The 55,936-nt window shown below is 72.6% G+C and carries 57 protein-coding genes (1 of these 57 cut by a window edge); 35 read left to right on the top strand and 22 right to left on the bottom strand.

Annotated elements, in window-relative coordinates:
- The 4 genes from VFJ21_01320 to VFJ21_01305 form a co-directional block, all read right to left on the bottom strand.
- Window positions 1-228 carry the start of an acyl-CoA dehydrogenase family protein gene (locus VFJ21_01320; protein ID HET7405762.1) on the bottom strand. Its footprint begins 1,017 nt before the window's first position, so the window shows 228 of its 1,245 coding nt (coding positions 1-228); the start codon lies at window positions 226-228; its stop codon lies beyond the left edge, outside the window.
- A gap of 71 nt (window positions 229-299) precedes the next feature.
- Window positions 300-1,415 carry an acyl-CoA dehydrogenase family protein gene (locus tag VFJ21_01315; GenBank protein HET7405761.1) on the bottom strand — a complete coding sequence of 372 codons (1,116 nt, stop codon included), beginning with the start codon at window positions 1,413-1,415 and terminating at the stop codon, window positions 300-302.
- Between the two features lie 73 nt (window positions 1,416-1,488).
- Window positions 1,489-2,007, bottom strand: a complete 519-nt coding sequence (locus VFJ21_01310; protein ID HET7405760.1) for an amino-acid N-acetyltransferase — start codon at window positions 2,005-2,007, stop codon at window positions 1,489-1,491.
- An 11-nt stretch (window positions 2,008-2,018) separates the two neighbouring features.
- Window positions 2,019-3,338, bottom strand: a complete 1,320-nt coding sequence (locus VFJ21_01305) for an ATP-binding protein (protein HET7405759.1) — start codon at window positions 3,336-3,338, stop codon at window positions 2,019-2,021.
- 114 nt (window positions 3,339-3,452) lie between these two features.
- Between VFJ21_01305 and VFJ21_01300 the strand changes: the two genes are divergently transcribed.
- From VFJ21_01300 to VFJ21_01270, 7 genes are all read left to right on the top strand, one after another.
- Complete coding sequence (locus VFJ21_01300; GenBank protein ID HET7405758.1) at window positions 3,453-4,442, top strand: NAD(P)/FAD-dependent oxidoreductase; 990 nt, start codon at window positions 3,453-3,455, stop codon at window positions 4,440-4,442.
- A gap of 13 nt (window positions 4,443-4,455) precedes the next feature.
- Entirely contained in the window at window positions 4,456-5,622 is a 1,167-nt protein-coding gene (locus VFJ21_01295) for an acyl-CoA dehydrogenase family protein (GenBank protein ID HET7405757.1), read from the top strand.
- A gap of 2 nt (window positions 5,623-5,624) precedes the next feature.
- Window positions 5,625-6,707 (top strand): acyl-CoA dehydrogenase family protein, encoded by a 1,083-nt coding sequence (locus VFJ21_01290; protein ID HET7405756.1) that lies wholly within the window; start codon window positions 5,625-5,627, stop codon window positions 6,705-6,707.
- Window positions 6,700-7,482: an enoyl-CoA hydratase-related protein gene (locus VFJ21_01285; GenBank protein ID HET7405755.1), complete on the top strand. Its 783-nt coding sequence runs from the start codon at window positions 6,700-6,702 to the stop codon at window positions 7,480-7,482. Before VFJ21_01290 ends, VFJ21_01285 begins: the two co-directional genes overlap by 8 nt.
- Before the next feature lie 99 nt (window positions 7,483-7,581).
- Window positions 7,582-8,367, top strand: a complete 786-nt coding sequence (locus VFJ21_01280; protein ID HET7405754.1) for an SDR family NAD(P)-dependent oxidoreductase — start codon at window positions 7,582-7,584, stop codon at window positions 8,365-8,367.
- A gap of 5 nt (window positions 8,368-8,372) precedes the next feature.
- A complete protein-coding gene (locus VFJ21_01275) occupies window positions 8,373-9,131 on the top strand; it encodes an alpha/beta fold hydrolase (protein HET7405753.1) in 759 nt (252 codons plus the stop codon).
- Between the two features lie 109 nt (window positions 9,132-9,240).
- Window positions 9,241-9,747 (top strand): flavin reductase family protein, encoded by a 507-nt coding sequence (locus VFJ21_01270; protein ID HET7405752.1) that lies wholly within the window; start codon window positions 9,241-9,243, stop codon window positions 9,745-9,747.
- Between the two features lie 10 nt (window positions 9,748-9,757).
- On the opposite strand, the gene sppA is transcribed toward VFJ21_01270, so the two are convergent.
- Both sppA and VFJ21_01260 read right to left on the bottom strand, forming a co-directional pair.
- A complete protein-coding gene (sppA, locus tag VFJ21_01265; protein HET7405751.1) occupies window positions 9,758-11,458 on the bottom strand; it encodes a signal peptide peptidase SppA in 1,701 nt (566 codons plus the stop codon).
- A 230-nt stretch (window positions 11,459-11,688) separates the two neighbouring features.
- Entirely contained in the window at window positions 11,689-12,027 is a 339-nt protein-coding gene (locus VFJ21_01260; protein ID HET7405750.1) for a hypothetical protein, read from the bottom strand.
- A gap of 87 nt (window positions 12,028-12,114) precedes the next feature.
- On the opposite strand from VFJ21_01260, the gene dacB reads away from it, so the two are divergent.
- Window positions 12,115-13,371 (top strand): D-alanyl-D-alanine carboxypeptidase/D-alanyl-D-alanine-endopeptidase, encoded by a 1,257-nt coding sequence (gene dacB / locus VFJ21_01255; GenBank protein ID HET7405749.1) that lies wholly within the window; start codon window positions 12,115-12,117, stop codon window positions 13,369-13,371.
- Here the strand turns inward: dacB and VFJ21_01250 are convergent.
- Together VFJ21_01250 and VFJ21_01245 are read right to left on the bottom strand one after the other, a co-directional pair.
- Window positions 13,361-13,852: a hypothetical protein gene (locus VFJ21_01250; protein HET7405748.1), complete on the bottom strand. Its 492-nt coding sequence runs from the start codon at window positions 13,850-13,852 to the stop codon at window positions 13,361-13,363. The genes dacB and VFJ21_01250 overlap by 11 nt on opposite strands.
- 159 nt (window positions 13,853-14,011) lie before the next feature.
- A complete protein-coding gene (locus VFJ21_01245) occupies window positions 14,012-15,169 on the bottom strand; it encodes an acyl-CoA dehydrogenase family protein (GenBank protein HET7405747.1) in 1,158 nt (385 codons plus the stop codon).
- A 42-nt stretch (window positions 15,170-15,211) separates the two neighbouring features.
- On the opposite strand from VFJ21_01245, the gene VFJ21_01240 reads away from it, so the two are divergent.
- The 3 genes from VFJ21_01240 to VFJ21_01230 are packed head-to-tail and all read left to right on the top strand — an operon-like array spanning window position 15,212 to window position 17,081.
- A complete protein-coding gene (locus tag VFJ21_01240) occupies window positions 15,212-15,946 on the top strand; it encodes a hypothetical protein (GenBank protein ID HET7405746.1) in 735 nt (244 codons plus the stop codon).
- Window positions 15,943-16,509, top strand: a complete 567-nt coding sequence (locus VFJ21_01235; protein ID HET7405745.1) for a hypothetical protein — start codon at window positions 15,943-15,945, stop codon at window positions 16,507-16,509. The genes VFJ21_01240 and VFJ21_01235 overlap by 4 nt, the downstream gene beginning before the upstream one ends.
- A gap of 11 nt (window positions 16,510-16,520) precedes the next feature.
- A complete protein-coding gene (locus VFJ21_01230; GenBank protein ID HET7405744.1) occupies window positions 16,521-17,081 on the top strand; it encodes a carboxymuconolactone decarboxylase family protein in 561 nt (186 codons plus the stop codon).
- 1 nt (window position 17,082) lies between these two features.
- On the opposite strand, the gene VFJ21_01225 is transcribed toward VFJ21_01230, so the two are convergent.
- Window positions 17,083-17,364 (bottom strand): hypothetical protein, encoded by a 282-nt coding sequence (locus VFJ21_01225; protein ID HET7405743.1) that lies wholly within the window; start codon window positions 17,362-17,364, stop codon window positions 17,083-17,085.
- 25 nt (window positions 17,365-17,389) lie between these two features.
- Between VFJ21_01225 and VFJ21_01220 the strand changes: the two genes are divergently transcribed.
- Both VFJ21_01220 and VFJ21_01215 read left to right on the top strand, forming a co-directional pair.
- Window positions 17,390-18,562, top strand: coding sequence for an acyl-CoA dehydrogenase family protein (locus VFJ21_01220; GenBank protein HET7405742.1), 1,173 nt, complete (start codon window positions 17,390-17,392; stop codon window positions 18,560-18,562).
- Between the two features lie 3 nt (window positions 18,563-18,565).
- Window positions 18,566-19,672: an acyl-CoA dehydrogenase family protein gene (locus VFJ21_01215; protein ID HET7405741.1), complete on the top strand. Its 1,107-nt coding sequence runs from the start codon at window positions 18,566-18,568 to the stop codon at window positions 19,670-19,672.
- 74 nt (window positions 19,673-19,746) lie between these two features.
- Here the strand turns inward: VFJ21_01215 and VFJ21_01210 are convergent, their stop codons facing one another.
- The 5 genes from VFJ21_01210 to VFJ21_01190 all read right to left on the bottom strand — a co-directional run bounded on the left by VFJ21_01210 (window position 19,747) and on the right by VFJ21_01190 (window position 24,018).
- Complete coding sequence (locus tag VFJ21_01210; GenBank protein HET7405740.1) at window positions 19,747-21,000, bottom strand: cytochrome P450; 1,254 nt, start codon at window positions 20,998-21,000, stop codon at window positions 19,747-19,749.
- Window positions 20,997-22,040 carry an alpha/beta hydrolase gene (locus tag VFJ21_01205; GenBank protein HET7405739.1) on the bottom strand — a complete coding sequence of 348 codons (1,044 nt, stop codon included), beginning with the start codon at window positions 22,038-22,040 and terminating at the stop codon, window positions 20,997-20,999. The genes VFJ21_01210 and VFJ21_01205 overlap by 4 nt, the downstream gene beginning before the upstream one ends.
- 76 nt (window positions 22,041-22,116) lie before the next feature.
- Window positions 22,117-22,473 carry a co-chaperone GroES gene (locus tag VFJ21_01200; protein ID HET7405738.1) on the bottom strand — a complete coding sequence of 119 codons (357 nt, stop codon included), beginning with the start codon at window positions 22,471-22,473 and terminating at the stop codon, window positions 22,117-22,119.
- A gap of 24 nt (window positions 22,474-22,497) precedes the next feature.
- Window positions 22,498-22,959, bottom strand: coding sequence for an NUDIX hydrolase (locus VFJ21_01195; protein HET7405737.1), 462 nt, complete (start codon window positions 22,957-22,959; stop codon window positions 22,498-22,500).
- A gap of 33 nt (window positions 22,960-22,992) precedes the next feature.
- A complete protein-coding gene (locus VFJ21_01190; protein ID HET7405736.1) occupies window positions 22,993-24,018 on the bottom strand; it encodes a sigma-70 family RNA polymerase sigma factor in 1,026 nt (341 codons plus the stop codon).
- Window positions 24,019-24,196: 178 nt separating this feature from the next.
- Here VFJ21_01190 and VFJ21_01185 point away from each other — a divergent pair, with 178 nt between their 5' ends.
- Entirely contained in the window at window positions 24,197-24,535 is a 339-nt protein-coding gene (locus tag VFJ21_01185; protein ID HET7405735.1) for a metallopeptidase family protein, read from the top strand.
- A gap of 16 nt (window positions 24,536-24,551) precedes the next feature.
- Here VFJ21_01185 and VFJ21_01180 read toward each other — a convergent pair whose 3' ends face one another.
- Window positions 24,552-24,833: an isoamylase early set domain-containing protein gene (locus VFJ21_01180; protein ID HET7405734.1), complete on the bottom strand. Its 282-nt coding sequence runs from the start codon at window positions 24,831-24,833 to the stop codon at window positions 24,552-24,554.
- Window positions 24,834-25,002: 169 nt separating this feature from the next.
- Between VFJ21_01180 and VFJ21_01175 the strand changes: the two genes are divergently transcribed.
- Window positions 25,003-25,977 (top strand): ATP-binding cassette domain-containing protein, encoded by a 975-nt coding sequence (locus tag VFJ21_01175; GenBank protein HET7405733.1) that lies wholly within the window; start codon window positions 25,003-25,005, stop codon window positions 25,975-25,977.
- Window positions 25,974-26,774 (top strand): ABC transporter permease, encoded by an 801-nt coding sequence (locus VFJ21_01170; protein ID HET7405732.1) that lies wholly within the window; start codon window positions 25,974-25,976, stop codon window positions 26,772-26,774. Before VFJ21_01175 ends, VFJ21_01170 begins: the two co-directional genes overlap by 4 nt.
- Here VFJ21_01170 and VFJ21_01165 read toward each other — a convergent pair.
- The 3 genes from VFJ21_01165 to VFJ21_01155 all read right to left on the bottom strand — a co-directional run bounded on the left by VFJ21_01165 (window position 26,767) and on the right by VFJ21_01155 (window position 31,424).
- On the bottom strand, window positions 26,767-27,699 hold the full coding sequence (locus VFJ21_01165; GenBank protein ID HET7405731.1) for an LLM class F420-dependent oxidoreductase: 933 nt from the start codon (window positions 27,697-27,699) through the stop codon (window positions 26,767-26,769). The genes VFJ21_01170 and VFJ21_01165 overlap by 8 nt on opposite strands.
- Before the next feature lie 7 nt (window positions 27,700-27,706).
- Window positions 27,707-28,969, bottom strand: coding sequence for an RNA polymerase sigma factor (locus tag VFJ21_01160; GenBank protein HET7405730.1), 1,263 nt, complete (start codon window positions 28,967-28,969; stop codon window positions 27,707-27,709).
- Between the two features lie 280 nt (window positions 28,970-29,249).
- The gene (locus tag VFJ21_01155) at window positions 29,250-31,424 is read right to left on the bottom strand and encodes a cation:proton antiporter (protein ID HET7405729.1); all 2,175 of its coding nucleotides are present in this window, start codon (window positions 31,422-31,424) and stop codon (window positions 29,250-29,252) included.
- Window positions 31,425-31,485: 61 nt separating this feature from the next.
- Here VFJ21_01155 and VFJ21_01150 point away from each other — a divergent pair, with 61 nt between their 5' ends.
- Entirely contained in the window at window positions 31,486-33,150 is a 1,665-nt protein-coding gene (locus VFJ21_01150; protein HET7405728.1) for an alkaline phosphatase D family protein, read from the top strand.
- Here the strand turns inward: VFJ21_01150 and VFJ21_01145 are convergent.
- From VFJ21_01145 to VFJ21_01130, 4 genes are all read right to left on the bottom strand, one after another.
- On the bottom strand, window positions 33,147-34,613 hold the full coding sequence (locus VFJ21_01145; protein ID HET7405727.1) for an NAD-dependent succinate-semialdehyde dehydrogenase: 1,467 nt from the start codon (window positions 34,611-34,613) through the stop codon (window positions 33,147-33,149). The two genes, VFJ21_01150 and VFJ21_01145, sit on opposite strands and share 4 nt — an antisense overlap.
- A 139-nt stretch (window positions 34,614-34,752) precedes the next feature.
- A complete protein-coding gene (locus VFJ21_01140) occupies window positions 34,753-35,568 on the bottom strand; it encodes a thioesterase family protein (protein ID HET7405726.1) in 816 nt (271 codons plus the stop codon).
- Between the two features lie 61 nt (window positions 35,569-35,629).
- Complete coding sequence (locus VFJ21_01135; protein HET7405725.1) at window positions 35,630-35,878, bottom strand: hypothetical protein; 249 nt, start codon at window positions 35,876-35,878, stop codon at window positions 35,630-35,632.
- 44 nt (window positions 35,879-35,922) lie between these two features.
- Window positions 35,923-36,432 (bottom strand): NUDIX domain-containing protein, encoded by a 510-nt coding sequence (locus VFJ21_01130; protein HET7405724.1) that lies wholly within the window; start codon window positions 36,430-36,432, stop codon window positions 35,923-35,925.
- 129 nt (window positions 36,433-36,561) lie between these two features.
- On the opposite strand from VFJ21_01130, the gene VFJ21_01125 reads away from it, so the two are divergent.
- From VFJ21_01125 to VFJ21_01040, 18 genes are all read left to right on the top strand, one after another.
- Window positions 36,562-37,032: a (2Fe-2S)-binding protein gene (locus VFJ21_01125; protein HET7405723.1), complete on the top strand. Its 471-nt coding sequence runs from the start codon at window positions 36,562-36,564 to the stop codon at window positions 37,030-37,032.
- A 50-nt stretch (window positions 37,033-37,082) separates the two neighbouring features.
- Window positions 37,083-39,452: a xanthine dehydrogenase family protein molybdopterin-binding subunit gene (locus tag VFJ21_01120; protein ID HET7405722.1), complete on the top strand. Its 2,370-nt coding sequence runs from the start codon at window positions 37,083-37,085 to the stop codon at window positions 39,450-39,452.
- Window positions 39,449-40,300, top strand: coding sequence for a xanthine dehydrogenase family protein subunit M (locus VFJ21_01115; GenBank protein ID HET7405721.1), 852 nt, complete (start codon window positions 39,449-39,451; stop codon window positions 40,298-40,300). Before VFJ21_01120 ends, VFJ21_01115 begins: the two co-directional genes overlap by 4 nt.
- Before the next feature lie 120 nt (window positions 40,301-40,420).
- Window positions 40,421-41,344 carry a MoxR family ATPase gene (locus tag VFJ21_01110; GenBank protein ID HET7405720.1) on the top strand — a complete coding sequence of 308 codons (924 nt, stop codon included), beginning with the start codon at window positions 40,421-40,423 and terminating at the stop codon, window positions 41,342-41,344.
- Window positions 41,337-42,485 carry a VWA domain-containing protein gene (locus VFJ21_01105; protein ID HET7405719.1) on the top strand — a complete coding sequence of 383 codons (1,149 nt, stop codon included), beginning with the start codon at window positions 41,337-41,339 and terminating at the stop codon, window positions 42,483-42,485. The genes VFJ21_01110 and VFJ21_01105 overlap by 8 nt, the downstream gene beginning before the upstream one ends.
- A complete protein-coding gene (locus tag VFJ21_01100; GenBank protein ID HET7405718.1) occupies window positions 42,478-43,584 on the top strand; it encodes an XdhC family protein in 1,107 nt (368 codons plus the stop codon). The genes VFJ21_01105 and VFJ21_01100 overlap by 8 nt, the downstream gene beginning before the upstream one ends.
- A 10-nt stretch (window positions 43,585-43,594) precedes the next feature.
- Window positions 43,595-44,194, top strand: a complete 600-nt coding sequence (locus tag VFJ21_01095; GenBank protein ID HET7405717.1) for a nucleotidyltransferase family protein — start codon at window positions 43,595-43,597, stop codon at window positions 44,192-44,194.
- Window positions 44,195-44,221: 27 nt separating this feature from the next.
- The gene (locus VFJ21_01090; protein ID HET7405716.1) at window positions 44,222-44,992 is read left to right on the top strand and encodes an SRPBCC family protein; all 771 of its coding nucleotides are present in this window, start codon (window positions 44,222-44,224) and stop codon (window positions 44,990-44,992) included.
- A gap of 75 nt (window positions 44,993-45,067) precedes the next feature.
- Window positions 45,068-46,666: a malate synthase A gene (aceB, locus tag VFJ21_01085; protein HET7405715.1), complete on the top strand. Its 1,599-nt coding sequence runs from the start codon at window positions 45,068-45,070 to the stop codon at window positions 46,664-46,666.
- Window positions 46,659-48,131: an FAD-linked oxidase C-terminal domain-containing protein gene (locus VFJ21_01080; GenBank protein HET7405714.1), complete on the top strand. Its 1,473-nt coding sequence runs from the start codon at window positions 46,659-46,661 to the stop codon at window positions 48,129-48,131. The genes aceB and VFJ21_01080 overlap by 8 nt, the downstream gene beginning before the upstream one ends.
- The gene (locus VFJ21_01075; protein HET7405713.1) at window positions 48,131-49,201 is read left to right on the top strand and encodes an FAD-binding oxidoreductase; all 1,071 of its coding nucleotides are present in this window, start codon (window positions 48,131-48,133) and stop codon (window positions 49,199-49,201) included. Before VFJ21_01080 ends, VFJ21_01075 begins: the two co-directional genes overlap by 1 nt.
- Window positions 49,201-50,520, top strand: a complete 1,320-nt coding sequence (locus VFJ21_01070; protein HET7405712.1) for a heterodisulfide reductase-related iron-sulfur binding cluster — start codon at window positions 49,201-49,203, stop codon at window positions 50,518-50,520. Before VFJ21_01075 ends, VFJ21_01070 begins: the two co-directional genes overlap by 1 nt.
- 9 nt (window positions 50,521-50,529) lie before the next feature.
- On the top strand, window positions 50,530-51,174 hold the full coding sequence (locus VFJ21_01065; GenBank protein HET7405711.1) for a phosphoribosyltransferase: 645 nt from the start codon (window positions 50,530-50,532) through the stop codon (window positions 51,172-51,174).
- A gap of 12 nt (window positions 51,175-51,186) precedes the next feature.
- On the top strand, window positions 51,187-52,875 hold the full coding sequence (locus tag VFJ21_01060) for a DEAD/DEAH box helicase (protein HET7405710.1): 1,689 nt from the start codon (window positions 51,187-51,189) through the stop codon (window positions 52,873-52,875).
- Window positions 52,876-53,016: 141 nt separating this feature from the next.
- The gene (locus tag VFJ21_01055) at window positions 53,017-53,889 is read left to right on the top strand and encodes a DUF72 domain-containing protein (GenBank protein HET7405709.1); all 873 of its coding nucleotides are present in this window, start codon (window positions 53,017-53,019) and stop codon (window positions 53,887-53,889) included.
- Between the two features lie 102 nt (window positions 53,890-53,991).
- On the top strand, window positions 53,992-54,924 hold the full coding sequence (locus tag VFJ21_01050) for a tyrosine-type recombinase/integrase (protein ID HET7405708.1): 933 nt from the start codon (window positions 53,992-53,994) through the stop codon (window positions 54,922-54,924).
- A gap of 38 nt (window positions 54,925-54,962) precedes the next feature.
- Window positions 54,963-55,235, top strand: a complete 273-nt coding sequence (locus VFJ21_01045) for a hypothetical protein (GenBank protein HET7405707.1) — start codon at window positions 54,963-54,965, stop codon at window positions 55,233-55,235.
- Window positions 55,236-55,646, top strand: a complete 411-nt coding sequence (locus VFJ21_01040) for a putative toxin-antitoxin system toxin component, PIN family (GenBank protein HET7405706.1) — start codon at window positions 55,236-55,238, stop codon at window positions 55,644-55,646. It abuts the gene before it with no gap.
- Window positions 55,647-55,936: the final 290 nt, after the last annotated feature.

The following is a 55,936-nucleotide window of genomic DNA, read 5'->3' as shown; positions in this document are numbered from 1 at the left end:
CGACAGGCCGCCGAACTCCTTCGGCCACAGCGGGGCGCCGTAGCCGGAGCCGCCGATCGTCTTCTGCCAGCTGCCGAGGTCCCACTGCGTGCGCACCTGGGCCAACGCTGCGTCGTCATCCCCGTCGACGGCCTCCAGCCAGCCGGCCGGGAGCACCTCGCGCAGCCAGCCGCGGAACTGCTCGCGGAACGCCGCTCGCTCGGGGGTGTCCTCGATGTGCCAACGCATCGCGCGTCCTCCTCGGATGCCGCTGTGTGTTGTGGTCGGGTGCAGTGTGTCTCGGGTCGCCGGACGCGCCGTCAGATGCCGACGTGCTCGGCGACCAGCGCGCGGTGGTAGCTCGGGTGGCCCAGCAGCAGCTGGCTGGTCTTGGCGCGCTTGAAGTAGAGGTGCGCCGGGTGCTCCCAGGTGAAGCCGATGCCGCCGTGGATCTGGATGTTGTCGGCCGCGACGTGCATGTAGGCGTCGGAGCAGTAGGACTTGGCCAGGGCGGCCGCAAGAGCCAGGTCCTCGCCGTCCTCGGCGGCCTCACGCGCTGCGTAGTAGGCGGCCGAGCGGGCCTGCTCGACCTCCATCAGCAGGTTGGCCAGCTTGTGCTTGACCGCCTGGAACGACCCGATCGGGCGGCCGAACTGCACCCGCTCCTTGGCATAGTCGCCGGCCATCTCCAGGCAGCGACCCGCGCCGCCGACCTGCTCCGACGCCAGCGCCGCGGCGGCGAGGTCCAGCGTGCGGCGCAGTCCCGCCCAGCCCCGGCCGTCGGCGCCCACGAGTGTCGCGGGTGTGCCGTCGAAGGAGAGCCTGGCCATCTTGCGGGTGGCGTCCATCGTCACCATCGGCGTGCGGGTCAGCCCCGCGGCGTCACCGGGCACCGCGAGCAGCGTGACGCCGGCGTCGGTGCGTGCGGCGACGAGGATCAGGTCGGCGACGTGCCCGTCGATCACGTACAGCTTCTCGCCGTCGATGCGGTAGCCGGCGCCGGACTTCACCGCGCGCAGCTGCACGCCGGCCTCGGTCCAGTCGGAGCCTTCCTCGGTCAGCGCGACGGCCGCGATCGTCTGACCGGCCGCGATCGCCGGCAGGTGCTCCTTCTGCGCCGCGTCGTCACCGCTGGCCAGCAGCGCGGTCGCGGCGAGCGCCACGGTCGAGAAGAACGGTGCGCACAGCAGCGCGCGGCCCATCTCCTCGAGCACGACGGCAAGCTCCAGGAACGAGTAGCCGTGGCCGCCGAGCTCCTCCGGGATCGCGAGCCCCTGCAGCCCGAGCTGCTCGGCCATCTGCCGCCAGACTGCCGGGTCGTAGCCCTCGTCGGTCGCCATGAGCCGGCGCACCTCCGACTCCGGCGACTTATCGTCGAGGAACGCGCGCACCGTGCGGCGCAGCTCCTCCCGCTCCTCGCTCACCGCGTCGACCACTGCGACCTCGCCCTCCGACTAGTTCCGAGCCGCGTTCGGTTTCGCGCATCCTCCCCCGCCGGCCCGGCCGGCGTCACTGGGGGTCGGGCGCGAGGTGCAGCAGCATGCGGGTGTTGCCGAGGGTGTTGGGCTTCACCTGGTCGAGGTCGAGGAACTCCGCGACGCCCTCGTCGTAGGAGCGCAGCAGCTCGGCGTAGACGTCGGCCGCTACCGGCGTGCCGTCGATCGGCACGAAGCCGTGCCGGGCGAAGAAGTCGACCTCGAAGGTCAGGCAGAAGACGCGGCGCACCCCGAGGTCGCGGGCCACCTCGACCAGCCGGTCGAGCACCGCGTGGCCGACGCCACGGCCGCGCCACGCCTCGTCGACCGCCAAGGTGCGCACCTCCGCGAGGTCCTCCCACATCACGTGCAGCGCCCCGCAGCCGGCGATCGTGCCGGCCGCATCGGCGACCCAGAACTCCTGCACGTCCTCGTAGAGCGTGACCGTGGGCTTGTCGAGCAGGATCCGCTGGCGGGCATAGGTGTCGACGAGCCGGCGAACGGCCGGCACGTCGGCCGTGCGGGCACGGCGTACGTCGAATCCGACGGGCACGTTCCAGGAACCTAAGCCACCGGGTGCCGGGTGCCGCCGTCCGGCTGCGCCGGCACGGCCGCCGCCGGGTCGCGCGGGAGCACGACGGTCACCGTCGTACCGACGCCGGGATCGGTGTCGATGGTCAGCGCGCCGTGCTGGGCGCGGATCAGCCGGCTGGCGACCGCCAGTCCGAGGCCGACCCCCCGCGCCTTGGTCGTGGCGAAGGGCTGGAACAGCGACGCGCCGGCTTCCGCCGACATGCCCGGGCCGTCGTCGGTGACCGTGACACGGACCGTGTGCTCGTCCGCGCGGGCCGTGAGGAGGACGTGCCCACCCTCGGGGCGGTCGATGGTGGCGTCGTAGGCGTTGGAAAGCAGGTTGCGTACCGCGTGGCCCACGTGCCCTGGGTCTGCGACGAGCGTGAGCGGCTCGTCGCCGAGGTCGGTGAGCAGCGTGACGGTCGGTGGTGGTGGGCCGGAGGCGATCGCCTCGGAAAGCACCGTGTCAAGGTCGGTCTCCCGCGGCAGCGGCGTGCGCGGCCGGGTGAACTCCAGCAGGTCAGCCACGACCCGCGACGCGGTGCCGATCTCGCGCAGCGCGGTGTCGAGGTGGTGGCGCAGGTACTGGTTGTCGTTGACCTGCTCGCCGACCAGGTAGATCACGTTGTTGACGACGGCGAGGGGGTTGCGAAGCTCGTGCGCGACGGTCGCGGCCGTCTCGCCGACTGCCGCCATCCGCTCCTGCTGCACCAGCCGGACGTGTGCGTCCTCGAGCGCCTCCAGCGAGCGCGTCAGCGCCTCGGCGCGTTGCGCCGACTCGGAGCGGGCGGTGTCGTGCTCGGCCATCGACTTCTGCAACTCGCGCGACAGGAACGCCGCGAGCATCCACGCCGTCAGCAGCACCACGAGCCGGAAGAAGAGGGTGGCGGCCGGCATACCGTCGCCGGCCACGTGGATGGTGATGGTGTACGACGCGCCGGTGAGGGCGAGCAGCACGAGCTGGGCGCGCCAGGGGTAGGAGGATGCGAAGAAGACGGTCGTCAGGAGGTAGATCGCCCACAGGGGGGAGTGGCTGGCGCCGGAGACGGCGACCAGCGCGGAGATCAGGGCGATGTCGAGCAGCGACCAGATGCAGAACAGCAGGACGCCCCAGCGACCCTCGAGCAGCCGGCGCCAGGGCAGCACGGCGACGCCGACCGCTCCGAGCGCTCCGGTGCTCGCCAGTGGCACGAAGGCAGCCGTGGGCAGGGGAGCGTGGCCGGGTAGCTGCCGGTAGACGACCAGCGTGGTCAGGACGCCGAAGGTGACGAGCACGCCGACGCGCACGCTGCGCGCGCGCATCTCCGTCATGTCGCACCCCCGTGTCGCCGTGCCGTTACTCACAGTGCTCGTTCGAGCCGCGCCGCGCAACCGATTCGGCCCCTCCTGGTGGCGTGCGTCGCCGGGCACGGGAGGATGCTCGCCATGCAGCCCGGCGCGAACGACGTACACACCGACCTGCTCATCATCGGCGCGGGACCGACCGGTCTCTACGCGGCCTACTACGGGGGCTTCCGCGGCATGTCCGTCGCCGTGATGGACTCGCTGCCCGAGCCCGGCGGCCAGGTCACCGCGATGTACCCCGAGAAGATGATCTTCGACGTGGCCGGGTTCCCGTCGGTCAAGGGCCAGACGCTCACCGACGCCCTCGTCGAGCAGGCCGGCCAGTTCGACCCGACGTACCTGCTCGGGCAGCGCGCCGAGGAGCTCGAGCACACCGACGACGAGGTCGTGGTGCGCACCGAGCGCGGGCTGGTCGTGCACGCCAAGGCCGTGCTTGTCACCGCGGGCATCGGCATGTTCACGCCGCGGCCGCTGCCCGGCGCCGAGATCTGGGAGGGCCGGGGGCTGCGCTACTTCGTGCCGAAGCTCTCCGAGCTCGAGGGCAAGGACGTGCTGATCGTCGGCGGCGGTGACTCGGCATTCGACTGGGCGATGAGCCTCGAGCCGCTCTGCACGAGCGTCACGCTCATCCACCGCCGCCCGAAGTTCCGCGCGCACGAGGGCAGCGTGACCAAGGTGCTCGGCTCGTCGTGCACCGTCATGACGCCCTACGAGGTCGCCGAGATCCGCGGCGAGGGCTACGTGCAGGCGGTCGAGGTGTTCGACAACTCCACCGACGAGCGCACCGTCCTCGAGGTGCAGGAGGTCGTCGCGGCGCTCGGGTTCGTTGCCGATCTCGGGCCGATCGCCAAGTGGGGCATCGAGCTGCGGCGCCGGCACATCCTCGTCGACTCGGCGATGCGCACGAACCTGCGGCGGGTCTTCGCCGCCGGCGACATCACGGAGTACGACGGCAAGGTGCGCCTCATCGCCACCGGCTTCGGTGAGGCGGCCACCGCGGTCAACAACGCAGCCGTCGTGATCGACCCCGACGCGCACGTCTTCCCCGGTCACTCCTCCGACGTGAAGTGAGGGCGCCGTGAGCCTGCGCGATGTCCGCTTCCCGCTCGCCGCGCTGCCTCCCGAAGCGACGTCCTTGCGCGGGGAGGTGCGGGCGTTCCTGCAGGACGAGGTCGCGGCCGGGAGGTGGGTTCCCGGCGTCGACACGTGGCTGTCCGGCTGGGATGCGGCGTTCAGCCGGCGGCTGGGGGAGCGTGGCTGGTTGGGGATGACGATCCCCACCGAGTACGGCGGGCAGGGCCGGTCGGCGCTGGAGCGCTACGTCGTCGTCGAGGAGCTGCTCGCCGCCGGGGCGCCGGTCGCCGCGCACTGGATCGCCGACCGGCAGACCGGCCCGTCGCTGCTCAAGCACGGCAGCGAGGAGCAGCGGCAGTTCTTCCTGCCGCGGATCGCCCGGGGGGAGTGCTACTTCGCGATCGGCATGAGTGAGCCCGACAGCGGTTCCGACCTGGCGTCGGTGCGCACGCGGGCGGACCGGGTCGAGGGCGGCTGGCGGCTGACCGGCACGAAGGTGTGGACGTCCGGGGCGCACGAGGCGCAGTGGTTCTTCGTTCTCGCTCGCAGTGAACCGCTCGGCGAGGACCGGCACGCCGGGCTCAGCCAGTTCGTCGTCGACCTGCACGCCGCCGGGGTGACGGTGCGGCCGATCCAGCTGCTGACCGGCGCGGCGCACTTCAACGAGGTGGTGCTCGACGGCGTCTTCGTGCCGGACGAGCGGGTGCTGGGCGCGGTGGGTGCCGGGTGGCGCCAGGTCACCGCGGAGCTGGCCTTCGAGCGCAGCGGGCCCGAACGTTTTCTCTCGACGTACCTGCTGCTGGCCAGCTTGGTCGGTCACCTGGCCCGGCAGGCCGATGCGGGCGCGGTCGCGGCGGCGCAGGTCGGCGCGCTGGTCGCCCGGCTGATGACGCTGCGGGAGATGTCGCTGTCGGTCGCCGCCGCGCTGGCCGCGGGGCAGGCGCCGGCGACCCAGGCGGCGCTGGTCAAGGACGTCGGCACCCGATTCGAGCAGGAGATCATCGAGGCGGCGCACCTGGTCGCCGCGGTCGAGCCCGACCCCGACGCCGCGCCCGACTCGCTGGCGCGCCGGCTCGCGCACGCGACGCTGCACTCGCCCGGGTTCACCCTGCGCGGCGGCACCAACGAGATCCTGCGCGGCATCGTGGCCCGCGCCCTGTCGGCGGGGGAGCGCTGAGCATGGGACACGGCGCGATGGCCGACGACCTGCTCGTCGCGACCGCCGAGGAGCTGTTCGCCGACACCTGCCCGCCGGAGGCCGTCGATCAGGCGGCGGCCGGCGACGGCTGGGCGCCGCAGGTCTGGCAGGCGCTCGAGCAGGCGGGCATGACTCTCCTTCCGGTGCCGGAGGCGCGCGGCGGTGCCGGCGCGGGACTCGTGGAGGCGGCCGCGCTGCTGCGGGCCGCGGGGCGCCACGCCGCGCCCGTCCCGCTCGCCGAGACGGCGTTGCTGGCCGGCTGGCTTCTCGCCGGTGCCGGCCTCGACGTGCCGTCGGGCCCGCTGGCCGCCGCGGTCGGTGAGGGGCTCACCCTGCGCCGGGTCGGCGACGGCTGGCGGGTGTCGGGCCGGCTGTCCCGCGTGCCCTGGGCGCGGGTGGCCGAGCGGCTCGTGGTGCTGGTCGACGTCCCGGAGCCGCTGGTGCTCCTGCTCGACCGCTCGGCCTACGACGTGCAGCCCGGCCGCAACGTCGCCTCCGAGCCCCGCGACGAGGTGACGTTCGACGGGGCAGTCGCCGCCGCGGCCGCCGCCCCCGGCCCGGACGCGACCGCCGACGCCTTCCTGCTGCGCGGCGCGCTGGGTCGGGCCGTGCTGATGTCCGGCGCTGCTGAGCGCGCGCTCGACCTGTCGGTGGGCTACGCCGAGCAACGCGTGCAGTTCGGCCGGCCCATCGCGCGGTTCCAGGCGGTGCAGCAGCACCTCGCCGAGATGGCCGGGGTGGTCGCCGCGTCGAGCATCGCGGCCGACGCTGCCGTCCGCGACCTGCAGGCCGGCGCACCACTGGCGCGGGTACGGGTCGCCGCCGCCAAGGAGCAGGCGGGTCGCACGGCCGGCGTGGTCGCCCGGCTCGCCCATCAGGTGCACGGCGCCATCGGCTTCACCCGCGAGCACGTGCTCCGCCAGGCCACCACCCGGCTGTGGGCGTGGCGCGACGAGTACGGCAACGAGCAGCACTGGGCGCGGGTCGTCGGCGAGCAGGCGCTGCGCGCCGGTGCCGACGGCCTCTGGCCCCAACTGACTTCGGACGAGGAGCGACATGGCTGACCTGGAGTACACCGTCGACGGCAAGGTCGCGACGATCCTGCTCAACCGTCCGCACCGCAAGAACGCCTTCACGCTGCCGATGATCGACGACTGGGCGGACGCGCTGCGCGAGGTGACCGCCGACGACGGCGTACGCGCACTCGTCCTCACCGGGGCGGGCGACGCGTTCTGCTCCGGCATCGATCTCGGCGACCTGTCGGGCGTCGAGCCCACCCCCCTCGACCGCAAGCGGATGCTGACCCACCGCATCCACCGGATCGCGCTCGCGCTCGAGGACCTCGACAAGCCCGTTGTCGCCGCGGTCAAGGGCCCGGCGGTCGGGGCGGGCATGGACATGGCGCTGATGTGCGACATGCGCTTCGCCGGCGAGTCGGCGCGGTTCTCCGAGGGCTACATCCGGGTGGGCCTGGTGCCCGGCGACGGAGGGTGCTTCTGGCTGCCCCGGCTCGTCGGCGTCGCCAAGGCCCTCGAGCTCCTGCTCACCGGCGACTTCGTCGACGGCCGGGAGGCCGAGCGCATCGGTATCGCCAACCACTGCTACCCCGATGACGAGCTGCTGCCGAAGACCTACGAGTTCGCCGAGCGGCTGGCCGCGCTGCCGCCGGTGTCGGTAGGCGTCATCAAGCGCGCGACCTACCAGTCCCTTCGGCTCGACCTGCGCACCCACCTCGACTTGATCTCGTCGCACATGGCCGTGGTGCAGTCGACCAGCGACTCGCGCGAGGCGTTCGCGGCCTTTCGTGAGAAGCGACCGGGTCACTTCGAGGGTCGCTGACTTCCTCCCGCTGCACCTGCCCGGCGGTAACGGGGCGATCGGGGTCTCGCCAACCCCCGCTACCGGCGGGCACGTGGCGCTCGGCCTAGAGTCGCGCCCATGGAGATCAAGGACAAGGTCGTTGTGGTCACCGGTGGCGGCAGCGGCATCGGCCGCGCGCTGTGCCAGCGCTTCGCCCGGGAGGGCGCCAAGGCCGTGGTCGTGGTCGATCGCAACCTCGACGGCGCCCGCGAGACGGCCGAGGGCCTGACCGGCGCGCAGGCGGTCGCCGAGAAGGTCGACGTCTCCGACGAGGGTCAGGTCCGTGACCTCGTCGAGAAGGTCGAGCGCGACATCGGCCCGATCGACCTGTTCTGCGCCAACGCCGGCGTCGGGCTCGGTCGCGGCATCGGTGACGACGACGCCGACTGGATGGGCTCCTGGAACATCAACGTGATGGCGCACGTCTACGCGGCGCGCGCCCTCGTACCGCGGATGGTCGAGCGCGGCCACGGCTACATCCTCACCACCGCCTCGGCGGCCGGGCTGCTCACGAACCTCGACTCGGCGACCTACACGGTGACCAAGCACGCCGCGGTCGCGTTCGCCGAGTGGCTGTCGATGAACTACGGCGACGCCGGCGTCAAGGTGTCGTGCCTGTGCCCGCAGGGCGTGCGCACCCCGATGCTCATGGCCGCCGGCACCCACAACGCCACGCTCGCGGCCGGCGGCGTGGTCGAGCCGGAGGATGCCGCAGAGGCCGTCGTCCAGGCGATCCGCGACGAGCGCTTCCTTGTGCTGCCGCACCCCGAGGTCGTGGAGTACGAACGCCGCCGCACCGCCGACCGCGACCGCTGGCTCGCCGGCATGCGCCGGGTCAAGGCCCGTATGGCCGAGCAGGGCTGACCGCAGTGGCCTATCTCGACCGCCACGGTGTCGGCATCTGGTACGACGTGCAGGGCAGCGGTCCCACCGTGCTGCTGTCCCACGCCTACAGCACCGACCACCGGCTCTGGGACCCCACGGTCCCGGCCCTGGCCGACCGGTTCCAGGTGGTCACCTGGGACCTGCGCGGGCACGGCGACTCCGACTCGCCCGAGGACCCGGCGGAGTACACCGTCGAGCGGGTGATGGGCGACATGGTCGCGCTGCTCGACCACGTCGGCGCCGACACTGCGGTCGTCGCTGGACTCTCGCTCGGCGGGTTCCTCTCCCTCGAGTTCCTGCTCGCCCACCCGGAGCGGGTCCGCGCCCTGATGCTGATGAGCACCGGCCCCGGTTTCCGCAAGGACAGCGCGCGAGACGGCTGGAACGCCACCGCCGAGCGCTTCGCCCAGCGCTACGACGAGAAGGGCCTCGACGCGCTGCCGAAGGCGACCGAGACCGCGGTGGCCCGCCACCGCAGCGCCGCCGGGCTCGCCCGGGCCTCGCGCGGCTACTTCAGCCAGCGCGACGCTCGCGTCATCGACTCGCTGCCGTCCATCGCGGTGCCGACGCTGGTCGTCGTGGGGGACAACGACGCCGGCTACCAGGCGGCCAGCGACTACATGGCCAGCAAGATCCCGGGCGCGCGCAAGGTCGTGATCCCCGACGCGGGGCACGCGGCCAACCTCGAGAACCCCGAGCCCTTCAACCGAGCCGTGCTGGACTTCCTCGACACGCTGCCCTAGCCCCGTCCCCCGCCGATTGGGGTGGATTTGCCGTGCCCCGTCCGACAACCGTTCCACTCAGTAGGCCGGGAGGCGGGAATCGGTTGCGGTGGCTTGCGAGGATGGCCGGGTGTCGATCCATGGGGAGCACCCCTTCCTGCCGGCCGAGGACGACCGCGAGCCGGTCCGCCGGTTGCGCGGCCGGCTTGCCGGCGGCGTCACGGTCTGGACGGCGCTTGCCGGCGGGCGCCCGGCCGGGCTGACCGTGTCGTCGTGTTTCGTCGTGGAGCCCGCGCAGATCGTCGGCGTCGTCACGGAGGACAGCGACCTGCTCGAGCGGCTCGAGGAGTCGGGCCGGTTCACGGTGCAGGTGCTCGACTGGGCGCAGCGCGACGTCGCCGACGAGGTCGCGGGCCTGCGCCCGGCACCGGGCGGCGTGTTCCGCACTCGCCGGTGGCGCGACACCGAGTGGGGTCCGGTGCTCGAGGGAGTGACCACCTGGGCCGGCTGCACCGTGATCGACACGCGCGGCCTCGGCTGGCGCCGGTTGGTGACGGCCGAGATCGCGTACGCCGAAGCCGGTGACCTCCCCGATCCGCTGGTCTGGCACCGCGGCGACTACCGCCACCTCGGCTGAGCCGGTCGCCTCAGGTCAGGCGCAGGCCGGGCATCGTCAGCGGGCCTGCGGCCGGCAGGCCGAGCACGGTGGCCAGGTCGGTGAAGGAGCCCCAGGGCAGGTGCATCGCCGCCGCGGCCGCGGGATCCTCGCTGGAGCGCGGGCGCCGCAGCCGTGCCGGCAGGCCGACGGAGGGGTAGCGGCGCAGCTCGGTCCCGGCGGGCAGGTCGGCGCGCTCACACGCGATCTCCGCGGCTCGGTGCAGGCCGCCGAGCTCGTCGACGAGCCCGCGCTCCCGCGCGTCGGCGCCGGTCCAGACCCGGCCGCGGGCCACCTCGTGCACCTGCTCCCGGCTCATCCCGCGCCCCGCCGCGACCTTCGCGGTGAAGTCGTCGTAGACGCGGTCGAGCCAGTCCTGCAGCCGCTGCCACTCCTCGGCCGAGAACTCCTGCTGCGCCGAGAACATCAGGGCGTGGCGGCCCTCGGTGACCGTGCCGTGCCCGATGCCCAGCCGCTCGCGCAGGCCGGTGAGCACCGCCTTGCCGCCCACCACGCCGATCGACCCGGTCAGCGTCCCGGGCTGGGCCACGATCGCGTCGGCGCCGCAGGCGACGAAGTAGCCGCCCGACCCCGCGACGTCACCCATCGACACGACCACCGGCTTGCCGGCCTCGCGGGCGCAGGCGACTTCCCGCCAGATCGTGTCGGACGCGACGTAGGACCCGCCCGGGCTGTTGACGCGAAAGACGATCGCCTTGACCGGCCCGGCGGCCGTGGCCGCCCGCAGCGCCGCCGCGACCGTTTCCGATCCCATCGCCGCTCCCGTCGGGAACGATCGTCCGCTGCGCCCTTGGCGGATCGCGCCGCTGCCGTGCACGAGGGCGACGACCGGGCGGTCGCGGTGCACGGCGCCGGCCACCCGCTCGGGCAGTCGGTGGCGTCGCTCGTATCGACCGACGTAGAGCAACCGCACGGTGCCGTCGTGGCCGAGCCGGCGGCGCAGGTCGGCGTAGACCTCGTCGCGGTAGCCGAGCCGGTCGACGAGCCCGGCGTCGAGCGCCTCCTGCGCCATCAGCGGGGCGCGGTCGACCAGGGACCGGACGTCGGCGGCGGCCAGGCCGCGGCCGGTGGCGATCGCGGCGACGACCTGCTCGAAGGCCGACGCCGCCAACCGGGCCGTCGCCTCCCGGTGGGCCGCGCGAAACTCCCGGGACAGCAGCAGGTCGGCGGCGTTCTTGTACTCGTAGCGCCGGTCGAGCTGCGGTTCCACGCCCGCCCGGTCCAGCGCCTCGCGCAGGAACCATGCACCGGCCGCGACACCGAGGAGCCCCACGTCGCCGGAGGGCTGCAGCCAGATCTCGTCGAACGCCGTCGCGAGCACGTAGCCCGACGTGCCCGGCCCGAACTCGCCGAACGTCTCCGCCCACGCGACCGCCGGCTTGCCGTGTCGCCGGAACTCCCGCACCGCGTCCGCCAGCTCCTGCACCCGCGCGAGGCTCGGCCGCCCGCCGACCCTCGCCACCACCCCCGCGACCCGCGGGTCGTCGGCCGCGTCGTGCAGGTTGTCGAGCACGGCCCGAAGCGGCGTACGCCGGCGCGCCTGCAGCGCCGACAACGGATCCGACGGGACGTCGTCGAGCAGGTCGGCGGTGAGGTCGAGCTCGAGGAGCAGGGGGGCGGGGTGGCGCACGTCGTGGACACGGCTGCGGGCCGCTGCCAGGGGCGTCGCCATGACCGTCACCCTGTCACGGCCCGGAATGCCCGGACAGGCCTGTAGGTTGGAGCCCATGGTGCTACCGCCTCCCTGAGGGGCAGTGCACCTGCCGGCTCGTTCCATGGCCCCCGGTCCCAACAATTGGCGCCACGAGCGCACCTGTGCCGAGAGGCGACCTGGCGGGTCGGCGAAAAGAGGTCCCAGACAGTGTCGGGGGCCTCTTTTCAGTGAGCGGTCAGCGCGTCGGCTCACTCGGCCGGAAGGTGGCGGCGCCGGCTGCGCGCCACGCGTGGGTGCACCTGCGGCTCGTCGACGTCGACATCCGACAGCGCGCCGCGCAACAGCTGCAGGGCGCTGCGCGACAGCGCCTCGGCGTCCTCGGTCGACAGAGAGAGCTCGTCGGCGACGCCGGCCGAGCCCTCTGCCAGCCCGTAGGCGACGACGGCCGCCGAGCGCTCGGCCGGGGGCAGCGCGGCCAGTGCCGCCTCGAGCCGCTCGAGCAGCTCGGCCTCCGGCGTGCCCTCGGCGGCGGCGGCATGGCGCAGCGTTTCCGGGGGCACCGGGCGGCAGCGCGGCTTGTCGCTCACCCGGCCAAGGCTAGGGCACCTGGGTCTTTCGGGTGATGGTTGACCGTTTCGGGCTCCCCGGCGCGCTGCTGTCCGTACGGTCCCCTCATGGCCCCCCGCGTCACTCGTGTCACAACCGTGCTCGCTTGTCTGCTTGCCGTGGTCATCGGGTTCGGCGCGGCGTCACCCGCCGGCGCGACCACCGATCCGCTCGCCGGCTTGCGCAGCGCGGTCCTGAACGACCTGCGGGCCAGCACTGCGGGGCAGATCGCCGTGCAGGCGCAGATCGACGGCCATGGCTCCTTTGGCCTCTGGCCGACGACCGCGCAGGCCCCGGCCAGCAACCAGAAGGTCTTCACCGCGGTCACCGCGCTCTCGCAGCTCGGTCCGGCGTTCCGCTTCGTCACGGCCGTGTGGACCGACGCCCCGCACGTCAACGCGACCGGCATCGTCGGCGGGGTGCTGCCCGGCAACCTCGTGCTCCGTGCCGCCGGCGACCCCAGCCTGCGGCGGGGTGACCTCGACAACCTCGCCACCGTGCTGTCTCGGCTGGGCCTGCGGACCGTCAAGGGCGCGCTCTACGTCGACGACGGGCGCTTCGCCCACGACAGCGTCGCGCCGGGCTGGAAGCCGCGCTTCGTACCCGACGAGCTCGGGCCGGTCGCGGCGTTCAGCGTCGACCGCAACGGGTGGCGCGGGGACGCGGCGTACGTCGCCGATCCCACGCCCTGCAACGCGCAGCTCTGGCGCGACGCGCTCGCCCGTCACGGCATCGGGGTCGTCGGCCCGACCCGGATCGGCCGGCCGGCGGGGGCGCCGACCGCCCAGCTCGCGACCGACGGGTCGGCACCGCTGTCGTCGCTGGTCGGGCACATGCTGCAGGCCTCGGACAACTTCTACGCCGAGATGCTCCTGCGCGAGGTCGGCGCGCACCTGACCGGGCACGGCAGCCGCGCCACCGGCATCCAGGCGCTGGGCGCGCAGGCCCGGGCGATGAACGTGCCACTCGGCGCGGTGTACGACGGATCCGGCCTGTCCTACTGGAACCGCGAGGCCCCCACGGAGCTGGTCGCCTGGCTGCGTGCCGCCGACGCGAGCGCCATCGGGCCGGCGCTGCGCGGCGGGCTGCCGCGGTCCTGCTTCGACGGCACGCTCGCCGCGCGGCTGTGCGGACCCTGGCTGACCGGGCGGGTGCGGGCCAAGACCGGCACGCTGACCGCCGTCCGGACGCTGTCCGGCTTCACCGCGACTCCCGACGGCCGCCGGGTGGTCTTCTCCGTGCTCCTCGCCGGCGTCCGCGACATGACCGCCGCGCAGCGTCAGCTGGACAGCGCGGTGGCCAGGCTCGCGCGCTTCACCGGCTGACGCTGCCGTTCGCCGGCTCCGCCGCCGGCCAGGAAAGGTCGAGCACGAGCCGGCGTCTGCCGCCGCGCTTCGCCGTGCCCACCCCCGGGGCCGCGGCGGAGGGACCGGGGGCCCGAGCTTCGGTGAGGGCGTCTGCTGCGGTGAGCCCGGCGTAGTCGAGCAGCGCGCGTTCGAACCGGCGGGTGCCCTCGCCGCGCTGCGCACTGATCACACCGCGGCCGGCAAGCTCGTCGAGCCACACGGTGGAGGCCCGCTGGTAGTGGGCGAAGACGAGGAAGTCGGGGTCGTCGGGGGCGCTGAGGACGGCCTGCCCGACCGCCGGCAACGCGGCGATCTCCTGCACGAGGAGCTGCACGACCCGGGTGACCGTGTCGGGCTCGCGCATCGCCGCGGAGACCCGGCCCTGGGTCACGGCGAAGCCGGTCTGCAGCCGGGCGAGGCGTAGCCATGACGACCACGCCTTCGCATCCTGTGCAGCCACGGCTAGTGGCACGTACGCCCCCTCGACCGACAGCCGTCAGACGACTGTCCCGTACCTGCACACCACAACACGAGGCCCGAACGGACGAACAGCGAATCCCCGCATCTGAGTCGGAATGGCCATGCCGCGATAGCCCGATGGGGCCAGGCCACGCGGCGTTCAGCCGCTGCGCTCGGCCGCCGCGCGGAGCATTGCCTTGGCGATGACTACCTGCTGGATCTGGCTGGTGCCCTCGTAGATCTTGAACACGCGGACGTCGCGGTAGAACCGCTCCACCGGCACCCCGCGCATGTAGCCCATGCCGCCGTGCACCTGCACCCCGCGGTCGGCCACCCGGTTGACCATCTCGCTGCAGAAGTACTTGCAGCAGGCGGGCCCCATGCGGCGGTCCTCACCGCTGTCGTAGCGCGCGGCCGCGTCGACGCACATGGCGCGTCCGGCGTACATCTCGGTCTGCGAGTCGGCGAGCAGACCCTGGATCAGCTGGAACTCCGAGATCTGCTTGCCGGACTGCTGGCGGGTCAGCGCATAGGACGTCATCTCGTCGATGATCCGGCCGGCCATCCCGGTGCAGATCGCCGCGATGTGCAGCCGGCCGCGCGCGAGTGCCTTCATCGCGGTCGTGTAGCCCTGTCCCTCGACGCCGCCGACGAGGGTGTCGGCGGGCACCCGTACGTCGTCGAAGAAGACCTCGGAGGTCCAGGCACCGGACTGCCCCATCTTCTTGTCGCGCGGGCCGAGGGTGATGCCGGGCGTGTCGCGCGGGACGACGAAGCAGGAGATGCCGCGCGGTCCCCTGTCGTCGGGGTTGGTTCGGGCGAACACCATCAGCAGGTCGGCCAGCGGGGCGTTGGTGATGAAGCGCTTCGCGCCGTTGATGACGTAGTGCTCGCCGTCGCGCCGGGCCGACGTGGTCAGCGTGCTCGGGTCGGAGCCGGCGTCGGGCTCGGTCAGCGCGAACGACGTGACGTAGTCGCCGGTCGCCAGCCGGGGCAGGTAGTGCTGCTTCTGCTCCTCGGTGCCGTCGAGCAGGATGACCTGACCGCCGATGCCGTTGTTGGTGCCGAACATCGACCGGAACGCCGGGGTGGTGTAGCCCAGCTCGAAGGCCAGCCGCACCTCGTCGCTCATCGTCAGCCCGAGGCCGCCGTACTCCTCCGGGATCGAGAACCCGAACAGGCCCATCTCCTTGGCCTGCGCCCAGATCTCGTCGGGGACCGCGTCCGCCGCCTCGATCTCGTCCTCGCGCGGGACGACCTCCTCGCGGACGAACTGCCGCACGGTCTTCAGCACTGCCTCGAAGTCTTCGGCGTCCATGGCGACAGTCTCGCGCACGGCCGCGCCCTAGGATCAGTCGCGATGCCTCCTCGCCGCAGCGCTCGCGCCGTGCCGTCGCCGCTCACCGACGAGCAGGTCGACCAGCTGCGCGCCGACGTGCAGGCCGGGCGCGCACCGCGCGTGGTGATCCGCACGCCGTCCGCCGGGCTGCCGGCCGGTACCCGCGGGCCGGTGCTGCGGGTCGGCGACCCGTCGGTGCAGAGCGAGTTCATCGTCGTGCGCCTCAGCGGCGACGAGATCCCGTTCGCGCCCGGGGAGCTGGCGTTGCCGGGGGCGGCGGGACGGCGTACGCCGGAGAAGCAGGGCAGCCCGCCGTCCGAGGTTCTCGAACCCGAGTCTGCGACACCGGCCGTCTCGGCGCCTGCCGGCGCTCCCGCTGCCGTGTCGCGCCCCCGCAAGCGGGCGGAGAAGCCGCCGCTGCGCACGGCCGCGCCGGCGACGCCCGCCGCCGCGAAGCGCACGTCGGCGCGAGTCGGTCGGCGCAAGCCGCCCGGGCCGGTCCACTTGACGCTGCGTTTCGCCGACGGCCGATGGACGGCGGAGGCCGCACGGGGCGGCAAGCGGGTGGGCGGCAAGGCTGTGCCGGTGCGGGCGGGGGCCGTTGCCGCGCTGGCCGAGCTCATCGACGACGCGCAGGTGAGCGGGCTGATCGCCGAGACCGTGGAGGCCTGCCGCTCGGAGGTCGAGGAGCGCGCCAGCCAGTTGCGCGAGCAGCTGGCCGAGGCGGAGCAGGCGTTGCGCGAGTACGACCGATGAGCGACCTGCCGGACTGGCTGGCCACCACCCTGGCTTCCGACGCGACCGGGGGTGAGGGCGTCCTCGACCCCCTGGTGCGGGCGCTCCGCCAGGGGCAGCGGGTCGTGGGGCGCGCGCTCGTGGCGGCAGTGGGCCGCGACGACAACGCCGCGATGCGTGACGTCGCCGCCGCCTCGCCCGCGCCCGGGACCGTGCTCGTCGTCGGTGGCGCCGCGCAGTCCCGCACCGCGGTCATGGGCGACCTGGTCGCGCGTGAGCTGCTGGGTCTCGGCATCGCCGGCGTCGTCACCGACGGGCCGGTCCGCGACTCGGCCGAGATCGCCGCGCTCGGGCTGCCGGTCTGGTGCCGCGGCGCGACGCCCGCGGCCTCCCGCAAGGACGGCCCGGGTCGCGTCGGCGGCAGCGTGGTGGTGGCGGGTGTGCTGGTGCACGACGGCGACGTGGTGGTCGCCGACGACGACGGGGTCGTGATCTGGCCGGCCGCCCGCGTCGACGAGCTGGTGGCCGCGGCCGACGCCAAGCGGCGCAAGGACGAGGAGAGGCTGGCCGCGCTCGACCGGTAGCGTCTGGCGGCATGCAGAAGCCCCGCATCGCCCCGGTCACCGACCCGTCGCCCGAGGTCGCCGAGATGCTCTCGAAGACGCTCGCCCGCGACGGCAAGCCGCTGAACATCTTCGCCACCGTCGCGCACAACCCGATGGTGCTCAAGCAGTTCAACCGGCTCGGCGGGCAGCTGCTGCGGCGCAGCAGCTTCGGCGAGCGCGAGCGGGAGGTCGTCATCCTGCGGGTGGGCTGGCGCTGCAGGTCGGTCTACGAGTTCGGCCAGCACACGCTGATCGGCCTCGCGTCCGGGCTGTCGCAGGACGACGTCGCGGCCCTCACCCACGAGGACCCGGGTGACCGCTGGTCGCCGCGCGAGCTCGACTTCATCGCCGCCGCCGACGACCTGTGCCTCCACGGCGAGGTGTCGGAGCCGACGTGGGACCGGCTGGCCGCGCAGCTGTCCGAGGCCGAGCTGGTCGAGCTGGTCATGCTCGCCGGCTTCTACCGCCTGGTGTCGGGCTCCCTGCGGTCCTTCGGCGTACAGCTCGACGAGGGCGTGCCCGGTTGGCCGGCCGGCGCCGAGGGCGTCTGACCTACAGCGGCGCGTCGTAGTCGGCGCGGGCGATGGCCGCGACGGTCTGCTCTACGTCGTAGGTCTCCGAGCCGGGGATGGTGGGGACGTAGCCGACCAGCTCGCCGTCGCGCATGATGGTGGCCTCTAGGCCGGCGGCGCCGTCGGTGTCCCAGATCGCCTCACGACCGTCGGGGATGACCACGCGGACGCCGAACTGGAACACGCCGGCGCGCTGCAGGTGCGCCATCACCCCGCCGGCCCGCAGCCGGTCGACGACCTCGGTGGCCCGCTCCTCTTCCATGGGAACCGTTATACGGTCCCGCACTGTGAGCGCGGAACCAGACCTCGAACTTCCCGGCGACGACGACCCGCGCCGGATCGCCCTACGCCGGTGGCTCGACGAGCACCCGCACCCGACCGGCCGCCAACTTGCCGAGGCCGGCCTCGTTGCGCCGCACTGGCCGAAGCCCTGGGGCCTCGGGGCCGACGCGGTGCACCAGCTGATCATCGACGACGAGCTGCGGCGGGCCGGAGTCCGGCGGCCGAGCAACCAGATCGGCATCGGGTGGGCCGGCCCGACCATCGTGCACGCGGGCACCGAGGAGCAGAAGCAGCGCTATCTGCTGCCGATCCTCGCCGGCGAGGAGATCTGGTGCCAGCTGTTTTCCGAGCCGGGGGCCGGGTCGGACCTCGCCGGGCTGTCGACCCGCGCGGTGCGCGACGGCGACGAGTGGGTCGTCAACGGCCAGAAGGTCTGGACCTCCGGGGCCCACGTGTCGAAGTTCGGCATCCTGCTCGCCCGCACCGACCCCGACGCGCCGAAGCACCGCGGCATCACCTACTTCATCTGCCCGATGGACACCCCGGGCGTGACCGTGCGGCCGCTGATCGAGATGACCGGCGAGCACCTGTTCAACGAGGTGTTCTTCGACGACGTGCGGCTCCCGGCCGCCAACGTCGTCGGCGAGGTCAACGACGGCTGGGCGCTGGCGAAGGTGACGCTCGGCAACGAGCGGGTCTCGCTGTCGTCGGGCGGGGTGCTGTGGGGCCAGGGCCCCACGGCGTACGACCTGGTCGACGTCGTGCGCGCCCAGGGCGGCGCCGGCGACGACGAGCTGCGGCGGCGGGTGGCGCAGATGTACGTGCACGCCGAGGTGCTGCGCACGATCCGGCTGCGCATGCTCGCGGCGTCGGTCACCGGCAAGCCGCCGGGTCCGGAGGCGTCGGTGCGCAAGGTGCTCGCCGACGAGCACGGCCAGGAGGTGATGGACCTCGCCCGTGACCTCGCCGGCGGCAACGGCGTGCTGCACGGCGCGGGGCCGCTCGGTGCCGACGGCTCGGCGTGGTCCTACGGGTTCCTGTTCGCCCGCGCCCTGACGATCGGCGGCGGCACCGGCGAGGTGCAGCGCAACATCCTGGCCGAGCGGGTGCTCGGGTTGCCGCGCGACATCGACGTCGAGGCGGGCAAGACGTGGGCAGAGAGCCGGCGGGGGGCCTGAGCCGTGGAGCTGGAGCAGTTCACCGTCACCGAGGAGCAGCAGGCGCTGCGCGACTCCGTGCGCCGCTTCCTCGAGCAGCGGTCGCCCGAGGCCGAGGTGCGCCGGGTGATGGCCACCGACGAGGGCTACGACGCGGCGCTGTGGCGCGACCTCGCAGCGCTCGGCGTGTGCGGGCTCGCGATCCCGGAGGAGTACGGCGGGAGCGGGGCCGGCTGGCAGGAGACGGCCGTCGTCGTCGAAGAGCTCGGACGGGCTCTGCTGCCGTCGCCGTTCTTCCCCTCGGCGGTGCTCTCGGTCGCCGCGCTGCTCGCCGGTGACGACGGCGCGCGCAAGGAGTGGCTGCCCTCCATCGCGGACGGGTCGACCATCGCGACCCTTGCCGTGGCCGAGGAGTCCGGCTCGTGGGACCTCGACGCGGTCGCGTTGGCGGCGCGCCGCGACGGCGATGCCTGGCGGCTCGACGGCGTCAAGTCGCTGGTGCCCTTCGGCCGGGCGGCACAGCTGCTGCTGGTGGCTGCCCGCGCCGGTGACGGGCTCGGGCTGTTCGCCGTCGCCGGCGACGCCGATGGGCTGTCGCTGTCCGCGCAGCGCCCGCTCGACCCGACGAGCCGGTTCGCGCGCCTGGAGCTCTCCGGCGTGACGGCACGTCGTGTCGGCGACGAGGCCGCAGTGCGGCGGGCCCTCGACGTCGGCGCGGTGCTGCTCGGCGCCGAGCAGGTCGGCGGGGCACGCCGTACGTTGGAGATCGCCTCGGGCTACGCGCGCACCCGCACGCAGTTCGGCCGGCCGATCGGCGGCTTCCAGGCGGTCAAGCACAAGTGCGCCGACATGCTCCTGCGCACCGAGTCGGCCGCGTCGCTCGCGGCCTACGGCGCGTGGGTCGCGGACCGCCCCGGCGAGGACCTGTCGACGGTGGCGCCGACCGTGAAGTCGTTCTGCTCGGAGGCGTCCCTGTTCTGCGCCGCGACCAACATCCAGGTGCACGGCGGTATCGGCTTCACCTGGGAGCACCCGGCGCACCTGTACTTCAAGCGGGCCAAGACCAGCGAGCTGCTCTTCGGCAGCCCGTCGCAGCACCTGCTCCGGCTCGCCGACGCGTTGGGCGTCTGACTGTCTGTTCTGCCGCCGGGTGGGCCTCGTGGAGAGCGTTTGACGAGCCGTCGTACGCCGAGCGCGACGGGCAGTCAGGTGTCGAACTCGAGGTGCAGCCGGGAGAGGCCGCGGAGCACGATGTTGTCCTTGTAGGCCATCGGCTGCGGGTCGCCGGCCGCGAGCCGCGGGTTGCGCAACCGCCGTGCCATCCGCGGCAGCACGACCTGGCCCTCCATCCGCGCCAGCGGCGCGCCCAGGCAGAAGTGGATGCCGCTGCCGAAGGCCAGGTGCCGTGCGTCCGCGCGCGTCGGGTCGAAGCGCAACGGGTCGCTGAACTGCCGCGGGTCACGGTTGGCGGCGGCCAGCGCCAGCACCATGACGCCGCCCTCGGCGACGTCGTGGCCGCCGACCGTCATCGGGGCGCCGGCCACCCGCATCGTCATCTGCACCGGCGGGTCGTAACGCAGCACTTCCTCGACGAAGCCCTCCGCCAGCTCGGGCGTCGATGCGAGCTGCGCCTGCGCCTGCGGGTGGCGCAGCATCGCCAGCATGCCGTTGCCGATGAGGCTCACCGTGGTCTCGTGACCGGCGATGAGGAGCAGCATGCAGGTGGAGATCAGCTCCTCGTTGGACAGCCGGTCGCCCTCGGCCTCGACCGCGACCAGGGCGCTGATCAGGTCCTTGCGCGGGCGTGCCCGGCGCTCGTCGGCGAGCGCGCCGACGTAGGCGCGGAAGTCATCCGCCGAGGATCGGATCTGCCGGAACTCCTCGCCACCCGGGACCGACAGCGTGCTGTCGAGGCTGCGGGCCAGCACGTGCGACCAGCCGGCGAAGGTGTCGCGGTCACCCTTCGGCACGCCGAGCATCTCGCTGATGACCGCGACCGGCAGCGGGTAGGCGATGTCCTCCACCACCTCGATCCGGCCGCGCGCCACGGCCGTGTCGAGCATCTCGGCCGCCAGCCGCTCGACCCAGGGCCGCAGCCCTTCGACCGTACGGCGGGTGAAGGCCTTGCTGACCAGCCGGCGCAGCCGTGTGTGGTCGGGGGGGTCCATGAAGAGGAAGACCCGGCCCCGGCGGTTCTCCGCGCGCTGCTCCTCCGACAGCGCCGGCGAGATCAGCTGCTGGAAGAGGGCGGCCTTCTCGCGGTCGACGCTCGAGGCCGGGTCGGTGATCACCTGGAAGCACTCGTCGTAGGTCGGGAAGAGCGCGAACAGCCCGTCGGGGGCGACGATCGGCCCCTCGTCGAGCATCCGTTGGTAGGCCGGGTAGGGGTCGGCGATGTCGTCGATCCCGAGCAGGTCGGTGGCCGAGAACGTCACCTCGCCCTCGGCGGGCGCGCTCATGCGGCGGCGGTTGCGCGGGCGATCGCGTGCTGGACGAACCGCGCCAACCGCGCGTTGACGTCGTCGTGGTGCTCGAAGTGCACCATGTGGCCCGCGTCCGGGTAGACGACGAGCTCCGCGTCGGGCAGCAGCTGGGCCATCGTCCGGCTGTGCGCCTCGGGGCAGAGGGCGTCCTTGCCGCCGGCCACGATGAGCACCGGAATCTCCCGGAACGCCGCCAGCGCGGCCCCGCGGTCGTGGTTTTCGAAGGTGTAGTAGAAGTCGGCGACCGTGTCGGCCGAGCAGTCGGCGGTCAGCTGCGCGACGAAAGAGACCTGAGCCGCTGAGGGGTTGGTCCCGAACAGGAGCCGGCGGGTGCCGGCGGCCGACGGTGCGGGCGGCTTCTTGCCCGCCGCGGCCTGCCGGCGCCGCCGCTCGTTGAGGCGTGGCAGTGCCCAGCGCACGAGGGGCACCAGTGGGGCCGGCAGCCCGTGGGTCACCTCGGCCAGCCCGCCCGACGACGTGCCGACCAGGGCGACGCCGGCGACGCGCTCGCGCACCAGGTCGGGGTACTGCTCGGCGAACGCCATCAACGTCATGCCGCCCATCGAGTGACCGCCGAGGACCAGCGGACCCGTGGGCGCGCACTGGGCGATCACCTGGGCGAGGTCGTGCCCGAGCTGCTCGATGGTGGCGGTGCCGTGAGGCGAGGCGTCGGAGCGGCCGTGCCCGCGGTGGTCGTAGACGAGCACCCGCGCGGGGGCGTCGATCTCCTCCGCAAGATGTCTCGCCTGGTAGTGCCAGGCGTGCCGGTGGTGGGTGTAGCCGTGGGCGAGGACGACGGTGACCGGCGCGTCGTCCGGCCCGAGCTCCTCGACGTGCAGGCGTACGCCGTCCGAGGTCGTGACGGTCAGCTCGCGGCCGTGCAGGCTGCCGAGGCCGTGGTCGGCTGCCGGATCGGGACCCGGGTCGCCGCGGCGGAGGGACGCGGCGATTCCGGCGGTGGCGGCCGCGGCGGCGGCGCCGGCGAGGAGACGGGTGGTGGTGCGGGCAGGCGGCATCGAAGGCTCCTGGCGGGGAGGGGATGCTGCGGACGCTAGGTACCTACTGACTTCGAGTCAACAAAGGTGGTCGACGTCACAGGTAGAGGCCGGTGCCCCCGTCGGTCAGCCGCTCCGATGCCACGGCGTGGATGTCGCGCTCGCGCAGCAGGACGTAGTCGTCGCCGTGCAGCTCGACCTCGGCCCGGTCCTCCGGGTCGAAGAGGACCCGATCGTCGAGCTCGACGCTGCGCACGTTGCTGCCGACCGCGACCACCCGCGCCCAGGCCAGGCGCTTGCCCATCTTCGCGGTCGCCGGGATCACGATGCCGGCAGACGAGCGGCGCTCACCGGATTCGGAGTCGAGGCACACGAGCACCCGGTCGTGCAGCATCCGCACCGGCAGCTTCTGCCCGAATCGCGCCCGCGCGGCGTCGCTCGCTGCCTCCGTCACGTCTAGCAGGGTAGAGGGGGCGGGTCAGCCCAGGAGCGGCAGGAGCTGCGGCCAGGTCGCGGCGAAGCCCGGATGCAGGGTGAGCCCGCCGACGTCTTCCGTGGCGAACCAGCGCACGTCGGTGCTCTCCGCGCTGCAGGGGGCGCAGGCGAGCCGCTCGCCGCAGTCGGCGAGCACCGTCGTGTAGCTCCACGCGCCGTGGTCGTCGGCCAGCTCGCCGGTCACCCGTACGGCCGCGAGGTCGACGGTGACCTCCTCGGACACCTCGCGCAGCGCTGCCTGGACCGCTGACTCGCCGCGCGCCATCGCGCCGCCGGGCACGCCCCAGGTCCCGCCGTGGTGGCTCCACCAGGCGCGGTGCTGCAGCAGCACCCAGCAGGTGCCGCCGGGGTCGAGGTGGTGCAGCAGCAGGCCGGCGGCGCCGTGCCGGCCCCAGTGGCGATGGCCGCGCCGGCAGCGAGTCCATCCGTCACCGTCGAGCAGCACGACGCCGAGTGTGGCCCAGAGCGTTGTCGCGCGTCAGTCGAGGTAGGCGCGCAGCGGTTCGGCGTTGCCGCTGCGGCGCAGCTGCTTGATCGTGTCGCGCTCGATCTGGCGGACCCGTTCGCGGGTCAGCCCGAGCTCGTTGCCGACCTCCGCCAGCGTGCGCGTGCGGCCGTCGAAGACGCCGTAGCGCAGCGACATGACCGTCGCCGAACGCTCGGGCAGGGTCGCCAGCAGCTCACCCAGCCGGCGCTGCATGTCGTGGTACTCCACCGCGGTCGTCGCGGCGAGCGTGTCGGAGTCCTCGATGAGGTCGCCGAGCTGGGTGTCGCCGGTGTCACCGACCGGCGCCTCCAGGCTCACGGTGTCCTGGCCGTAGCCGAGGATCTCCTCGATCTTCTCCGCGGTCGTGCCGAGCTGCGTGGCGATCTCCTCGAACGTCGGCGGGCGGCCGAGCTGCTGGTCGAGGTGGCGGCGCATGCGCACCGCCTTGTTGATCTGCTCGACCATGTGCACCGGCACGCGGATCGTGCGGCCCTGGTCGGCGATCGCCCGCTGCAGCGCCTGGCGGATCCACCACGTCGCGTAGGTCGAGAACTTGTAGCCCTTGGCGTAGTCGAACTTCTCGACCGCGCGCACCAGACCGATGTTGCCCTCCTGCACGAGGTCGAGCAGCGTGAGCCCCTTGCCCTGGTAGCGCTTGGCCAGCGAGACGACCAGGCGCAGGTTGGCCTCGAGCAGGTGCCGCTTCGCCCGCTCGCCGTCGGCGAACAGCAGCCGCAGCTCGTCGCGGCGCTTCTTGGAGATCTTGGGCGACTCGCCGGCCTGGGCCCGGCGCAGCAGCTCGTGGGCGTAGACGCCGGCCTCGATGCGCTTGGAGAGCTCGACCTCCTGCTCGGCGTTGAGCAGCGCGACCTTGCCGATGTCGGTCAGGTAGAGCCGGACCAGGTCGGTGGTCGGCGCCTCCTCGTCGAGCGACGGCTCGTTGACGTCGTCGTCGTGCGCGACGACCTCGTCGACGATGTCGTCGTCTTCGACAACGGCCAGGGCAGGCGGGGTCATGGTTCGTACACCTCGGAATCGATGAAGCCTCGAGGTGAGGCGGTGTGCATTCGGTCGGCTAGGCCTGATCCGCGGCGTCCGCGGCGACCCGTCATGGTCGATAACGTGCTATGCGCTCGCGGTGTTCCCGCTGCGCCGACCGACCGGGTGACGAGAAGACCATACCGTGGTGTCCGTGATGGACGTGCCGCGGGACCGGTTCGAGGAGCTCGTGGGGGAGGCCCTCGACGGGATTCCGGCCGAGCTCGCCCGGCTCATGGACAACGTCGCGGTGTTCGTCGAAGAGTCCTCGGCGGATCCGCACCTGCTCGGCCTCTACGAGGGCGTGCCGCTGACCTCGCGCACCCATGACTACGCGGGCGTGCTGCCCGACCGCATCACGATCTACCGGGTGCCGATCCTCCGGATCTGCTCGACCGAGGCGGGCGTGGTCGACGAGGTGCGCACGACGGTCGTGCACGAGGTGGCCCACCACTTCGGCATCGACGACGACCGGCTCGACGAGCTCGGCTACTGACGGCGCCGCGGGCGGGTCAGGCGCGGATGCTGCTGCCGTCGGCGTCGATCGCGTCGGCGTCGCCGTCGTCGAACCAGTGCCCGTGCTCGCCGAGGTAGCGGAAGTGGGCCTGCGATCCGGCCTGCAACGTCACCGACACGCTGCGGGTGCCGTTGGCGCGCCGGGCCAGCACGTGCTTGCCGGGGGTCCAGTCGTTGAAGTCGCCGACGACGGAGACGCTGCCTGCGGGTTCGGACTGCGGGAGGGAGAACGTGACCTTGACCTCACCGGTCTTGGCGACACGGGTACGACGGATCACCGGATTGCTCCATGCTGCTGTGCGGGATGTGCCGCAGACAGCCTGCAGCATGCCCAGGCGTTCTGTCCCCGATTGACCGAAACTCGGTCCGGTGCGGGCCCGCCACCGCAGCTCTCGGAACGGTGAGCCGCCGCCTTCCCCGCGATCCTCCACTGGCATGCTGGCCGCCATGCCCGACGTGTCCATCCGTGCCGAGGGCCTGGTCAAGCACTTCGGGAGCGTCCACGCGCTGGACGGCGTCGACCTCGAGGTGGCCACCGGGACCGTGCTCGGCCTGCTCGGTCCCAACGGCGCCGGCAAGACGACCTGCGTGCGCATTCTCACGACGTTGCTGCGTCCCGACGCCGGCCGTGCCGAGGTGGCCGGCGTCGACGTGGCGCACGACCCCGACGGCGTACGCCGCCGCATCGGCCTGGCGGGGCAGTACGCCGCGGTCGACGAGAACCTCACCGGCCTCGAGAACCTCTTCATGGTGGGCCGGCTCAACCACCTGCCGAAGGACGTGTCGCGTCGTCGTGCCGCGGAGCTGCTGGCCCGGTTCGACCTCGCGGACGCCGGCGACCGCACGGTCAAGACGTACTCCGGCGGGATGCGCCGCCGGCTCGACCTCGCGGCCGCCCTCGTCAACAACCCGCCGGTGCTCTTCCTCGACGAGCCGACGACCGGGCTCGACCCGCGCAGCCGCACCTCCCTGTGGGGCGTCATCGACGACCTCGTCGCGGAAGGGACCACCCTGCTCCTGACGACGCAGTACCTCGAGGAGGCCGACCGGTTGGCCGACCGCATCGCGGTCGTCGACCACGGCCGGGTCATCGCCGAGGGCACGGCGACCGAGCTGAAGGCCGACTACGGGTCGACCGTCGTCGAGATCGAGATCGCCCGGCTGCGCGACGCCGGCAAGGCGCGCCGGGCGCTGGCGGCGGTCGGGCACGTGCGCGACGGCAACGACAGGCGCAAGGTGCGGGTCACCCTCGAGGAGGGCGCCCGCGGGCTGGTCGAGGTGGTGCGCGCACTCGACGGTGCCGACGTGCAGGTCACCGACCTGGACGTGCACGAGCCGAGCCTCGACGACGTGTTCCTGTCGCTCACCGGGCGCACCGCGACCGACGAGGAAGAGGCCGAGCCGGAGGCCAAGGCCTCATGAGCATCGCCGCGCCCGCCCGGGGCTGGAACGGTTCGCTGCGGTGGGCCGTCTCCGATGCGCTCACCATCACCTGGCGCAACCTGCTCGGCATCACCCGGATCCCCGAGCTGGTCGTCTTCTCGTTCGTGCAGCCGGTGATGTTCGTGCTGCTGTTCCGTTACGTCTTCGGCGGGGCGATCAACGTGCCGGGGGCGTCGTACGTCGACTTCCTGATGCCCGGCATCTTCGTGCAGACGGTCATGTTCGGTGGCGTGCAGACCGGTATCGGGCTGGCCGAGGACCTCAACAAGGGGCTCATCGAGCGCTTCCGGTCGTTGCCGATGGCGCGCTCGGCCGTGCTCGCGGGGCGCACCCTCGCCGACGTCGTCCGCAACGTGTTCGTCGTCATCATCATGATCGTCGTCGGCTTCGCGGTCGGCTTCCGGGTGCACACGTCGTGGTGGCAGTTCGTCTTCGCGATGCTGCTGCTGATCTTCGTCGGCTATGCGTTCAGCTGGGTGATGGCGATCGTCGGGCTGTCGGTGGGCAACGCCGAGAGCGCGCAGGCTGCGGCGTTTCCGCTGATCTTCCCGTTCGTCTTCGCGTCCAGCGCGTTCGTGCCGACGCAGACGATGCCGAGCTGGCTCGCGGCGTTCGCCAACCACCAGCCGGTGAGCTACACGGTCGACGCGGTCCGCGACCTCGTCCTCGGCGGTCCGACCGCCACCGATGTCTGGGTGACGATCGCCTACGCGGCCGGGATGCTCGCGATCTTCGGACCGCTGGCGGTACGCCGCTACCGCCGCGCGGTCAGCTGACCTGGGGCAGGACCGTCTCGGCGAGCAGGTCGAGGTGATCGAGGTCGGCCAGGTCCAGCACCTGCAGATAGGCACGCTGCACGCCGACCTCCGCGAAGCGGCCGAGCGTGTCGACCACCTGCGCCGGGGTGCCGCCGAGCCCGTTGACCGCCACCTCGTCGGGCTCGCGGCCGATCGCCTTCGCTCGCCGCGCGGCCTGGGCGTCGTCGCGGCCGCAGGCGACGACGAGCGCCACCGACCAGACGAGTGACGCCGGGTCGCGGCCGGCTTCCGCGCAGGCCGCCCGCACCCGCTCGAACTGGGTCCGGGTCTGCTCCAGCGACGGGAACGGCACGTTGTACTCGGCGGCGTAGCGCGCGGCCAGCCGGGGCGTTCGGTGCGCGCCGTGCCCGCCGATGACGATCGGCGGGTGTGGAGTCTGGACGGGCTTGGGCAGCGCGGGGGAGTCCTGGACCGCGTAGTGGCTGCCGTCGTAGGAGAAGCTCTCGCCGACCGGCGTACGCCACAGGCCGGTGATGACGTCGAGCTGCTCCTCGAGCCGTTCGAAGCGTTCGCCCAGCGGCGGGAACGGGATGCCGTAGGCGTGGTGCTCGGCGTCGTACCAGCCGGTGCCGATGCCCAGCTCGACCCGGCCGCCGCTCATGGCGTCGACCTGCGCGACGGCGATCGCGAGCGGCCCGGGCAGCCGGAACGTGCTCGACGTGACCAGCGTGCCGAGCCGGATTCGCGAGGTCTCCCGGGCCAGCCCGCCCAGCGTCACCCAGGCGTCGGTGGGGCCGGGCAACGGGTCGACGCCACCCATGTGCAGGAAGTGGTCGGAGCGGAAGAACGCGTCGAACCCGCACTCCTCGGTCGACCGGGCGACGGCGAGCAGCTCGTCGTAGCTCGCGCCCTGCTGGGGCTCGGTGAAGATGCGCAGCTGCATCCGCGGGCTACTCGAGGTAGTCGCGCAGCTTTTGCGACCGGCTGGGGTGGCGCAGCTTCGACAGGGTGCGGGCCTCGATCTGGCGGATCCGCTCCCGGGTCAGGCCGAACTCCTTGCCGATCTCGTCGAGCGTGCGCGGTTGGCCGTCGGTCAGGCCGAAGCGCAGGCTCACGACGGCCGCCTCCCGCGGAGGCAGCGTGCGCAGGATGTCCTGCAGCTCCTCCTGCAGCAGGCCGAACGTCACGACCTCGGCGGCGACCGGCGCGTCGGTGTCCTCGATGAAGTCGCCGAGGACGGAGTCGGCCTCGTCGCCGACGGTGGTCTCGAGCGAGACCGGGTCACGCGCGTAGCCCTGGATCTCGAGGATCTTGTCGGGCTCCATGTCGAGCTCGGCGGCGAGCTCGTCGGGCGTGGGCTCGCGACCGAGGTCCTGCAGCATCTGCCGCTGCACCCGGGTCAGCTTGTTGATCTGCTCGACCATGTGCACGGGGATGCGGATCGTGCGCGCCTGGTCGGCCATCGCGCGCGTGATCGCCTGGCGGATCCACCAGGTGGCGTAGGTGGAGAACTTGTAGCCCTTGGTGTAGTCGAACTTCTCGACCGCCCGGATCAGGCCGAGGTTGCCTTCCTGGATCAGGTCGAGGAAGGCCATGCCGCGCCCGGTGTAGCGCTTGGCCAGCGACACGACGAGGCGCAGGTTCGCCTCGAGCAGGTGGTCCTTCGCGCGGCTGCCGTCGGCCTCCACCCAGAGGAGGTCCCGCTTGAGGGCCGGCGTCAGCTTGGTCTCGCCGGCCTCGGACTGGCGCAGCTTCTCGGCGGCGAACAGGCCGGCCTCGATGCGCTTGGCGAGCTCGACCTCCTGCTCGGCATTGAGCAGCGCGACGCGGCCGATCTCCTTGAGATAGGCGCGCACGAGGTCGGTCGACGGGGCGACTTCGTCCTCGACCGCGACGAATGCGGTGTCCTCCTCCTCGTCGTCCTCCTCGGCGGCGGCTTCGAGGACCCCCTCCTCGGGCTCCTCCGACTCGTCGCTCCCCGCCGCTTCGGCCTTCGCCGGTGCGGCCTCGCCGGCCGGCTCGCCCTTGGCCTTCGCGGACTTCGACTTGGCCGGTTTCGACGGGGTCTCCGTGGTCTTCGCCTCCGTCTGCTCGGCCGGGCCGGTCTTCGCGCGGCTCTTCGCAGGCGCGGGCTTCTTGCCGCCGCGCTGGGCGGGGGCCTCGGCCTCGCCGTCGACCACGAGCTCGACTCCCTCGGCGGACAGCTCGCGCATGATGCGCTTGGCCCGGGTCGCTGCCACACCGGCCTGGTCGAACGCCGCGCGCAGCTCGGTCATGGACAGGCGTCCTCGCTTACGGCCCCGGGCGAGCAGGTCGTCAACGGTGGATGCTGCGTCCGAGGACGCAGCGGCGGTGCTGGCGATGGTCACGGACAACCTTTCGCGTCGGGCGTGATCCGGCGCGCCGGCGCGTGCCAGGGAAGGGAGCTCGGCACCGGCTCAGGGGGCTTACCTGCGCATGGTAATTCGGATCGCGCCACGTTGCATCCCCCGATCAGCGCGCGGAGCGGTCGGCGTGACCCTCACCGGTCGCGGTGACGGCGACCTCCGGCATCACGACGACGACCACCGTCGCCGAGTCGACGTGCTCCAGCACGTGCTCGACGGTGTGCCCGAGGAACGGTCGGCCGCCGACCCGCCGCACCGTCGCGCCGATGACCACGAGGTCGGGGCGCACCTCTTCCACCGCCGCCTCGATCTCCTCGCCCGCGGTACCCCGGCGCACCATCGGTTCGGCGGCGATGTCGTGCTCGTCCGCCACCGCGAGCGCGTCGACGAGCACCGCCGTGACCGCGCCCTCGGTCACCGTCCCGGCACCGCCCTCGCTCGTCGGCGCGCCGGTGGACTCCCCGCCCGGCCTGGTCTGCACGTGCAGCACGGTCACCGTCGCGCCCGTACGCCGGCTGATCGTGTGCGCTACCTCCTGACCTGCCCGGGAGGCGCTCGACCCCGCAACGGGGGTCAGGATTCGCCGGAACCGGCCGGTGAGCGACAGACCCGACTCGTGGGCCTGGCGCGCGCGGCGTACGACGAGGACCGGGATCGGGCTGTAGCTGAGCAGACCCTCGACGGTCTCGGGCAGCAGACGCTCCGGGCTCGGTGACTCGACCGCCCCGAGCGCCATGACGCCGTAACCGAGGTTGGCCTCCGCGAGGATCGCGTCGAGCACGTCGTTCTCGTCCACGTGCTGCTGGCGCACCTCGCGGCCGGACGGCAGGTCGAGCATCGGGCGCACGTCGGGCACCTGCCCATCGGTGCCGATCGAGAGCACGGTCAGCTCGGAGGAGTCGGGCCAGGCCGCGTCGAGCACCCGCGCGGCGACCAACGAGTTGAGGCTGCCGCGGCTCGGCAGCAGCAGCCGCTGGCCGCGGACGATGACGTTGGCCTCGAGCTCGCGCTCGCGGTCGAGACGCTCGCGCTCCTCGGCGGTACCGGCCCACCCGCGGACGGTGGCACGCACGAGCGGCGCGACGGTGAGGGTCGTCACGATCGCGGTGAGGATGATGATCGTGTAGGCGCCGGTCGAGAAGATGCCGAGCGAGAGGCCGGCGGAGCCGATGATGACCTGCATCGCGCCTCGCCCGTTGAGCATGAACGCCAGCGCGCTGTTCTCCCGGGGGGTGAGCCGGGCCACCACCCCGCCGGCGAAGCTCCCGGCGTACTTCGTCAGCGCCGCGACGCCGAGCAGCGCCAGGAAGCTGTAGCCGATCCGGGGTGTCATCAGCGTCGTGAGGTCGACCTGCAGGCCGGCGGTGGCGAAGTAGAGGGGGGCGAACAGCGCGTCGGTCATGTCCTGCAGGCCCTTGAGCGCCTGCGACTGCTGGAACCGCGACCGGCCCAGCGCCATGCCGGCCAGGAAGGCCCCGAGGGCGGCGTCGACCCGCAGCGCCTCCGTCGCGGCGGCGATCGCGAACACCGTGACGAAGCACACCGCGAGCGACCCCGCGACGTTCGGCCCTTCACGGCGGACCAGGCGCAGCATCGCGTCGATCGAGCGCTGGCCGACGAGCACGAGCAGCCCGACGATGACGACCAGGCCGAGCAGTGGGACGGCCAGGCCCGACAGGCCGTCGCCGCCGACGAGGGCCGCCGCGAGGGCGAGCATGAGGAAGCCGAAGACGTCGTTGAGCGTGGCGGCGGCGATGCCGAGCTGGCCGAAGTTGCGCCGCCCCATCTCCAGCTCGCTCACGATGCGCGCGATGACCGGCAGCGACGAGGCGCCCAGACCGCCCGCGAGCAGCACCGCGAACGCGGTACGCCCCGTGCTGTCGCCCATGAGCTCGGCCGGCACCACGTAGCCCGCGACCAGGCCGGCGATCAGCGGGAGCAGGATGCTGCCGCCGGTGACCGCCCCGGCGGCACGCCCGAGCGAGCGGATGAGCGGCAGGTCGGTTTCCGCGCCCAGCACGACCAGGAGGATCAGCAGGCTCGCGCTCGACACGGCGAGCAGCAGCCGGGGCTCGTAGCCGGTCGCCGGCAGGAACCAGTGGAACCCGCCCGGCCACAGCTGGCCGAACACCGACGGCCCGAGCCCCAGCCCCGCCAGCAGCGACCCGACCACCGCCGGCTGGCCGCGCCTGCGGGCCAGCGCCCCGAGGAGGTGCGCGGCGATGAGCAGGGCGGCGATCTGCGTCCACAGGACCAGCGAGACGTGCCCCGCGATGGTCATGTGCGGCACAGCCGATCAGTCTCCTCACGAGTGATGTCGAAACGCGGGGCAGACTGCCTGCATGTCCTCGCCACCGACGTTGGTGCTCGGCCCCATGCTGCGGCACGCCGGCGAGACCGACGCGACCGTCTGGGTCGAGACCTCGGCCCGCTGCACCGTCGGCGTGCTCGGCCACGAGGCTCCCACCTTCGAAGTCTGCGGACACCACTACGCGCTGGTCGAGATCGGCGGCCTGGCCCCGGGCAGCGCAACGACCTACGACGTGCGCCTCGACGGGCACCTCGTCTGGCCGCCGGAGGGCTACGACTACCCGACGCCGCGGATCCGCACCGTCGCCCGGTCGCGGCCGTTCCGGCTGGTGTGGGGGTCCTGCCGCACGGCGCTGCCGCACCATCCGCCCTACACGTGGTCCCCGACCCGCGACGAGCGGGGCCGCGAGCAGGACGCCCTGTGGGCTTTGGCGGAGGGCATGCGGCACGAGGATCCCGAGACGTGGCCCGATGCGTTGTTCTTCGCGGGCGACCAGGTCTACGCCGACGACACCGTGTCGCCGCAGACGCTGGAGTTCGCCCGCCGCCGCCGTGACACCGCCCGGCCGCCGGGCAGGCAGGTCTACGACTTCCCGGAGTACTGCGTGCTCTACCGGGAGTCGTGGAGCTACCCGACGATCCGATGGCTGCTGTCGACGGTCCCGTCGACGATGATCTTCGATGACCACGACGTGCACGACGACTGGAACACCTCGGGGGCGTGGCGCGCCCAGATGCGTCGCACGGACTGGTGGCAGGAGCACATCGAGAGCGCCTTGATGAGCTACTGGATCTACCAGCACATCGGCAACCTGCCGCGCCACGAGCTGGCCGACGACGAGGTCTTCCGAGCGGTCCGTGACTGCGCGAGCGACGCCGGCGACCTCCTCCGCGACTTCGCCGCGCGGGCCGAGGTGGAGGACGACGGGCGCAAGCACGCGCGCTGGAGCTACGCCCGCGACTTCGGTGCCGTCCGGCTGGTGGTCGTCGACTCCCGCGCGGGACGGGTCGTCGAGGGCGACGTGCGCGAGATGATCGACGAGGAGGAGTGGCGCTGGCTCGAGGAGCAGCTCGCCGGCGAGGTCGAGCACCTGCTGGTCGCCACCTCGCTGCCCGTGCTGCTGCCGATCGGCCTGCACCACGTCGAGGCCTGGAACGAAGCGGTCTGCGCCGGTGCCTGGGGACGGCGGGCGGCGGGTCTCGGCGAGAAGGTGCGCCAGGCGCTCGACCTCGAGCACTGGGCGGCCTTCGAGTCGTCGTTCCGCCGGCTGGCCGGGTTGCTCCAGCGGGTGACGACGGGCGCCGACGGTCCCGTCCCGCGTTCGGTGACGTTGCTGTCCGGCGACGTGCACTTCAGCTATGTCGCCGACGCGTCGTTCCGTGACGGGCCGGCCGCGCGCTGCCCCGTCCACCAGATCGTGTGCTCGCCGATCCGCAACGCGCTGCCGCGCTACGTCCGGCACGGCGAGCGGTTCGCCCGCAGCCGGGTCGGCCGGTGGTTCGGCCGCACGCTGTCGCGAGCGGCGGGCGTCCCGACGCCGCCGCTGCAGTGGGAGATGACCTCGGGGCCGTGGTTCGACAACATGATCTCCACGGTGCAGGCCGATGGAGCGGCCCTGTCGGTGGCCTTCGACATGGCACCTCCAGGTCAGGGGGTGCCCGAGCTGCACCGGGTGCTCGACCGGCGACTCGCCTAGAGGTCGACCGCGACGTACTTGGTCGCGACGTACTCCCCGATGCCTTCGGCCCCGCCCTCGCGGCCGAACCCGGAGTGCTTGACGCCGCCGAACGGTGCTGCCGGGTTGGAGACCATGCCGCGGTTGAGGCCGACCATGCCCGCCTCCACCCGCTCGGCGACCCGCAGCGCGCGGCGCAGGTCGTTGGTGAAGACATAGGCGACCAGGCCGTAGTCGGTGCCGTTGGCCTGCCGCAGCGCCTCGTCCTCGGTGGCGAAGCGGTAGACGGGGGCGACCGGTCCGAAGATCTCCTCGCGGTACATCTGCGCCGACTCGTCCACGCCGGCCAGCACCGTCGGCTCGTAGAAGGACCCGGGTCCGTCGACGGCCGACCCGCCGGTGACGGCCTGCGCCCCTCGGCGTACGGCGTCGTCGACGAGGTCGCTCACCTTGTGCCGCTGGTCGTCGTCGATGAGCGGCCCGACCTCGACGCCGGTCTCGGTGCCGCGGCCGACGCGCATGGCGGCCAGCTTCTCGGCGAGCCGGCTCGTGAACTCATCGGCCACGGGCTCGTGCACGTGGAAGCGGTTGGCCGCGACGCAGGACTCGCCCATGTTGCGCATCTTCGCGATGACGGCCTGGTCGACCGCGTGGTCGATGTCGGCGTCGTCGAACACGAGGAAAGGCGCGTTGCCGCCGAGCTCCATCGAGACCCGCAGCAGGTTCTCGGACGCCCCGGCCATCAGCGCACGACCGACCGGTGTGGAGCCGGTGAAGGACAGCTTGCGCAGCCGCGGGTCGGCGAGCAGCGGCTCGGAGATCGCGCGCGCCGACGCGCCGGTGACGACGTTGAGGACACCGGGTGGCAGTCCCGCATCGGCAAGCACGGCGGCGAGGGCGAGCGATGACAACGGGGTCAGCTGTGCCGGCTTGAGCACCATCGTGCAGCCGGCGGCGACCGCCGGGCCGACCTTACGGGTGCCCATGGCCAGCGGGAAGTTCCACGGTGTGATCAGCAGGCACGGCCCGACCGGCTGCTTCATCGTGAGCAGGCGGCCGTCGCCGGAGGGGTTGGTCGACCAGCGGCCGTCGATGCGCACCGCCTGCTCGGCGAACCAGCGGAAGAACTCGGCGGCGTAGGCCACCTCGGCTCGCGACTGGTCGAGGGGCTTGCCCATCTCCAAGGTCATGAGCAGGGCGAGGTCAGCCATGCGCTCCTGCAGCAGTTCCCAGGCCCGCCGCAGGATCTCGCCGCGCTCCCGTGGCGGCGTGGCGGCCCAGCCCGCCTGCGCGTCGCAGGCGGCATCGAGTGCTGCCATGGCGTCTTCCCCGCCGCCGTCGGCCACCTCGCAGAGCGCGTCGCCGGTTGCCGGGTCGCGGACGGTGAAGGAGCCGCCGCCGGCGGCCTCGCGCCACCTGCCGTCGACGAAGAGCCCCGTCGGGACGTCGTCCAGAACCTGCTTCTCCCGCGCGCTGTCGGCCATGCCCCTCGCCTACCCATCGTCGGCGGCCAGCTGCTCGATCGAACTCCCCTCCTCCATACGACACGCCGTGTCAACCGTTGATGGAGGGACTCTCGGCCCTGGGAGTCGGCGGCTCAGCGGGTCGTCGAGGTGGCGCGGCTCAGCCCCTCGTGTAGGTGAACAGCATCATCTGCGTCGCGTAGCCGACCAGCGTGCCGTGCTCGTCCCAGAGGGTGGTTTCGGCGGATGCCCAGCCGTCGTCGGCCCAGCGGGCGCGGTCGTGCGCCAGGAGCCACTCGGTGCGCAGCGGCTCGAAGAGGTGGATGGTCAAGTCGGCACTCGGCGCGAACCACTGGTCGTCGTCGCGCCCCAGACGCTCGCCGATGCAGCCGGGCATGCGGTCGGCCAGCGTGAGCACGCCGAGCGGGTCGAGGCTGCCGTCGTCGAGCCGGGGCGGGTCGAGGAAGCGGTACCACGTGGCCACGTCCGAGGTGGTCGGCTCGTAGTCCTCCCAGGGGGCGTGGCCGAGAGCCGGCCGGCCCTCCACTCGGGTCCAGAACGGCGACGGCTCGTGCCGCTCCACCCCGGGAGGGGGGTCGTCGGCGTACGACGGGCAGTCGAGCGGCGCGGCCACCTGGGGAGGAGACACGTCGACGAACGTCGGACCCCGCCGGGGACCCCCGAACACCGAGACCGTCGTCGCGCCGGCCGCCGAACCGGAGTTGCGCACGGTCGAGACGATCTGCGAGGCGGAGCGTCCGTGGCGAAGCACCTGCACGTCGATCTCGAGCTCGCCGGCCACCACCTGCCCGGCGAAGACGGTCGTGCAGGTGCGCAGCTGCTGGGCCGGGTCGGCGATCTCTGCCGCGGCCGCGCGCAGGCCGAACGACGCGACGATGCCACCCTGCGGGATCGGGAAGAGGTCCCAGTCGTGATCGAGGTCGGCGCGGTAGCGGCCCTCGCCGACCTTCGTCACCGCTATGTCTTGGGCGAAATTTCCCACGACGCGACAGGCTTCAGTCCCGGGCGGGTGCGGGTCAAGGTGTTTTCTCCCTCGGCCGCGCCGGCAGCCCGGCCAGTTCGAGTGCTCCACGCGGCTCGAACCGGTGCGGTGTCCGTGAGCCCGCCAGCACCCTGACGACGTCCGCGACCAGGACCTCGCCGCCCGCTGCCGCGTGGCACAGCCGGGCATCGGCGGCCAGGTCGCCGAGCCGGCTGCGCAGCTGCGTCGACGCGACGAGATCGGTGAACAGCACGGTGACCGTGCTGGTGCGGTCCCCCTCCACCCGCTCATAGTGGGGCAACTGCGCCGCCCTGCGGAAGTGCCTGGCTATTCGGCTCGGCTGTCGAGCCAGCGGCGTACGCCGGCCAGCGTGCTCTCGAAGGCGAGGTCGGGCAGCTCGTCGGGGCCGAAGAAGCGCGCCTCGTCGGCGTCGTCCCCGGCGACCGGCGTGCCGGCGACGTAAGCGCCGGCGTACAGCACGAACACCGTCGCGCCACCGGGGTGGCCGCCGAACACGTCGACGACATCGCCGACGGCCACGGTGAGACCGGTCTCTTCCAGCACCTCCTGCGCCGCCCGCGTGCGGGGGTCCTCACCGGCGTCGAGGAAGCCGGCAGGAAGGGCCCACCGACCCCGTTCGGGATCCATGCCGCGGCGCACGAGCAGCACGCGGCCCTCGTGCACGCACAGCACGCCGACGCCGACCTTCGGGTCGGTGAAGTGGACGTGCCCGCACGACGGGCAGCCGCGACGGGCCGTCCCGTGGACGGCGCGCGTGGCCATCGCGCCGCCGCACCGGATGCAGTAGCGGACGTCGTCGGGCGCCGTCTCGACCATCGGCCGGACTGTAGTGCGGCGGCCCTCGCAGCCTTCGGTCGAACCCTTACGTCCGCGGGGCGTTTCGGCCTAGGGTCGGGCCACGGGCGCAGTCCGCTCAGCCGTGACTCCGAGAGCCGAGGAGATGGCATGACGACAGTGCAGATGACCGTCGACGGGGTGCGTTACCAGGACGAGGTCGAGCCCCGCCTCCTGCTGGTGCACTACCTGCGCGACCGGCTGGGTCGCACCGGCACGCCCATCGGGTGCGACACCTCCAACTGCGGTGCGTGCACGGTGCATCTCGACGGCAAGGCGGTGAAGAGCTGCGCGGTGCTCGCCGTACAGGCCGACGGCGCGGACGTGACGACGATCCAGGGCCTCGCCGACGGTCAGTGGCACCCGGTGCAGCAGGCGTTTCACGACAACCACGCACTGCAGTGCGGCTACTGCACCCCCGGCATGATCATGGCGGCCGTCGACCTGCTGCGTGACAACCCGTCGCCCAGCGACGAGGAGATACGGCACGGCCTCGAGGGCAACCTGTGCCGCTGTACCGGCTACCAGAACATCGTCCGCGCGGTCCGCCAGGCCGCCGAGCAGATGGAGGCCGCGAAGTGACCGAGGAACTCGACGCAGGTCTCGTCGCCGAGCAGATCCGGCAGGCCGACGTGCTCGCGCCGCCCGACCAGACGACGGAGATCGGGCGGCGGCGCGCCCGCAAGGAGGACGCCAAGCTCGTCACCGGCCAGACCACTTGGACCGACAACATCCAGTTCCCCGGCATGCTGCACGCCGCGCTGCTGCGCAGCCCGATGGCGCACGCGCGCATCACGAAGCTCGACGTGTCAGGGGCGCTGCAGCGGCCGGGTGTCATCGCGGCCTACACCGCGTCGGATCTGGGGGCCGACCAGATCGGCCTGCCGTGCGCCTGGCCGGTGACGCCCGACATGGTGCATCCCGACCACCACCCGATCGCGGTCGACGAGGTCCGGCACGTCGGCGACCCCGTTGCCGTCGTGGTGGCCCGCGACCGCTACAGCGCCGCCGACGCGCTGGAGGCGATCGACGTGGAGTACGACGCGCTGCCGGCCGTCGTCGACATGGAGGAGGCGCTCAAGGACGAGGTGCTCGTCCATGCCGACAAGGGCACCAACAGGTCGTTCACCTGGCCGTTCGAGAACGGACCCGTCGACGACGTGTTCGCCGCCGCGGAGGTGGTCGTCGAGCGGCGGTTCATCCAGCAGCGGCTGGTGCCCTGCGCGATGGAGCCGCGGGCGGTCGTCGTCGCGCCGCTGCCCGCCAGCGACGAGTACACCGTCTACTCCTCCACGCAGGTGCCGCACGTGCTCAAGCTGATGCTGGCCATGGTCACCGGACTGCCGGAGCACAAGCTGCGGGTGGTCGCCCCGGACGTCGGCGGCGGCTTCGGCTCCAAGCTGCAGGTCTACGGCGAGGAGGTCGTCTGCCTGCTGCTCGCGCGGAGGCTCGGCCGGCCGGTGAAGTGGACCGAGTCGCGCAGCGAGGGTTTCCTCGCCACCCACCACGGCCGTGACCAGATCCAGGACATCGCGATCGCCGCCGACCGGGACGGCACGATCCGCGGGCTGAAGGTCGAGCTCAAGGCCGACATGGGCGCCTACCTGATGCTGGTGACGCCCGGCGTGCCGGTGCTCGGTGCCTTCATGTTCAACGCCATCTACAAGATGGACGCCTACCGCTTCACCTGCACCGGCGTCTTCACCACGAAGACCCCGACCGACGCCTACCGCGGCGCGGGCCGACCCGAGGCGACGTTCGCCATCGAGCGGGTGATGGACGAGCTGGCCGTCGAGCTCGGCATGGACCCGCTCGAGCTGCGTCGCAAGAACTGGATCCGGCACGAGGAGTTTCCCTATACGACGATCGCCGGGCTGACCTACGACAGCGGCAACTACGAAGCCGCCACCGACCGGGCGACCGAGCTGTTCGACTACGAGGGGCTGCGCGCCGAGCAGCAGCAGCGGCGAGACCGCAACGATCCCGTGCAGCTCGGCATCGGCATCTCGACGTTCACCGAGATGTGCGGCCTCGCGCCCTCGCGGGTCCTCGGGCAGCTGTCCTACGGTGCCGGCGGGTGGGAGGCCGCGACGATCCGGATGCTGCCGACCGGCAAGGTCGAGGTCGTCACCGGCACCAGCCCGCACGGGCAGGGCCACGTCACCTCGTGGTCGCAGATCGCCTCCGACGCGCTGGGCGTGCCGTTCGAGGACGTCGAGGTGATCCACGGCGACACCAAGACGGCGCCGATGGGCATGGACACCTACGGGTCGCGGTCGCTGGTCGTCGGCGGCATCGCCGTGCACAAGGCCTGCGAGAAGGTCGTCGACAAGGCTCGTAGGGTCGCGGCCCACCTGCTGGAGGCGAGCGAGGGCGACATCGACTTCCAGCGTGGCGTCTTCAGTGTCAAGGGGTCACCCGACGCGAAGGTCAGCATTCAGGAGGTCGCGCTCGCGACGTTCGCGGCGCACAACCTGCCCGAGGGCATGGAGCCGTCGCTCAACAGCGACTACGTGCTCGATCCGGAGAACTTCTCCTTCCCGCACGGCACGCACCTGTGCGCGGTCGAGGTCGACACCGAGACCGGCTGGGTGCAGATCCGGAAGTACGTCGCGGTCGACGACGTCGGCAACGTCATCAACCCGCTGATCGTCGAAGGGCAGGTGCACGGCGGGCTCGCGCAAGGCATCGCGCAGGCGTTGTTCGAGGAGGGCGTCTACGACGCCGACGGCAACCTCACCAGCGGCACCCTGGTCGACTACCTCGTGCCCGCCGCGTCCGACCTGCCGGAGTTCGTCACCGACCGCACGGTCACCCCCTCGACGTCGAACCCGCTCGGCGTCAAGGGGGTGGGGGAGGCCGGCACGATCGCCTCGACCCCCGCCGTGGTCAACGCGGTCCTCGACGCCGTACGCCATCTCGGGGTGCAGGACGTTCGCATGCCGTGCTCGCCGGAGCGCGTCTGGCGCGCCCTCCACGAGGCGCAGGCAGGTGCCCGATGATCCCCGCGGAGTTCGACTACGTGCGCGCGTCGTCCATCGACGAGGCGGTCGCCGCGCTGGCGGGCGCCGGCGATGCCAAGCTGCTGGCCGGCGGCCAGAGCCTGCTGCCGCTGCTGCGCCTGCGGCTGGCCTACCCCGAGGTGGTCGTCGACCTCGGCCGCGTCGACGCACTGCGCGGCATCCGCGAGGAGGGGGATCGGCTGGTCATCGGTGCGATGACCACGCACGCCGAGGTGCTGGGCAGCGACGCCGTACGCCGCCACGCCCCGCTCGTCGCCGAGGCCACCGCCACCGTCGCCGACCGGCAGGTGCGCCATCGCGGCACATTCGGCGGTTCCCTCGCGCATGCCGACCCGGCGGGAGACCTGCCGGCGGTCGCGCTGGCGCTCGACGCGGAGTTCGTGGTGCAGGGGCCGTCGGGGCGACGCACCGTGCCGGCGAGCGAGTTCTTCACCGACTACCTGCAGTCGGCGCTCGCGCCCGATGATGTGCTGGTCGAAGTGTCGCTGCCCAAGCTGGGCGACGGCTGGGGCGTGCACTACGAGAAGTTCCACCGGGTCGCGCAGGCCTGGGCGATCGTCGGGGTGGCCGCGGCCGTCCGTCGTTCGAACGGCTCGATCGCCGAGGCCCGCATCGGGCTCACCAACATGGGGCCGACCCCGGTCCGCGCGACCGCGGTCGAGCAGGCGCTGGCGGGCGGCGCCGCGTCGCAGGAGGCGGTGAGGCAGGCGGCCGCGCGTGCCACCGCCGGCGCGCGACCCACCAGCGACCTGCACGCGCAGGCCGACTACCGCAACCACCTCGTCCAGGTGCTCACCGCCCGAGCGGTCCTCAAGGCCGCCGGCTGACGACTGCTGCCGCCGTGTGGGGGTCCGAGGATCCCTATCGACCCCCACAACGCGGCAGAAGACGTCGGGAAGCGTCCCGGGGGATGCGCCGGAAGATCGCAGGGGGAGCAGACTGGAGGCATGTCAGCCGAGCGACGCGGACTGCTGCCCGAAGGAGTCGAGGGGCCCGACGACCTGCGTCGCCTGCTCGACGACCACGGCTATCTCGCCGACGACGGGCTGGCTACCGCGGCCTACCTCGGCCTCGCGCTGTCGCGGCCGTTGTTCCTCGAGGGCGAGGCCGGGGTCGGCAAGACCGCACTGGCTAAGGCGCTCGCCGACATCCTCGGCGCGCCGCTGATCCGGTTGCAGTGCTACGAGGGCATCGACGCTGCGCAGGCGCTCTACGACTGGGACTTCCCGCGCCAGCTGCTGCACCTGCGCACGGCCGAGGCGGCCGGCCGCGCCCAGCAGGAGGACGTGGAGCAGCTCGAGGACGAGCTCTACAGCCGCCGCTTCCTGGTCGCCCGGCCCCTGCTGCAGGCGCTCGAGACCTCTCCGAGCGTGCTACTGGTCGACGAGGTCGACCGGGCCGACGACGAGTTCGAGGCGTTCCTCCTCGAGGTTCTGTCCGACTTCACCGTCTCGATCCCGGAGCTGGGCACCGTGCACGCCGACGTGCCGCCGGTCGCGATCGTCACCTCCAACCGCACTCGCGAGGTACACGACGCGCTCAAGCGGCGCTGCCTCTACCACTGGGTCGAGCACCCGTCCTTCGAGCGCGAGGTCGCGATCGTGCGACGCCGGTTGCCCGAGGCGACGCAGCGCCTCGCGACCGAGGTCGCCCACGCCGTGCAGCAGCTGCGCGGGCAGGACCTGCTGAAGCCGCCCGGCGTCGCCGAGACGCTCGACTGGACCGAGGCCCTGCTCGCTCTCGGTGCGCAGCGGCTCGACCCGCATCTGGCGACGATGACGCTCGGCAGCGTGCTCAAGTACCGCGAGGACCAGGACCGCGCTCGCGGTCTGGACTTCGGTGGGCTGCTCGCGGAGGCGCGTGGTGGGTGATAGCGGCGCGGCCTACGACGTGACCGACACGGTCGTCGGTCTCGCCCGCACGCTGCGCGCCGCGGGCGTCGAGGCCACGCCGGACCGGGTGCACGAGATGGTGCGTGCGCTCGACCGGCTCGACGGTGCGCGTCGCAGCGACGTCTACTGGGCCGGCCGGCTCACGCTGTGCGGCAGCGCCGACGACATCGCGCGCTACGACGACGTGTTCGCGACGTACTTCGGTGAACGGCCCGCTCCGCGCGCGCCGCAGCAGGCGGCGCAGCGGCCGCAGCTGCGGCTGGTCGCCTCACCCGACGCGGAGCCGGCGACGGGGGGTGATGCCGGTGCGGAGCGTGACGCGCTGCCGGCTGCCGCCAGTGCCACCGAGGTGCTGCGCGAACGTGACATCGCGAGCCTCGACGCCGCCGACAGGGCCGCGTTGCGGCGGCTGCTCGCGGCCTTCTCCCTGCCGGGCGAGCGGCGGCGCACCCGCCGGCTCGCGCGGGCGCACCGCGGTCGGGTGGACCAGGCGCGCACCATGCGGCTGCTGCTGCGCGCGGGCGGCGAGACCCCGCACCTCGCCCGCCGGGACCGGCGGGAACGTCCCCGGCGCGTGGTGCTCCTGGTCGACATCAGCGGCTCGATGAGTGCCTACGCCGACGCGCTGCTGCGCTTCGCGCACGCCGCGAGCCACCGCGGGCGGGCGCCGACCGAGGTCTTCACCATCGGCACCCGGCTCACCCGGGTCACCCGCGAGATGGCCCACCGTGACGCCGACGCCGCCATGGCGGCGGCCGCCCACGCGATCCCCGACTGGTCCGGCGGCACCCGGCTCGGTGAGCTGCTCAAGGCGTTCCTCGACGTGTGGGGGCAGCGCGGCATGGCCCGCGGCGCCGTCGTCGTCGTGCTCTCCGACGGCTGGGAACGCGGCGACCCCGCCCTGCTCGGCGAGCAGATGGCCCGGCTGCACCGGTTGGCCCATCGCGTCGTCTGGGCCAACCCGCGCAAGGCGCGCCCCGGCTACGCGCCGTTGGCCGCGGGAATGGCGGCGGCCCTGCCGAGCGTCGATGACTTCGTGGAGGGCCACAGCCTGGCCGCGTTGGAGCGGCTCGCCGCCGTGGTCGCCGGAGCCGGCAGGAGAGAGGTCACCCATGCGTGAGGTGCTCGACCAACTCAAGGCGTGGCACGACAGCGACACGGCCTACGCCGTCGCCACGGTCGTCGGCATCCGCGGGTCGGCGCCCCGCCAGCCGGGTGCCGTGATGGCGGTCAGCGCGGACGGCGAGGTCGTCGGCAGCGTCTCCGGCGGGTGCGTGGAGGGCGCCGTCTACGAGGTCGCGCAGTCCGTGCTCGCGTCCGGTGAACCGGTGCTGGAGACCTACGGCATCAGCGACGACGAGGCCTTCGCCGTGGGGCTCACCTGTGGCGGGATCCTCGACGTGCTGGTCCAGCCCGTCCGCGGCGGCAGCCTGCTGGGGCCGGTCATGGACTCGCTTGGCCGCGACGAACCGGTTGCCCTGGCCACCGTCGTCGACGGCGCCCCGCTCGGCCGGCAGGTCGCCGTCTGGGCCGACCGGGCCGAGGGATCGCTCGGCAACGAGGGCCTCGACGTGGCGGTCACCGACGATGCGCGCGGCATGCTCGCCCAGGGCCAAACCGGCACCCGGCACTACGGCCCGCGCGGCGAGCGCCGCGTCGACGAGGTCGCCGTCTTCGTCCAGGCGTTCAACCCGCCGCCGCGGATGCTGGTCTTCGGCGCGATCGACTTCGCCGGCGCGATGGCGCGGGTCGGCGTCTTCCTCGGCTACCACGTCACGGTCTGCGACGCGCGGCCCGTCTTCGCGACCCGCAAGCGGTTCCCGGAGGCGCACGAGGTCGTCTGCGAGTGGCCGCACAAGTTCCTCGAGCGCACCCCGACCGACGAGCGCACGGTCATCGCCGTCCTCACCCACGACCCGAAGTTCGACGTACCTCTTCTCGAGCTCGCGCTGCGCCGTCCCGCGGCCTACATCGGCGCCATGGGCAGCCGGCGCACGCACGACGACCGGCTGCGCCGGCTCCGTGAGATCGGCATGACCGACGCGGAGATCGCCCGTCTGTCCTCGCCGGTCGGCCTCGACATCGGCGCGCGCACCCCCGAAGAGACCGCTGTCTCGATCGCCGCCGAGATCATCCAGCGGCGCTGGGGCGGCTCCGGGCAGCCGTTGTCCGAGACGTCCGGTCGCATCCACGAGGACCGCGCGGCCGTCCACGGATGACCGGCTGCGGATGAGGGTGGCCGGGCTGCTGCTCGCAGCCGGTGGCGGTAGCCGCTTCGGCGGCCCCAAGGCGCTGGTCCGGTTCGGCGACGAGCTGCTCGTCGAGCGCGGCGCGCGGATCCTCGCCGAGGCCGGCTGCGACCCGGTCGTGGTCGTGCTGGGTGCCGGTGCCGACGACGTACGCCGCCGTGCCCGGCTGCCCGCCACGCTCGTCGACAACGCGCGCTGGGCCGAGGGCATCGGCAGTTCGTTGCAGGCCGGCCTGGCCGCCCTGGCCGGCACCGCCGAGGCAGCCGTCGTCGCGCTCGCCGACCAGCCCCACGTCAGCGCGGCGCTGGTCGAGCGGCTGGTCGACGCCTGGCGGGCCGGCGCGGAGGCGGCCGTCGCGACGTACGACCGGCAACCGCGAAACCCGGTGCTCCTCGACGCCTCGACGTGGGCCGAGGTGGCCGCACTGGCGGAGGGCGACGCGGGCGCGCGGGTCTGGCTGCGTCGACACCCCGACCGGGTCGTCCTCGTGCCGTGCGAGGATCTTGGTTCCGAGAGCGACATCGACACCCCCGCGGACCTGGCCCGCCTCGCGAGCGAGCCGCCGGACGTCGCTGGGTAACCGGACGTCGCTGGGTAAGGAGAGGGAATGCAGCTCGAGAACTCGTTCACCGTCCCCGTGCCGGCCGATGTGGCCTGGCGCGTGCTGCTCGACGTCGAGCGGGTGGCGCCGTGCATGCCGGGAGCGACGCTCGACTCCGTCGACGGCGACACGAGCAACGGGCGGGTCAAGGTCAAGGTCGGCCCGATCACCGTGACCTACAAGGGCACCGCGACGTTCATCGAGAAGGACGAGGCCGCCAGGCGCGCCGTCATCGAGGGGGCGGCGAAGGAGTCGCGGGGCAGCGGCACGGCCAAGGCCACGGTCACGATGACCATGCACGAGCAGGGCGACCAGACCGAGGTCAAGGTCGTCACCGACCTCAACGTGACCGGCAAGCCCGCGCAGTTCGGCCGCGGTGTGATGGCCGACGTCAGCGCCAAGCTGATCCAGCAGTTCGCCGACTGCCTCTCCGAGGAGATCCAGGCCAGCGGCGCCGAGGCGAGCGAGAGCGCGGCGGCCGAGCGCGCACCCGCGGAGGCTGCCGCCGCCGAACCCGCGGCAGCAGCCACGGCGGCGGCGCCCGTTGACCCGGCGCCTGCGCCGGCCACCCCGATCAGCCGGGTGAGCGACGCGGCGGCACCCACGGGGGCACCGACCGGCGGGGCGATCCCGACCAGCCGCCCGCAGCCGCGGCGCAGCGCCGAGGCGATCGACCTGTTCGAGACCGCCGGTGCTCCGGTCGTCAAGCGACTGCTTCCGGTGGCCGGCGTCGCCGCCGTGCTCGCGCTGCTCTTCTGGCTGGTCCGTCGGCGCTAGCAGCGCGTTGCCGCCGGTTCGCGGCGGTGTGTCAGGGTGAGAGTTCGACCGCAACACGAGGGAGGCGCCGTCACGATGGCGGACACGCAGGCGAAGGTGCTCGGACGCAGTGGCGAGCGCTACGACGAGGTGCTCACACCCGAGGCGCTCGCGTTCGTCGCCGATTTGCAGCGCAGGTTCGGCGCGACGCGCGAGCAGCTGCTCGCCCGCCGGCAGCAGCGGCGCCAGCAGGCCGCCGACACGGGCCGCCTCGACTTCCTCGACGAGACCAAGGACGTCCGCGCCGACACCTCGTGGCGGGTCGCCCCGCTCGCCGATCTGCAGGACCGCCGGGTCGAGATCACCGGGCCGACCGAGCGCAAGATGCTGATCAACGCGCTCAACTCCGGCGCGAAGGTCTTCATGGCCGACTTCGAGGACGCCAACACGCCCAACTGGAGCAACATGATCCAGGGGCAGATCAACCTGACGGATGCCATCGAGCGGCGCATCGACTTCACCTCGCCCGAGGGCAAGGACTACAAGCTCAAGGACGAGGTCGCCACGCTGATGCCGCGGCCGCGCGGCTGGCACCTGCCGGAGAAGCACCTGCTGGTCGACGACAAGCCCGTGAGCGGTTCGCTCTTCGACTTCGGGCTGTTCTTCTTCCACAACGCCAAGCGCCTGATCGGCAAAGGCACCCGGCCCTACTTCTACCTGCCGAAGATGGAGTCGCACCTCGAGGCGCGGCTCTGGAACGACGTCTTCAACCACGCCCAGGACGCCCTTGGCGTGCCGCGCGGCACGATCCGCGCCACCGTGCTGATCGAGACGATCCCCGCGGCGTTCGAGATGGACGAGATCCTCTTCGAGCTCCGCGACCACTCCTACGGGCTCAACGCCGGCCGGTGGGACTACATGTTCTCCATGATCAAGACGTTCCGTGACCGCGGCGCGGAGTTCATGCTGCCCGACCGCAACAGCGTCACGATGACCGTGCCGTTCATGCGCGCCTACACGGAGCTGCTCGTGCAGACCTGCCACAAGCGCGAGGCGTTCGCCATGGGCGGCATGGCGGCATTCATCCCGAGCCGCAAGGACCCGGAGATCAACAAGGTCGCGCTCGAGAAGGTCGCCGCCGACAAGAAGCGCGAGGCCAACGACGGCTTCGACGGGACCTGGGTCGCGCATCCCGACCTGGTGCCGACCGCCCAGGCGGAGTTCGACAAGGTCCTGGGCGACAAGCCCAACCAGATCGACCGCAAGCGTCCCGAGGTCCACGTCGTCGCCGACCAGCTGCTCGCCGCCAAGGAGACGCCCGGCGACATCACCAGCGCCGGCCTGCGCACCAACGTCGACGTCGGCATCCGCTACATCGAGTCGTGGTTGCGCGGCAACGGCGCTGCCGCGATCCACAACCTCATGGAGGACGCTGCCACCGCCGAGATCAGCCGCTCGCAGGTCTGGCAGTGGGTGCACAACGGAGCGTCGCTCGCCGACACCGGCGAGCAGGTGACGCCCGACCTCGTGCGCCGGACCGCCGACGAGGCGACCGCCGCGATCCGCGACGAGATCGGCAGCGACACCTACGACAGCGGCCGGTGGAAGGAAGCCCGCGACATCTTCGAAGAGGTCGCGCTCGCCGACGACTTCACCACCTTCCTCACCCTGCCGGCCTACGACCGGCTTGACTGAACCGGCGGCAGATCTCGCGGCACTCGCGGCCGAGCTGACCGCGCGGCTCGGCGCCGATGCGGTCTACACCGATCCGGAGAAGCTGCGCACCTACGAGTGCGACGGGCTGACGGCCTACCGGGTGGTGCCCGCCCTCGTCGTGCTGCCGTCGAGCGCGGAAGACGTGCGGTTCGTCGTACGCCGCTGCGCTGCCTACGGCGTGCCGTTCGTCGCGCGCGGCAGTGGCACGGGGTTGTCCGGCGGCGCGCTGCCGCACGCCGAGGGCGTGCTGATCGTGCTGTCGCGGCTGACTCGCCTCGTCGAGATCGACCTCGCCAACCAGCGGGCGGTCGTCGAGCCGGGCGTGATCAACCTCAACGTCAGCCGGGCCACGCTGCCCGACGGCTACTACTACGCGCCTGACCCCTCGAGCCAGCAGGTCTGCTCGATCGGCGGCAACGTCGCCGAGAACTCCGGGGGCGCCCACTGCCTCAAGTACGGCTTCACCGCCAACCACGTCACGGGTCTCGACGTGGTGCTGCCCGACGGCGAGCTGGTCGGCCTCGGCGGCAAGGCGGTCGAGCGCCCCGGCTACGACCTTGTCGGCGCGTTCGTCGGCAGCGAGGGGACGCTCGGGGTGACGACCGGGGTGACGGTGCGGCTGCTGCGCTCGCCCGAGGCGGTGCAGACGCTGCTTGCCGGCTTCGCGCACACCGACGACGCAGGTGCCGCCGTCAGCGCGATCATCGCCGCCGGCATCGTGCCGGCCGCCGTCGAGATGATGGACGCGCTGGCGATCGAGGCCGCCGAGGCCGCGGTGCGGTGCGGCTACCCGGCGGGCGCCGGGGCGGTGCTGATCGTCGAGCTCGATGGACCCGCCGCCGGGGTCGAGGCGGGGTTCGCGCGGGTGCGGCAGATCTGTGCCGACGCCGGCGCCTTCGAGCTGCGCGTGGCCGCCGACGACGTCGAGCGGGGGCTGATCTGGCGGGGGCGCAAGTCCGCATTCGCCGCCGTCGGCCGCATCAGCCCCGACTACTACGTGCAGGACGGCGTGATCCCGCGCACCGCCCTGCCCGAGGTGCTGCGTGAGATCGGCGAGATCGCCGAGCGCAACGGCGTACGCGTCGCCAACGTCTTCCATGCCGGCGACGGCAACCTGCACCCGCTGGTGCTGTTCGACGCGACGCAGCCGGGCCAGACCGAGCGCGCCGAGGAGGTCGCGGGCGCGATCCTCGACGCGTGCATCGCGCACGGCGGGTCGATCACCGGCGAGCACGGCGTGGGCAGCGACAAGAAGCACCACATGCCGCGCATGTTCAGCGCGACCGACCTCGACGTCATGCAGCTGCTCCGGTGCGCGTTCGACCCGGAGCACCTGTGCAACCCGGGCAAGGTCTTCCCGACGCCGCGGCTGTGCGGGGAGGCGCCGGGGCCGAGGCGTGGCGTGCATCCGCTGGTCGCGCAGGGCCGCGCGGAGATGTTCTGATGCGCTCGGTAGCGGAGCTGGCCGAGGCCGTCCGGTCGGCTCCCGGCCCGTTCGTCGTGCGCGGTGGCGGCAGCAAGCAGGACTGGGGAGGCGCGCCGGACGGGTCGGCCTACCTCGACGTCGCCGACCTCCGCGAGATCGTCGACCACGCCGCGGGTGACCTCGTCGTGACCGCGCAGGCGGGAGTGCGCCTCGCCGACCTGCAGGCGGCGCTCGCCGGCGCCGGGCAGTGGCTCGCGCTCGACCCGCCCGAGGCGGGCGCCACGCTCGGCGGCATCGTCGCGACGGCCGCGACCGGCCCTCGACGGCTGCTGTACGGCGGTCCACGTGACCTGCTCATCGGCACGACGTTCGTGCTCGCAGACGGCACCGTCGCCCGCGCGGGCGGCAAGGTCGTCAAGAACGTCGCCGGATACGACCTGTGCAAGCTGTTCTGCGGGTCCTACGGGACCCTGGCCGTCCTCGCCGAGCTGACCTTCCGCCTGCACCCGTTGCCGGAGGCCGGCGCGGTCGTCGTCGTCGAAACGCCGACGCCGGCCGACGTGGGCCGCGCCGTGGCCGGTGCGCTGCACTCGCAGGCCGTCGCCTCCGCCATCGACTATGCCGACGGCCGGGTGACGGTGCTGATCGAGGGCGTCGAGGCGGGAGTCGGCGCGCGGGCCGCGTCGATGGCCGAGGCGATCGGCGGCGAGATCGCCGGCACGGTGCCCGAGGGGTTCGGGTCGCGGCCGTGGGGCGAAGGTGAGGTCGGCATCAAGGTGGCCGCCGAGGTCGCGGCCGTGCCGCAGGTGCTCGAGGCGCTGCGTGCCGCCGGCGCGACCCGGGTGTCCGGACCCGCCGGCGTCGGGGTGCTCTACGCCGCCCTGGCCGCGGTCGACGACGTGCCACCTCTGCGCGAGGCGATTGCGGGCCACGACGGCAGCGTCGTCGTGCTGCATGCTTCGGAGGAGGACCGGCGGCGGGTGGATCCGTGGGGCCCGGTGGCCGGGCTCGCCTTGATGCGGCGGGTCAAGGAACGCTTCGACCCGCAGCGGCGGTTGGCCCCCGGCCGGTTCGTCGGAGGGATCTGATGGCGTCCGCACCGCAGCCGGCGTTCGACGGGCACCATCCGCCGTCGCGTGAGCTCATCGACGACTGCGTGCACTGCGGCTTCTGCCTGCCGACGTGCCCGACCTACCTGCTGTGGGGCGAGGAGATGGACTCCCCGCGCGGGCGCATCCACCTCATGCATCAGGGCCTGGAGGGCGCACCGCTGGAGCCTTTGGTGCCGCACTTCGACCAGTGCCTCGGCTGTATGGCCTGCGTCACCGCGTGCCCGTCCGGCGTGCAGTACGACAGGCTCATCGAGGCAACCCGCGCCCAGGTCGAGCGCCGCTACGACCGCCCGCGGCGCGAGCGCGCCCTGCGCGAAGCCATCTTCGCACTGTTCCCCTACCCCTCGCGGTTGCGCCGGCTGCGCGCCCCGCTGCGCGCCTACCAGCGCAGCGGGCTCGGCCGGCTGGTGCGGCGCAGCGGGCTGCTCGACCGGCTGCCGCCGACGTTCGGCGCGATGGAGGAGCTGCTTCCCGTCGTCCGGGCGGCAGCACCGGTGCCGGCGTACACGCCTGCGGCGGGGGAGCGGCGGGCCCGCGTCGGCATGCTGCTCGGCTGCGTGCAACGAGAGTTCTTCCCCGGCGTCAACGCGGCGACCGTGCGGGTGCTGGCCGCCGAGGGCTGCGACGTGCTCGCGCCGCCGGAGCAGGGCTGCTGCGGCGCGTTGAGCCTGCACACCGGGCGCGAGGATGAAGCCCGCGCGTTCGCCCGCCGGCTGGTCGAGTCGTTCGCCGACCTCGACGTCGACTACGTCGCGGTCAACGTCGCGGGCTGCGGCTCGTCGATGAAGCAGTACGCCGAGCTGCTGGCCGATGATCCGCAGTGGGCCGGGCGGGCCGCGGCCTTCACCGCCAAGGTGCGCGACGTCGCCGAGCTGCTCGCCGAGCTCGGCCCGCGGGCCGAGCGGCACCCCGTCGAGCTGACGGCGGCCTACCACGACGCCTGCCACCTCGGCCACGCGCAGGGCGTGCGTGCCCAGCCGCGGGAGCTGCTGCGTGGCATCCCGGGACTGGACCTGCGCGAGATCCCCGAGGGCGACGTGTGCTGCGGGTCGGCCGGCGTCTGGAACATCCTCGAGCCCGACCCTGCGCGTGCTCTCGGCGACCGCAAGGCCGCCAACGTCTCTTCCACCGGCGCCGCGCTGCTGGTGACCGCAAATCCCGGGTGCCTCATGCAGATCGACGCCGCGCTGCGTCGCGCCGGCCGGCCGCTGCCGCTCGCGCACACGGTCGAAGTCCTCGACGCGTCGATCCGCGGTGCGGGGGCCGGGGAGTTGCTGGCCCGCGCCGGCGGGTAGGGCACCGGCGTGTACGACGACCGTGCCCAGGCCGGTCGCGAGCTGGCCCGCTCGCTCGCGGGCTACGCCCACCGCGCCGACGTGATGGTGCTCGGGTTGCCGCGCGGCGGCGTCCCGGTGGCCGCCGAGGTCGCCCGTGTGCTGGTCGCGCCGCTCGACGTGTTCGTGGTCCGCAAGCTCGGCGTACCCGGCCACCGGGAGCTCGCGATGGGCGCCATCGCGAGCGGCGGCATCCGGGTCATGAACGATCCGGTCCTGCGCGCCGCCGGCATCAGCGAGGAGGCGGTCGAACGGGTCGCCGCCGAGGAGGGCGCCGAGCTGCGGCGGCGGGAGGAGATCTACCGCGGTGAGCGGCCCCCGCTGTCCCTCACCGGGCGCGTCGTGATCCTGGTGGACGACGGCCTGGCCACGGGCGCCTCGATGCGAGCGGCGGTCGAGGCGGCGCGCCGGTACGAGCCGGCCAGGGTCGTCGTCGCCGTCCCCGTCGCGCCCGCTCAGTCGGTGCGCGAGCTCGGCACGATCGCCGACGAGGTCGTCTGCTGCTCGACTCCGGCGGACTTCACCGCGGTCGGCAGCCACTACCGCGACTTCAGGGAGACCACCGACGACGAGGTCCGCGCGTTGCTGCACGGAGACGGTGGGTCGCCGGGTTAGCCTCGGGCTCCCATGTCCGTTTCTCCCCTTCCGGTCGCTGCTGCCCTGCGCGCCTGGCAGATCGCCGCGCTCGACGCCTACTTCGCCCGCGGTCCGCGCGACTTCCTGGCGGTCGCGACCCCGGGCGCCGGCAAGACGCGCTTCGCGCTCGACCTCGCCGGGCGCCTGCTCACCGAGGGGGTCGTCCAGCGGATCACGGTCGTCGCGCCCACCGAGCACCTCAAGCGACAGTGGGCGGCGGCCGCTCACCTGCACGGCATTGCGCTCGACCCGGAGTTCCGCAACAGCGACGGGGGCACCTCCCGTGACTACCGCGGCGTCGCCCTCACCTACGCGCAGGTCGGTGTGGCGCCGCTGCTGCACCGGGCCCGGACCGAGTCCCGCTCCACCCTCGTGATCCTCGACGAGATCCACCACGCCGGCGACGCCCTGACGTGGGGTGATGCCGTGCGGGAAGCGTTCGAGCCGGCCGCGCGCCGGCTGGCGCTCACCGGCACGCCGTTCCGGTCCGACACCAACCCGATCCCCTTCGTCGCCTACGCCCGTGACGGCGCGGGCGCCCTGCGGTCGCTCGCGGATTCGTCGTACGGCTACGGCGACGCCCTGCGCGACGGCGTGGTGCGGCCGGTCCTGTTCCTCGCCTACTCCGGCGAGATGCGCTGGCGTACGTCGGCGGGCGACGAGATGACCGCGCGGCTCGGGGAGCCGCTCACCGAGGAGCAAACCGCGCAGGCGTGGCGCACCGCGCTGGACCCGGCGGGGGAGTGGGTGCCGCAGGTCCTGCGCGCGGCCGACCAGCGGCTCGCCCAGGTGCGTGCGGGCGGCATGCCCGACGCGGGCGGGCTGGTCATCGCGTCCGACCACGCCGCGGCCCGGGCCTATGCCCTGCTGCTGCGGCGCATCTGCGGCGAACCGCCGGTGGTCGTGCTCTCCGACGACCCGCAGGCCAGCCGGAAGATCGCGCTGTTCTCGCGGTCGAGCGACCGGTGGATGGTCGCGGTCCGGATGGTCTCGGAAGGAGTCGACGTCCCGCGGCTTGCGGTCGGCGTCTACGCCACCAGCGTCTCGACGCCGCTGTACTTCGCTCAAGCGGTGGGCCGATTCGTCCGCGCGCGCCGGCGGGGCGAGACCGCGTCGGTGTTCCTCCCGTCCGTGCCCGTCCTGCTCGCCCTCGCGGCCGAGCTGGAGGCCGAACGAGACCACGTGCTGGCGCTCGCCGACGGCTCCTCGCCGGGGCTCGACGACGACCTGCTGGAGGCCGCGCGGCGGGAGCAGTCGGAGGCGACCGACGAGCTGCCCGGCTTCGAGGCGCTCGAGGCGTCCGCGTCGTTCGACCGGTTGCTGTTCGACGGGGCCGAGTTCGGCACCGGCGCGGTCAGCGAGGAGGAACAGGAGTTCCTCGGTCTGCCCGGGCTGCTCGACCCCGACCAGGTCGCCCACCTGCTGCGGCAACGCCAGGCCAAGCTGCGCCCGGTCCCCGTTGCCGTCGAGCCGGAACCCATGACGACCCACGAGACGATCGCGGGACTTCGCCGCGAGCTCAACGGCCTGGTCGCTGCCTACCACCACCGCACCGCCCGGCCGCACGGCTCGATCCATGCCGAGCTGCGGCGGATCTGCGGCGGTCCCGCCGTCTCGCGGGCGACCGCAGCCGAGCTGCAGGAGCGGATCGCCGCCATCCGCCGGTGGTCCCTGCGCTGACCACGCCCCTCGGCCGACCGGGTCGCCAACCGCTCGGTCCATGATCGGGGTCCCCCTTCGGTGCGACCCGCCGGCCGGCGTACCGATCCAGGGCTCTTGATCTTGCGCTGTGCAGGCCCGGGACGTCGTTAGGCTGCGGCGGTGGGCGAGGTCAAGGTCGGCACGGCGTCGTGGACCGACAAGACCTTGCTCGCCTCGGGCTGGTACCCGCCCGACGCCGACACGCCGGAGGCGCGGCTCGCCTACTACGCCTCGCAGTTCCCGCTCGTCGAGGTCGACAGCACCTACTACTCGCCCCCGGCCGAGCGCACCGCGGAGTTGTGGGCCGCCCGCACGCCGCCCGATTTCACCTTCAACGTCAAGGCTTTCTCGCTGCTCACGCACCACCCGACCCGGCCGGGCGCGATCTACAAGGACCTCCGTCCCGACACGAAGAAGAACGTCTACCTGCGCGACTGCGATGACGCGATGGTCGACCAGGTGTGGGAGCGGTTCGTCTCCGCGCTGCAGCCGTTGCACGAGGCGGGCAAGCTCGGCGCCGTACTCTTCCAGTTTCCCCAGTGGTTTCCGATCGGTCGCGCCAACAAGACCTACGTGCTGGAGTGCAAGCGACGCTGCGAGCCCTACCGCATCTGCGTGGAGTTCCGGAACAAGACCTGGATGTCGGAGGACAACGCGGCGGAGACGCTGGACTTCTTGACGTCCTACGCCGTGCCGTACGTGTGCGTCGACATGCCGCAGGGCTACCCGTCGTCGATCCCGCCGGTCGTCGCCGCCACGTCAGGAGACTTGGCGGTCGTGCGTTTCCACGGGCACAGCGACAAGTGGGACTCGCGCGACATCTACGAGCGGTTCGGCTACCTCTACTCGGAGCAGGAACTGCTGGAGTGGGCGCCCAAGGTGCAGCAGCTCGCCGAGTCGGCTGCGGAAACCCATGTGCTCCTGAACAACTGCTACCGCAACTACGCGCAGACCAATGCGAGGCAGTTGGCGGACCTGCTAAACGGCACTTGACCTGCGGAAACACTGTCCGAGATCTCTCCACAGGTCGGTGAGTTGCGATAGCAGAGCGCTCCTAGTGCTGATAAATTCGCCTCCTCTGAAAGGGGGCGAATTATGCCCGCTCGCGTGCCGATGCCGCCGTCGTTCAAGACCCTCGCCGACTCCTGGATGCTGCAGCTGCGCGCCGAGGGCAAGAGCCCGGCGACGTTGACCAACTACGGCGGGTCGGTGCGGCTGTTCGCCGCCTGGCTCGACGCGCTGCCGGAAGACGGTCACCCGCCACGGGTCACGGACTGGGCCGACGTCACTCGTGACCATTGCCGCGCGTGGCTCGCTCACCTCGTCGATTCCGGTGCGTCGCAGGACACGCGACGCGGCCGGCACTGTGGCGTCGACCGGTTCTTCGCCTGGCTGGTGCTCGAGGAGGAGGTAGCCCGCAACCCACTCGACGGGATGCCGCTGCCGTCCCCGGGTCAGACCCAGGTGGAGGCGCTGACCGTCGACCAGATGCGCAAGCTCGTGAAGCAGTTCAGCCGCACCGACTTTCGTGACGTGCGTGACGAAGCGATCGTGCGGCTGTTCCTCGACTCTGGCCTTCGCTTGTCCGAGCTCGCGGACCTGACCCTCGATAACCTCGACATCACAAATGGCACTTGCGCGGTGATGGGCAAGGGAGCCAAGCCTCGGGTGGTGCCGTTCGGCAACGCCACTGCCAGGGCCATCGACCGCTACCTGCGACGCCGGATGAAGCATCCGCGTGCCGACGACGAGCACCTCTGGATCGGACGCCTCGGGCCGATGAAGAAGGGCGCCATCTACAAGATGCTGCGCGAGCGCTCTGATGCCGCCGGCCTGGGCAAGATCCACCCGCACCAGCTGCGTCACTCGTTCGCCCACGCCTGGCTCGAGGCCGGCGGCAGCGAAGGCGACCTGATGAAACTGGCCGGCTGGACATCGCCGATCATGCTCCGGCGCTACGGCGCGTCCCTGGCGGCGGAGCGGGCTCGCAAGGCGCACCGCCGGTTGGCGCTGGGGGACCGGCTCTGACCTTGCCGTCATGACGTCATGACGGTAAGGTGGCTGCCATGGCTCGCCGGAAGACCACCGTCTACTTGGACGACGACGTCCTCACCGCGACGAAGGTCGTCGCCGCGTCGTCGGCGCGCAGTGAGAGCGACGTCGTGGAAGACGCGCTCCGCGCCTACCTGCAAGGTGACGCCGCCAAGACAGCCGCAGCCGAGGTGCGCGCGGTGATGCAACGGGTTGCGAAGCGCGGACCAGCCGCCAACTCAACTGCCATGCAGGTAGCGCTCGACGAAGTTGCCAAAGCTCGGAAGGCGCGACGGAGCAGTCGATAGATGCGGGTGGTCGCCGACACAAACGTGCTCGTCGCGGCGGTCATCGCACCAGACGGCACCTGCGGTCGATTGCTCATCGCCGCCACGGAAGGTCGCTGGACTGTCGTCGCGTCCCCCCGCCTGGTCGATGAGCTCAGCGAGGTGTTGAGGCGGCGCAAGTTCCGTCGATGGCTCAGTGTCGACGACGCCCGCCGGTTCGTATCGGCGGTCGCGGCGCTCGCTGAGTTCCACGACGATCCCGTGGACGCCCCGGCGATGACCCGCGACCCGGACGACGACTACCTGTTCGCGCTCGCTGCGACCAGCCGCGCGGACGCGATCGTGTCCGGCGATGAGCACCTCCTCGAAATCAGCGACGCAGGAGTCGCGGTGCTTACTCCGGCGGGGCTTCTCGCGCAGGTCGAGCGCTAGGAGCGCTGCGCTTCTTGCGCTCCTGCCGGGCCCGGGACGACGCGAGTGCCAACCGAGCGAAGTACGCCTTGCGGGCACTCTCGGCCCGGCGCAACCGCTCATCACGCGGCAGCGTCCCGTCCGGGTCGACCTCGCGCTCGAACCGATCGGCGAACGCGGCGCGCGCTGCCGCAGTTCCCTCGCGGCGGTCCTGAGTCGCCCACCGCGAATGAGCGGCGATCCGCGCCCTCAGTGCCCGCTGTTCGGGAGTCATGGCGGACTCACCGATCGATCCCGTAGCCGTCGCGGCT

The organism is Mycobacteriales bacterium (genome assembly GCA_035690485.1).
Classification (GTDB): Bacteria; Actinomycetota; Actinomycetes; order JAFAQI01; family DASSKL01; genus DASSKL01.
Note: the sequence above shows the minus strand (reverse complement) of the source record. Positions and strands in the feature narration are given on the sequence as shown.

Excerpts from the sequence above, each read along its gene's own strand:
- VFJ21_01305 (HET7405759.1), bottom strand. The coding sequence starts at position 3,338 with ATGACGGAGATGCGCGCGCGCAGCGTGCGCGTCGGCGTGCTCGTCACC.
- VFJ21_01300 (HET7405758.1), top strand. The coding sequence starts at position 3,453 with ATGCAGCCCGGCGCGAACGACGTACACACCGACCTGCTCATCATCGGC.
- VFJ21_01290 (HET7405756.1), top strand. The coding sequence starts at position 5,625 with ATGGGACACGGCGCGATGGCCGACGACCTGCTCGTCGCGACCGCCGAG.
- VFJ21_01285 (HET7405755.1), top strand. The coding sequence starts at position 6,700 with ATGGCTGACCTGGAGTACACCGTCGACGGCAAGGTCGCGACGATCCTG.
- VFJ21_01280 (HET7405754.1), top strand. The coding sequence starts at position 7,582 with ATGGAGATCAAGGACAAGGTCGTTGTGGTCACCGGTGGCGGCAGCGGC.
- sppA (HET7405751.1), bottom strand. The coding sequence starts at position 11,458 with ATGGCGACGCCCCTGGCAGCGGCCCGCAGCCGTGTCCACGACGTGCGC.
- dacB (HET7405749.1), top strand. The coding sequence starts at position 12,115 with ATGGCCCCCCGCGTCACTCGTGTCACAACCGTGCTCGCTTGTCTGCTT.
- VFJ21_01245 (HET7405747.1), bottom strand. The coding sequence starts at position 15,169 with ATGGACGCCGAAGACTTCGAGGCAGTGCTGAAGACCGTGCGGCAGTTC.
- VFJ21_01240 (HET7405746.1), top strand. The coding sequence starts at position 15,212 with ATGCCTCCTCGCCGCAGCGCTCGCGCCGTGCCGTCGCCGCTCACCGAC.
- VFJ21_01235 (HET7405745.1), top strand. The coding sequence starts at position 15,943 with ATGAGCGACCTGCCGGACTGGCTGGCCACCACCCTGGCTTCCGACGCG.
- VFJ21_01230 (HET7405744.1), top strand. The coding sequence starts at position 16,521 with ATGCAGAAGCCCCGCATCGCCCCGGTCACCGACCCGTCGCCCGAGGTC.
- VFJ21_01225 (HET7405743.1), bottom strand. The coding sequence starts at position 17,364 with ATGGAAGAGGAGCGGGCCACCGAGGTCGTCGACCGGCTGCGGGCCGGC.
- VFJ21_01210 (HET7405740.1), bottom strand. The coding sequence starts at position 21,000 with ATGAGCGCGCCCGCCGAGGGCGAGGTGACGTTCTCGGCCACCGACCTG.
- VFJ21_01205 (HET7405739.1), bottom strand. The coding sequence starts at position 22,040 with ATGCCGCCTGCCCGCACCACCACCCGTCTCCTCGCCGGCGCCGCCGCC.
- VFJ21_01190 (HET7405736.1), bottom strand. The coding sequence starts at position 24,018 with ATGACCCCGCCTGCCCTGGCCGTTGTCGAAGACGACGACATCGTCGAC.
- VFJ21_01185 (HET7405735.1), top strand. The coding sequence starts at position 24,197 with ATGGACGTGCCGCGGGACCGGTTCGAGGAGCTCGTGGGGGAGGCCCTC.
- VFJ21_01175 (HET7405733.1), top strand. The coding sequence starts at position 25,003 with ATGCCCGACGTGTCCATCCGTGCCGAGGGCCTGGTCAAGCACTTCGGG.
- VFJ21_01170 (HET7405732.1), top strand. The coding sequence starts at position 25,974 with ATGAGCATCGCCGCGCCCGCCCGGGGCTGGAACGGTTCGCTGCGGTGG.
- VFJ21_01165 (HET7405731.1), bottom strand. The coding sequence starts at position 27,699 with ATGCAGCTGCGCATCTTCACCGAGCCCCAGCAGGGCGCGAGCTACGAC.
- VFJ21_01160 (HET7405730.1), bottom strand. The coding sequence starts at position 28,969 with ATGCGCGAGCTGTCCGCCGAGGGAGTCGAGCTCGTGGTCGACGGCGAG.
- VFJ21_01155 (HET7405729.1), bottom strand. The coding sequence starts at position 31,424 with ATGACCATCGCGGGGCACGTCTCGCTGGTCCTGTGGACGCAGATCGCC.
- VFJ21_01150 (HET7405728.1), top strand. The coding sequence starts at position 31,486 with ATGTCCTCGCCACCGACGTTGGTGCTCGGCCCCATGCTGCGGCACGCC.
- VFJ21_01145 (HET7405727.1), bottom strand. The coding sequence starts at position 34,613 with ATGGCCGACAGCGCGCGGGAGAAGCAGGTTCTGGACGACGTCCCGACG.
- VFJ21_01130 (HET7405724.1), bottom strand. The coding sequence starts at position 36,432 with ATGGTCGAGACGGCGCCCGACGACGTCCGCTACTGCATCCGGTGCGGC.
- VFJ21_01125 (HET7405723.1), top strand. The coding sequence starts at position 36,562 with ATGACGACAGTGCAGATGACCGTCGACGGGGTGCGTTACCAGGACGAG.
- VFJ21_01115 (HET7405721.1), top strand. The coding sequence starts at position 39,449 with ATGATCCCCGCGGAGTTCGACTACGTGCGCGCGTCGTCCATCGACGAG.
- VFJ21_01110 (HET7405720.1), top strand. The coding sequence starts at position 40,421 with ATGTCAGCCGAGCGACGCGGACTGCTGCCCGAAGGAGTCGAGGGGCCC.
- VFJ21_01100 (HET7405718.1), top strand. The coding sequence starts at position 42,478 with ATGCGTGAGGTGCTCGACCAACTCAAGGCGTGGCACGACAGCGACACG.
- VFJ21_01095 (HET7405717.1), top strand. The coding sequence starts at position 43,595 with ATGAGGGTGGCCGGGCTGCTGCTCGCAGCCGGTGGCGGTAGCCGCTTC.
- VFJ21_01090 (HET7405716.1), top strand. The coding sequence starts at position 44,222 with ATGCAGCTCGAGAACTCGTTCACCGTCCCCGTGCCGGCCGATGTGGCC.
- aceB (HET7405715.1), top strand. The coding sequence starts at position 45,068 with ATGGCGGACACGCAGGCGAAGGTGCTCGGACGCAGTGGCGAGCGCTAC.
- VFJ21_01075 (HET7405713.1), top strand. The coding sequence starts at position 48,131 with ATGCGCTCGGTAGCGGAGCTGGCCGAGGCCGTCCGGTCGGCTCCCGGC.
- VFJ21_01070 (HET7405712.1), top strand. The coding sequence starts at position 49,201 with ATGGCGTCCGCACCGCAGCCGGCGTTCGACGGGCACCATCCGCCGTCG.
- VFJ21_01060 (HET7405710.1), top strand. The coding sequence starts at position 51,187 with ATGTCCGTTTCTCCCCTTCCGGTCGCTGCTGCCCTGCGCGCCTGGCAG.
- VFJ21_01050 (HET7405708.1), top strand. The coding sequence starts at position 53,992 with ATGCCCGCTCGCGTGCCGATGCCGCCGTCGTTCAAGACCCTCGCCGAC.
- VFJ21_01045 (HET7405707.1), top strand. The coding sequence starts at position 54,963 with ATGGCTCGCCGGAAGACCACCGTCTACTTGGACGACGACGTCCTCACC.
- VFJ21_01040 (HET7405706.1), top strand. The coding sequence starts at position 55,236 with ATGCGGGTGGTCGCCGACACAAACGTGCTCGTCGCGGCGGTCATCGCA.